This window comes from Solwaraspora sp. WMMB335 (assembly GCF_049179075.1).
In the GTDB taxonomy this organism is placed as follows: domain Bacteria; phylum Actinomycetota; class Actinomycetes; order Mycobacteriales; family Micromonosporaceae; genus Micromonospora_E.
In genome coordinates, this window is sequence record NZ_JBMHMF010000001.1 from 4,597,159 (window position 1) to 4,654,829 (window position 57,671).

Here is a 57,671-nt window from a genome sequence, read left to right on the forward strand (position 1 = left end):
CCTGTGCCCCAGCCCTCGGCGAACTCTGCAGATCAGCCCTCGCCCTCGCCCCGATCACGGTCGATGCTCGGGCGGTCGTGGCGGTCGCTGCGGTCCACCCGCCAACGGGTCGAGGCGGTGGCGGCATTCACTGCGGCGCTCGCCTGCGCCGTCGCCGCCGGTCTGCAGGTCGGCCCGGCGCTGGCCGAGACGAAGATCGAGGGCAAGCCGGTGCCGGCGGACGTGCTGGCGGCGATCGTCATCGGGACGACCTCCTGCCCGTCGCTGACCGGTCCCCGGCTCGCCGCCCAGCTGATGGCCGTCTCCGAGTTCGAGCCCGGCGCCCGAACCGCGTACGGCGAGGGTCTCGCCGGCATGGACGCCAAAGCGTGGCAGGACTGGGCCCCGTGGGAGTCGGCCCAGCGTGCCGACGGGCGAGCCAATGTACTCGCCCTGGCGCACCGGACCTGCGCCTTCATCGGGCAGGCGCGGGCAGCGGAGGTGGACGGTGACCTGTGGGAGGCGGCGGTCGCCGCCGAGCGCGTCGGGCTGCCCCAGGTGATCGAGGCCAACGGCGTGCCGGACGACGCCCGGCAGCACGTCGACACCGTCGTCGGCTACGCCAACTGGTACGCCGACCAGCCGCAGTTCGCCGACGTGCAGACCCAGCGGGAGACGGACGGTTCGGCCGGTCCGACCAGCGCGCAGGTCGATGTGCCCGAAGAGTACGTCGAACTGGTGCTCACCGCCGGGCAGGTGTGTCCGGACGACGTGTCCGCCGCGCATATCGCCGCCCAGCTGATGGCGGTCTCCGGATTCGACCCGAACCTCAAGGGCAGCCACGGTGGCCAGGGCATCGCCCAGTTCACCGAAGCCATGTGGGTCGGGTACCGGCCGTCGCCGTCGGCGTCGGTATGGGAGCCGGCGGACGCGATTCCGGCCTTGGGCAGCGCGATGTGCGACCTGACCAACCAACTGGCCAACGTCAAGGCCAGCGATTCGAGTTCCTACGAGCTGGCACTCGCCGCCTACCAGTGGGGGACCACTGCGGTCCGGGCGGCTGGTGGCGTGCCGCGGCAGGCCGCGATCCCGCAGCTCGTCGACCTGGTGGCCGGCTTTCATGACGGATACGCGGCCGACGAACGGCTGATGACGCCCAACCCATCGCCGTCGCCGTCGCCGTCGCCGTCACCGAGCCCGTCCGGGCCGGAGCAGCCGTCGCCGAGCCCGGAGCCTGCCACCACCAGCCCGTCGCCGTCGCCGTCCCCCTCGCTTCAGCCCGAAGCGCCGAAGACCGAGGAGGCCGAGGCACCCCCGGCGAAGGTCTGGGATCCGACGGTTCGCTATCAGTTCACCAACGCGCTGAGCGGCCGGGTGATGGAGGTGCCGGGCCCGGACACGACCACCACTTCCGGGGCGACCGTGCAGCTCTGGAGCAATAGCCGGGGCGAAGACCAGCACTGGCACATCACCGACGCGCCGGACACCGGTTGGGTGATCATCACCAACGCCTTCAACCACAAAGCCCTCGGCATCCGGGACGCGTCGCTCGACGACCGGGCCAAGCTGGTCCTCGTCGAGCCGGACAGCCGCGACCGCAACCAGCAGTGGAAGCTGACGCGCACGGCCGACGGCAGTTACAGCATCCTCAACCGCAATTCCGACAAGGTGCTCGACATCCTCGGAAACGACTGCTGCGGTAGCAACGGGACCCCGGTCACCCAGTGGAGCTGGCAGGACTACGCCGTCGATCAGCGATGGATCCTGAGCAGGTGATCCGGCCAGGGGGCGCGGCAGCTCCCCGCGTGACGAGCTGGGTCGCGGCGGCGGTCGCCGCGATCCTGCTCGTGGCCGCCACGCCCGGGGGGTCGGCACACGCCGACGAGCAGGTGGCGTACTACACGGTGGCGGCGTCGTACCAGGGTAGGCCCGAGACCCTCCGGGACATCGCGGCCCGGCTGCTCGGCGACGGCTCCCGGTACACCGAGGTGTACAACCTCAACGCCGGGCGGCGCCAGCCGGACGGACATGCGCTGACCGATCCCGACTCGCTGCGGGCCGGCTGGTACCTGGTGCTGCCCTGGGACGCCGCCGGCTCCGGCATCCAGTACGGGGTGCTGCCGACGGAGCCACCGCCACCGGTGCCCAGTCCCGCGCCGGTGATCGACAACCCGACGACTTCGCCGGTGCGGCCGGCCGACCCGGCCGCACCGGACCAGCCGGCAGATCCGGGGGCGACCACCGGCGCGGGCGCGCCTGACGGTCGGGAATCGTCTGACGGTCGGGACTTGTCTGGCGATCGGGACTTGTCCAGTGGTCGGGACTCGTCCGGCGGCCTGGGTGAGCGGCCGGCGCTGGCCGGCGTACCACCCGACCCGGCGCAAGTGCCGACCGAGCCACCGCCACCGGTCGACAAGGCCGAGTGTGTGGTGGCGACCGCCGCGAGTGAACCCTCCGACTGGGGGACGGTGCGGATAGCCGCTGACCTGGCCTGGCCGCACAGCCGGGGACACGGCCAGCTCGTGGCGATCGTCGATTCCGGCGTGGACGGCAACAGCGCGCAGTTGAGTGGTCGAGTGGCGATCGGCGCGAACATCGCGACCGGTAACGGTCGGGGCGATGTCGACTGTCTGGGCACCGGAACGGCGATGGCCGGTCTGGTGGCCGCCGAGCCGGCTACAGCGGAGGACACCTTCACCGGTGTCGCACCCGAGTCGATGGTGATGCCGGTACGAATAGTCACCGACGACACAGCACCCGACCCGGTCGCGCAGGCGACGGCCATCGAGATCGCTGTCTCGACCGGTGCCGATGTGATCGCGTTGGGCTCCCACGTCGACATCACTGCCGATCTGGTTGCCGACGCCGTGGCGACCGCGCTGTCGCACGACATCGTCGTGGTCGCCGGGGCTCCGGTGCGCGGGGGGACCGTCGGCGCGGCGGCGGTGCCCGACGAGACCGTCGTCGTCGGTGGCATCGGAGTCGACGGGATGACGGCTGAGGACTACCTGCCGGGTTTCGTGGAAGTCGTCGCGCCGGGGGTGAACGTGACGAGCCTTGGCGCCAACGGGGCCGGGCCGTTCACCGGCAGCGGCACCGAGTACGCGGTCGCCGTGGTCGCCGGGGTCGCGGCCCTGGTCCGCGCGTCCCACCCGGGCCTGACCGCTGCGCAGGTCGCCCACCGGGTCACGGTCACCTCCGACCCGATGGGTGACGCCGAGCCGGACCCGCGCTACGGCTTCGGGATGGTCAATCCGGAGGCCGCGGTCGTCCGGGTGCTGTCCGAAGAGGTGACGTCGATCTCCGACGGCGGTCCGACGGGCCGGGCGGGCGACAGCGAGGCGGCACGGATCGCTTTCCTCGCCATCCTGTTGGCATCCATCGTCCTAATCGGACTGCTGGTTGTCCGGCTGAGACGGGCCATGCGCCAGCCGGACGAGTCCGGCGAAGGGCTGGACGCCCAGTGGCCGCAGGGGCGGCCGGTCGAGCCGGCGACCGCAGCGCCGCGGTGAGGCGGTGAGGCGGTGAGGCAGGTGACGGGTTGATGGAGGTGACTGCGGATGGCTGACGGCAGGTGCGGCGAGCCGCAGCTGCGCGAGGCACTCGGCCTGTTCCAGGTCGGTGCGCTGCCCGACGACGAGGTGGGTGCGGTCGAGCGTCACCTCGCCATCTGCGCCGACTGCCTGGCGGAGTCCGACCGGGTGGGCGAGGCCGTGATGATGCTGGCGCTGCTCTCGCCGGCCGATCGTGACGACCTGGTGGCCGAGTTCGGCTCGCCGGGTGCTGGTCCGGGCACCCGCGGCACTCGCGGTACCCGTCCCAATGGCTCCGCTGGTGGCTCGGTGCGGCCCGGTCGCGACCGACGCCGGTCGCGACGGCTGACGCTGGTCGGTGCCGGCCTGGCGGTCGTGTTGGCCCTGGTCGTCGGCGTCACCATCGGCCAGCCGATGCTCGCCCGGCTGTCAGGTGCCGATGCACCGACCACACTGGTCGCCGACGCCGCCGACAGGACGACCGGCGCCACGCTGTCCGTGACGGTCACCGCAAGCGGCGCAGAGGTTGAACTGCATGCCACCATGACCGGGCTCACCGTCGACGAGCCGTACCGGCTCTACGTCACCGACGTCGACGGGCGCAGCTGGGAGCTGGCCTCCGTCACCGGAGTGGGACGCCCACAGAAAATGGACACCACCTGCCCGGTCCCGATCGACCGTCTCGTCCGGTTCAGCATCACCGCCAGCGACGGATCACTGGCGGTCACTGCGTCGGTGCAACTGCACCCGCCGTCGGCGCCTCCGGACTGACCGTGTCAACGGTAGTGCCCATTCGGGCAGTCGCGGCACTTGCCGCCGTGCTGATCACCGCCGTGATGGCCGGGGTCCCAGCCGTGGCCGCACCGCCGACGTTACCCGACCGTGGCGACAACTGCCTACCGGCACCGGAAAGCGTGGAAGCCGGTGTGCCCTGGGCGCAGTCCTGGCTGGGGGTGGAGCGGGTCTGGCCGCTGACCCGTGGTGCGGGAATCACCGTCGCCGTCGTCGACACCGGCGTGGCGGCGAACAGCCCGCAGCTGCGTGGTCGGGTGCTGCCCGGCATCGACCTCACCAGCCCAGGCCAGCCCCGGGCCGACGACGACTGTTTCGGCCACGGCACCTTCGTCGCCGGGATCATCTGTGCCGCTCCGGCTGACGGCACCGGCTTCCACGGAGTCGCTCCCGACGTGCGGATCCTGCCGATTCGGGTGGCGAACAGCATGGACGACGGCACGGCCAGGCTGCTGGCGCGGGGCATCCGGACCGCCGTCGACGGCGGGGCCGACATCGTGAACATCTCCGCCAGCACCACGGTGCCGGAGCAGAGCCTCGTCTCAGCGATCGAGTACGCCGAACAGCGCGACGTCGTGGTGGTGTCGGCGGCCGCCAACAGCGCCGGACAGGGACAGCAGATCGCCTACCCGGCGGCGCTGCCGAGCGTACTCGCCGTCGGTGCGATCGACTCGACCGGTGCGCTCGCCGCCTTTTCCCAGACCGGAGCCCACCTCGGACTGACCGCACCCGGCGTCGAGGTGGTCAGCGTCGGTCCCGGCGGCCCCGGACACTGGCTCGGTAGCGGCACCAGCTACGCGGTGCCGTTCGTGGTGGGTGTCGCCGCGCTGGTCCGGGCGTACCGGCCGGACCTGTCCGCCGCCGAAGTACGACACCGGCTGCTGACGACCGCCGACCATCCTGCGGTAGGCCTACCTGATGCCGGCTACGGCTGGGGAGTCGTCAATCCGGCGGCGGCCGTGTCGGCGGCGCTCGCCGAGGAGGGCGCCGGCGGTCCGGTGCTGCCAGTGGACGGCGCCCGCCACCCCGATCTGCCGCCGCCCGACCCGGTCGGGCCGACGGTGGCCGCGCTCGCCGCCGGCATGTCGGTCGTGTTGATCGGGCTGGTGGCGCTGCTCACGGTGTTGCTGCCGGCCGGCCGGGCCCGCGGCTGGCGACCTGCCACCGTCGCCGTCCGGCCAACCGCCGACCACGCCGATTCGTAGTGGACCGAGCCGTCGATCAGGACGCCGGGGTCTCGGGAATCGGCACCTCGGGGGTCTGCACCAGCCGGACCGTGCGTCGGCGGTCGATGTACTGGCCACGGCCCGGTGGCAGGACCCGGGGTCGCACGTTGCCGAGGAAGCTGCCCTCCTCGCGTGGGCAGGAGAAGAGCACCGCAGGAGATCCCAGCTCCCAGGCGCGCCGCAGCACCGGGTTCATCATCGACCGGCCCGCCCCGGACGTGCTCCGGGCGATGATCAGATGGAGGCCGATCTCGGCACCGTGCGGCAGCAGCGGCAGCAATGGGGCGAGTGGGGAGTCCCGGCCGCCCTCGATGAGTTCGAAATCATCGACCAGGATGAACAGCCGGCCGCCGGTCCACCAGTCCCGCTTGGACAACCGGCTCGGCGGGATCTCCGGTCCCGGCAGCCGGGAGGTGAGCACCTGGCCGGCCTCGGCCAGGGTGGCGGCGAGCCGCTCGGCCGACATCGAGTAGCCGATCTGGTTCGCCTGAGGGATCGCCTCGTGCAACTCGCGCCGGGAGTCTCCGAAGACCACCCGTGCCTCCTTCGGCGTGTGGTGCGCGACGACACTCCGGGCGATGTGCCGCAACAGGTTGGTCTTGCCAGTCTCCGTGTCACCGAAGATCAGCAGGTGCGGGTGGGCGTCGAAGTCATGCCACAACGGAGCCAGCCGCACGTCGTCGAGGCCGAGCGGGATGCGGATCTCGGCCTCCCGCGACGGTGCGGTGGGTGCCGGCAGTTCGGCGACGAGCAGCCGGTCCGGCAGCAGCTTCACCGCAGGCGCGCGCGGCGCGGTGGGCACGTCCAACGCCTCGACCAACTCCGCGGTCGCCTCGGCGAGGTCCTCGGTGCCCGGGTCGCCGTCGATGCGCGGCAGTGCGGTGAGAAAGTGCTGGCGGTCGGTGGTGATACCACGGCCCGGGATGGCTGGGACGGTCGCCGCGACCCTGCTGTTGACCTCCGACTCGACCGGATCACCGAGCCGCAGCTCGAAGCGGGTGCCGAGCACGTCGCGCAGCCAGGGCCGGATCTCCGACCAGCGACCGGCGGAAACCAGCAGGTGTACGCCGAAGCCGAGCCCGCGCGCCGCCAGCTCACCGAAGCGGTCGTCCAGGTCCTGGAAGTCCTGCCGGGCGGTGTACCAGCCGTCGACGACGAGGAACACGTCACCGTACGGGTCGACGTCGCGAAACGCGCCGCTGGCCCGGGCCCGTCGGTAGCTGGTCATCGAGTCGATCCCGTGCTCGGCGAAGAGCATCTCACGACGGGCCAGCAGGGTGGTCATCTCCAGCACGGTGCGGGCGACCTTGTCGCGGTCCAGCCGGCTGGCGACGCCACCCACGTGGGGCAGGCGCGACAGTGCGGCCATCGCCCCGCCGCCGAAGTCGAGGCAGTAGAACTGCACCTCGGCCGCGGTATGGGTGAGCGCCAGCGCACAGATCAGGGTCCGCAGCAGCGTGCTCTTGCCGGACTGCGGTCCGCCGACGATGCCGACGTTGCCGGTGCTGCCGGCCAGGCTGGCCTGCAGCAACTCGCGGCGCTGCTGTGCCGGCAGGTCGATCAGGCCGACCGGGACGGTGAGTTGTCCCGTGCCGAAGCCGCCGATCGGCGCGAGCCCCAGGGTCGGATGCTCGACCAGCGGGGGAAGTAGCTTTTCCAGCGTCGTCGTATCGGTCAACGGCGGCAGCCACACCTGGTGGGCCGCCGGTCCGTGCCCCCGTAGCACCTGCAGCAGCATGTCGGCCAGGATCGGCGGCTTCTCCCCGTCGGCGTCGTCGTCCGGCTGCGGATCGACCGGTTGCTCCGGCCGCAGGTGGGCGGTGCCGAACGGGACCAGACCACCCTGCGTCGAGGTGCGGCGCCGCTGGTTCGGCGGTCGCCAGGGCCCGGAGCAGTACGCCGCCTTGAACCTGATCAACGTCTGGGTGTCGGGCCGCAGGTAGCCGTTGCCGGGCACGTTCGGCAGTTCGTAGGCATCCGGCACGCCGAGCACGCTGCGGCTCTCCATCGAGGAGAAGGTGCGCAGCCCGATCCGGTACGACAGGTGCGACTCGATGGTGTGGATGCGCCCCTCGTCGACCCGCTGGCTGGCCAGCAGCAGATGCACCCCGAGGCTGCGGCCGAGTCGGCCGATCATGCCGAACACGTCGATGAACTCCGGCTTGCTGCTGAGCATCTCGCTGAACTCGTCGACGACGATGAACAGCGCCGGCATCGGCTCCATCGCGACACCGTCGGCGCGGGCCCGTTCGTAGTCACGCCGCGACGGGTACCCGCTGGCCCGGAGGTGTTCCTGTCGCCGGTTCAGCTCACCGGTCAGCGCGTCCTGCATCCGATCGACGAGCTCAAGTTCCTCCGACAGGTTGGTGATCACCGCCGAGGTGTGCGGCAGCCGTTCGAAGCCGAGGAACGCCGCGCCACCCTTGAAGTCGACCAGAACCAGGTTCAACTCCTCCGACGTGTGCCGGGCGGCCAGGGCCAGCACCAGTGTCCGCAGCAGTTCGCTCTTGCCGGAGCCGGTCGCGCCGATCAACATGCCGTGCGGTCCCATTCCGCCTTCGGCGGCCTCCTTGATGTCGAGCTCGATCGGGCTGCCGGTCGAGGTCATCCCGATCGGCACCCGCAGTCGCTGCGCCGCCGTACGGCCCGCCCGGTACTCGGCCGGGTCGAAGGTGGTCAGGTCACCGAGCTGGATCAGCCCGGCCAGGTCGTAGTCGGTGGCCAGTGGTTCCTCGGTGTCGCCGCCCTGACCGACCCGGTACCGGGCGACGGCGCGGGCCAGCGCCGCGGCGGACGTCACGCTCATCAGGTCCGGGCGGCACAGCGGGCTGCTGCTCGACTTGCCCAGGTGGTCGAACGAGACGACGCTCAGCTGCTCCTCAACCGCCTGAATCAGCAGCGTGTGCGGCTGGGGTTCCCAACCGAAAGCGGCCTGGACGTCGAGGGTGATCAGATTCCGGTAGCCGTCCGTACCGAGCCGGTGGTTGGCCGGCAGGGTGGGACCGTCGAGGACCAGCACCACGAGCGGCTCCAGCGCGGTGACCGGAGTGTCCGGTTCGAAGCCCGGCCGGTCCGGTACGCCGAGAGCGGCGAGGATCTCGTCGATCTCGGCTGGTTCGGTCACGACCCGCCGCCGGGTGCCGGTCACGTCGGGGACGGAGTCGTCCTGGACGTGCGGCAACCACTTCGCCCAGTCCCAGGTGGCCCCGGTGCCGGCGACCACCAGGCAGAGGTCCTGTGGCGAGTGCGCGACGGCCAGTTGGGCCAGCATCGCGCGGACGGTTGCGCGGACGGTACGCAGATCGCCCCTGAACCCGATCCGGGCGAAGCCGCGCAGGTAGAGAGCGATCGGGGAATCCTGCAACGTGGCGTAGGCGCGGAGGAACCGGCGCAGCGCGTGCGCGGCGAGCGGCTCCAGGTCGCTGATCGGCTTGCCGGCCGGCGCGAGCAGCCGGGTCATCGAGCGCCGGGCACCCAGACCCACCCGGACCTCGCCGAAGTCCTCGTGGGACGTACGGCGTTCCCAGAGCCGTTGGCTCAGCGCCATCGTCCACAACGCCCCCGGGTGGGGGTGCAACCATCGGGCGGCTCGTCGCTCTTCGACGAGCGAGTTGCGCACCTTGCGCCGTACCTGGCCGAGATAGCGCAGGTAGTCGCGGCGTTCGCCGTTGAGTCGGTGCTTGTGCTGCCCGGCGTTGCGGATCAGCGGCACGATCATCATCGTCACGGCGGCCAGCACCATGAGGCACACTCCGACGTACGCCAACGCCCCGGCGTTGGGACGCAGGAACATCAACACCATGGCCAGCGAGGCGATGCCCATCGGGGCCAGCATCAGCACCGAGCTGATGCCGCGCTCGGCCGGTTCGGGAATGACCGGTGGCTCCTGGAGGGTGATCTCTTCGGCTGGCGCGACAGGGCCAGCCCGCCGGGCCTTGCGCGAGTAGGGGACCGTGCCCACGGGTGTCTCCTTCGGTGAGGGGTTTCCCTCCGATCGGACCGGTGCTCCGCCGCGCAAACCTGCGCGCGGGACCACCGTGCCTACCGTCTCGTGGGTGCTGTTTCGCTGGCCAAGGCGACCGGAGACCCGTAGGAAGACAGACCCACCATATCAGGAGGGGCGTTCATGACCGAGACGCGAGTCGAGCCGGACGAGTTGCGTAGGGTCGCCAGGTCGATCGGCGCCATCATGGATGACTACGACAGCATTTTCCGCAACCTGGGCTCGATGGATCCGAACGCCGGCAAATTCGATGTCGCCGAGTGGCTGGAGGACCTGTTCGCGGACCGACGCGATGCGATCGTCACGCACGCGAGGTACCTGCGGATGGCGTTCGAGGAAATCAACGCGGGACTCTACCGGATCGCTGACGCTTTCGAAGGTGTCGACATGTCCAACGGCGACGCGGTGGCTGCCGCCTCGACCGTCGCCTTGACGGCGATCGAGGACATGGAGGACGCCGAGTTCACTCCGACCGAGATGAAGATGAAGGAAAGCTACGACACCGGGGACGACGAGGACCTGGGCGACGAGAAGACGTACTCGATCGAGGACGGCGAGGTGACGGTCGAGTTCGATCCGGACAACATCCACGACATGGACGATTATCTTGAGATCGACGATCTCGGTCCGGACGACGACGAAGACATCGACCTGCGCGACGGCGAAACCATCGAGGACATCGAGGACGACGGCCTCACGCTCGACGAGGACGAGGACGAGGACGAAGACGAAGACGAGGACCAAGACGAGGACCAAGACGAAGACCAAGACGAAGACCAAGACGAGGACCCGCCGCCACCGCCAACCGGGGAACACTTCAGGGCGGTCGAGCCGAGCCCTGACGACTACGATTACGAGGAGGATCAGGGTCCACCGTCCCGGACCTATCGGACCTACATCATCGACGGCGAGCCGCAGACGGACTCGGACGGGCGGCAGATTTACTGGTACAACAGTGTTCCGTACATCAGGGTAGGCGGAAGAGGGAATCCCTTCCGGCAGTGGACAGAAGAATGAGCATCGATGTCTGCTGATTCAATATGGAACCACTGACTCGGCAGCGCCTGGCGGCCCCGGTCCGGCTGCGGTTCGTGCTCGGCGACCGGACGGCGGATCTCGCCCTACCAGGCGAGACTCCGCTGGTCGACCTGCTACCGGACGTGCTGCTGCAACTCGACCCGGACGCGGCGGACCGTGGCGCCGAACACGACGGTTGGGTGGTGCAGCGCCTCGGCAGGGCGCCGCTTGACGAGGAGCGCACCGCCGTCGAGCTGCACCTGCTCGACGGCGAGACGCTGCACTTCCGGCCACGGGCCGAGCAACTGCCGCCGATCGACTTCGACGACCTGGTCGACGGGGTCGGGGAACAGTCGCGCACCAGCCCGTACCGCTGGTCGGTCCCCCGCACCCGGGCGATGCTGCTCACCATCGGCGCGCTTGCCCTCGTCGGCGGCCTGCTGGTGCTCGGGCTGGACGGGCCGGTCGGAGTTCGCGCCGGCGTCGCCGCGCTGCTCGCCGTGCCGCTGCTCGCCGCCGCCGGGCTGGTCAGCCGGGCGGTTCCGGATCCGCAGACCGGCACCCTGCTGACCGGCGGTGCGGCGGCCTACGCGGCCATGGCCGGCTGGCTCGGTGCCGAGGCGATCGCTCCGTACTCCAGCACTTCGGTCCGGGTGGCACTGGCCTGCCTGGCCGTGCTGGTCACGCTGGCTGCCGGCGCCTCGCTGGTCGCCGCCGGATTCCTGTTGTTCACCGGCGCGCTCGCCTTCGTCGCCACCGGCTCGGTGACCGCGCTGCTGGCCGCGATCGGGCCGGTGACTCCGCAGGAGGCCGCCGCCTGCGGGCTGGTGCTGACCCTGCTGATCGCGTTGATGCTGCCGCCACTCGGTTTCCGGCTGGGTGGCCTGGCGCTGCCGCTGCTGCCGGGCAGACCGGAGCAACTGTCGGAGGACATCGAGCCGGCTCCGTACCGGATGGTGGTCGACCGAGGATCCGCCGGCTTGGCCTACCACGCCGCGCTGACCGTCGGCGTGGGTGCCGCACAGACGATCGGCGCGGCGGTGCTCCTCGCTCCCGGTGGGCTGTGGCCGATGATCATGGCGCTGGTGCTCGCCGCGTTGTTCGGCATGCGGTCCCGACACCTGAGCGGCCTGGTCGCCCGCTGGGCGACGCTGACACCGGCCATCGCGCTGGTGCTGTTCGACCTGCTGCGGTTCGCGGCCGACCGGTCCGACCTGGCCCGAGCGGTGGTCCTGGCACCGGCGGTCGTGGCCGTCGCCGGTGCCATCCTCACGGCCGGCGGCACCCTGCCGGGTCGGCGGCTGCGGCCCTACTGGGGACGGGCGGTGGACATCGCGGAGATCGTCATCGCGGTAGCGCTGATCCCGGTGCTCGGCGCGGTGCTCGGGATCTATCCGATGGTGCGCGCCTGGGCGAGTTGACGGAAGGGCATCCGCGATGGAGTCACGGCGGGATCAGGTCCACGCGTACTTCTACATCCTGGGCCGACTCAACGCCGCCCTCATGATGGGCCGGCCGGATCCGTACGAGCCGCCCAACCGCCGCCCGATGATCGGTTTGGTGATCGGGATCCTGCTGGCAGTGGTGATCGCCGGCGGCTTCGGCATCTACGGAATCTTCCGGCCGGGCGGGGACACCTCTTGGAACCGTCCCGGGGTGATCATCGCTGTCAAGGAGTCCGGAGCCCGCTACCTGCTGCTCGACGGGCACCTGCGGCCGGTGCTCAACTACGCCTCCGCCCGGCTGATCCTCGGCGGAGCCATGGACGCCGGCATCGTCCGGGTGTCGCGGCACTCCCTGACCGGGGTGCCGATGGGATCCCCGATCGGCATCCTGGGTGCTCCGGACGCGGTGCCGGCCGCGGACCGGCTCTACCGTGGATCGTGGACGGTCTGCGCACCGCCGCCGTCGCCGGCCGGCGTACCGGCGGTGACACTGCTGCTGGGCGATCTCGCCGATCCGGTGCCGCTTCGTGACGACCAGGGGTTCCTGGTGCGTACCGCCGATGGACACAACTACCTGATTTGGCAGGGCCGCCGGTATCGGATGACGGTGGCGAGCGCGGTGGCGCTCGGCTACATCGCCGAGGCGCCGGTCCTGGCGACACCGGCATGGCTGAATCCGATCCCGGCCGGGCGGGATCTGATTTTCCCGGCCGTCGGAGGCCGGGGGCAGCCTGGCCCGTCGGTAGGCGGACGGGCGACCAGAGTCGGGCAGGTCTACGAGGTCCGCAACCCGATGAGCGAGACCAACGAGCAGTTCCTGGTCCGGGCCGACGGCCTCGTCCGGCTGAGCCGGACAGCCGCCGCGCTCGTATTGGCCGACCCGGCGATCGGGCAGGCCTACCCCGACGGCCCGGTGGGGCCGATCCCGGCGCGTCCGGACGAACTGGCGGCGGCGCCGGTCGCGGCCGACATGGACTTCGTGGAAGGCTATCCGCCGGATCCGCCGCAGCCGCTGGCCGGCGGTGGTGGGTTGCCCTGCGTCGGATTCGACCCGACCGGTGCGACGGTGGCGGTGCGGCTCTATCGGGCGCCGGCCACCGCGCTCGCTGGGGCGTTGCCGGCTCCGCGGGCGGTGACCGCGACCGGCACCGCGGACCGCATCATGATCGCCCCGGGGACCGGGGTACTGGCCCGCAACCCGTACGCCCCGGGCACCGTCGGTGGCGCGATGTTCCTGATTTCCGAGTTCGGGGTCAAGTATCCGCTGCCGCCGGCGGGTGCCGAGGCGCTGGGGTACGGCGGGGTGCAGCCCGTCGACGTCCCTGGTGAGCTGCTGGAACTGCTGCCGACCGGCCCGGCGCTGGACCCGGCGGCGGCGTTGGCGAGCCAGGTCTGGGGCGGTTGACGGGGGATATCCCCGCCAAATGCGATACCGATCTTCCGCAGCCGGTGCCTGCCCATTTCCGGCTGGTTGCATGGTCCTGGACAGGGACGCTGCGTCCGAACGGAAGGGAGAGGAACCATGGCCGGCAATGCGAACACCGTCCTCGATCCGGCGGTGGCCAACAGGGTCGCCAACGACCATCGGTCGACGGCCGACGACGTCGACCGGGAGAAGGCCAAGTTCAACGATGCCGTCGATCTGATGGACGACGCCTGCGAAGGGGACATGATCAGAGCGCTCCTGGACGCGCGCGACGCCTGGGTCAGCGAGGTGAACACGATCGTCGCCGACCTGCGGGAGATGGCCGGCAACGTGGACGGCACCGTGCAGGACTTCGACGCCCAGGACCACGCCAACGCGGGTCAGATCGGCGCCGTCGGTCTGGACATCCTCAGGGACATTTAAGTCGTTCAACACGGCTACCGAGACGATAAGGACTGGAACATGGCAAACGGCAGGATCGGCTACCAGTACGACGTCCTGTTCGAGGGGATCAGCCAGATGCAGGGCGTCAACCGCACCGTTGAGGGGTTGATCGAGAAACTGTCACAGGAGACCGGGCATGCCCTCGACACCTGGAGCGGCCCGGCGGCAGCTAACTACAACGAACTGTCGGCGCGGATCGAGAAGAATTTCGGCGACATGAACACGATCGTGTACGAGCTGGCGAAGGAGCTGCAGATCCGGGCCGACGACATGCAACAGCAGGACATTCGTTCCGGTAACCGGTTCAACAGCTAGCGGGTCGAATGGCGCCGGGGGCCCACGGGCACCCCGGCGGCCCTTGGACGTTGGTGATCAAAATATGTTCTCGATGATTCGGGTGGAGTGAGTCGTGGCCGTTGGCGAAGTAGGGACCTTCGATGAGAAGAGCCCACCCATGGGTCAGACGTTCGCGCAAATCCAGGACATGGATGACATCGAGGAATATATCTCTGACATCAAGAGGACAGGCTTCAACGTGTCGAAGCCGTGGGGCGACGCCTCCGAAGCGGTCAAGAAGTCCACCACGGCGCTCGAGGATATCTTGGAGGATCTCACCGACCAGGTCAACAAGCTGACCTCGGGTGATTCGCCGGTGTTCGTCGGGGAGGCGGCCACCGCCTTCACCGAGCACGTCGCCGCGCTGAAAAGTAAGAGCCGCGAAGGCGTGTACAACGTTCTGGACGGCAATCGTTACCACAAACAGGTGGACGACATCCGACAGGCTCTCTACAACTTCAAGGGGTCCTACTGGAGAATCTGGGAGATGGGCCAGGACCTGCGTAGGGCGCTGCAGGCCGACGCACGGTTGATGGTCGAGGAAATTTACGACGGGGTTCCCGACTCGGGCGCGGCCAAGGCGGCGGACATAGCGCGGGCCGAGAGAGCCGCTGCGGGAGCGGCGAGCAAGTGGTTCCTGTCGAACATCCGGGTGCGACTGATGGATCTGTCCGACGAGTTTCGTGACATCGGCGGCCGGATGCCCAAGCTGCACATCGGGCTGCTTGAGCCGATCGACACCACCAGCAACGACGAGCGCCAGGATGAGGATGAGCGCCAGGGCGAGGATGAGCGCCAGGATGAGGATGAGCGCCAGGGCGAGGATGAGCGCCAGGATGAGGATGAGCGCCAGGGCGAGGATGAGCGCCAGGATGAGGATGAGCGCGACGGTGAGGATGAGCGCCAGGGCGAGGATGAGCGCGACGGTGAGGATGAGCGCCAGGGTGGGGACGAGCGCCAGGGCGAGGGTACCGGTGATGATGTCCGCGAGGATGCCCTCGACGATGCCAGGGACGCGGTCGACGACGCCATCAATGACCTAAAGACCGGCGACCCGGACTACGACGCCGCGCTGGACGAGGCAAACGAGGCGGCTCAGCAGGCCATCGACGATCTGACTGGGGAAGCGGACGAAGACTCGGGTGGCGGGGCCGGCGGCGACACACCGGGCGCTGGTGAGGACGACGTCGAGGCGGCGCGCAGGCAGGCGCTGGAGGACGCGCGTGAGGCCGCGAACGACGCAATCGACAATCTTGCGGGCGGTGGCACCCCATCGACGGAAACTCCGGAATCCCCGCAGACCCCGGGCGGCGGAGTCGGCGGTTCCGGTCAGGATCCAGCTACCCAGGCCCGCAACCAGGCGCTGGAAGATGCCCGCCAAGCCGCAGACGACGCGATCAGCGACCTGATGAATCCTGCGGCGGGCGGTGCGGGTGGTTCACCCGGCGGTTCGCCTGGCAGCCCCCGCAAGTCAAGCTCCACCAGCCCCGACCCGGTTGAACAGGCCCGCAACCAGGCGCTGGAAGATGCCCGCCAGGCAGCAGACGACGCGATCGACGACCTGATCGGTGGCAGCGTCGGCGAACCTCCGCCAACGTCGTCGTCGAATCCGGCCGCCGAACAGGCCCGGCAAGAGGCGCTGGACGACGCCCGCCAAGCGGCCGACGCCGCTATCGAAGATCTGTTCGGCAGCGAACCGACCGGTGATCCCGAGGTCGACGAGGCCCGGCAGCAGGCGTTGGAGGACGCCCAGGAGGCCGCCGGGAAGGCCATTGACGACTTGGCCGAGGAGAGCGCTGGCGACGTGTCGCCGGATGCGGCTCGGGAGCGGGCACTTGAGCAGGCCCAGGACGCTGTGGACGATGCGATTCGAGACCTTTCCAGCGGCGATGACGCGGTCGATGACGCGTTGGATCAAGCCAGGGAAGCGGCCGGCCGGGCAATCGGCGGAATCGGTGGCCCGGGTGATGGTTCGGGAGACGACTCCGGCGGGTCCGATGAACAGGAGGAACGGGCGCGTCAGGACGCACTGGAGGATGCGAAGCGCGCCGCCGACGACGCGATCGACGATCTTATTTCGAATGATCCGCTCGATCAGGATAGTCCGGACGGCGGCGAGGGCGACGAGGACGAGGACGGCGAGGACGAGGACGGCGAGGACGAGGACGGCGAGGACGAGGACGGCGACGGTATTCCGGACGTGCTGGAGGAGGCCCGCGACGACGCGCTCGCGGAGGCACAGGAAGCGGTCGACGAATCGATTGACGAGCTGATCGAGAGGGAGCTGGCCGGCGAGGGTGAGGGCGGCACCGAGGCGGAACGCCAGGCGCGAGTGGAAGCGCTGACGGAGGCCAAGGAAGCCGTCGACGAAGTGCTCGACGAGCTGATCGAAGAGGACGGCGACCACACCTCCATTTCGGAATTTCTTACCGGCGCGGAGTCCGACGGCGACGACCGGCTTGACGAGATCGGCGAGGAGAATCGCGGTTCGGGCGGGGGTGGCGGTTCCGGCGGTGCCGGCGGTGGCGGTGACGGGGGCGACGAGGGAGACGAGCCAGCACCGCTGGAGTTGGCGCCGGTGACCGAGGGCACTCTCGGTCCCGCCGTGACGTCCTCCGCCATGTCGCTGGCGCCGATGACGCCGGCCGGTGGATCGGGGATGCCGATGTCGCCCCCGATGGGCGGTGGAATGGGCCAGCAGGGGGATCGGGACCGGGAACGTAACACCTGGCTGGTCGGGGAGGACGGCATGTGGGGTGAGGACGACACCGAGGCGACCTCCAGCAAAGCGTTGGGTCGTGACTGACCATGCGGGAGACGGCAGCCGGCTGGCCTTCCACCCTTGACGAAATCGCTGCGGCGCTCGCGGCGGCCGAGTGCGCGGAGGTCGAACGCGGGGCCGGGCTGCTGGACGACGCCCGGCGCAGCCTGCGTGTCCTGTCGACCACCGTCGAACGGGCGCTGAGCGGATTGGCGGACTGCTGGTGGGGCGAGGGAGCCAGCATCGCCTGGCCAGGTGGCGACGTCACCGCCTCACGGCTGGGGGAACCACTGCGCCGGACCCGCGACCTGCTGCACACGCTGGACGAAGGCGAGTTCGGGCAACAGTTGCGGCGTACCGCGAATGCCCTCGCGGCCGGCCAGGCACGTGTGCGTGAGCTTCAGGCGCAGCGCGCGGCCGATCCTGATCCGGCTGGCGCGTACGACGAGCGTGCCCAACTCGTCCTGCATGACGTCGCGGCGGCGTACCAGGACATCGGTCGCGCCATCGGCGGCACATCCCCACCGGCGCTGGCATCGGTCGACGAGCCGTCCATCCGCGCTGATCTGCGTCGGAAGGCGCCCGACGACCCGGGGACGCTGACGCTGGCATCCGGACCGGATGCCGACGTCGAGCTCTTCCGCCCGGTCAGCCCGGTGCCCGGCGCCGTCCTGACCAGCGAGTCGGCACCGCCGCCCGCGGGCGGTGCTGGCGGAATGCCGATGATGCCGATGATGCCGATGGGTGGCATGGGTGGCATGGGTGGCATGGCAGGTATCGGCGGTATGAGCGGCGGGCAGCACGACACCGTTACCCAGCAGCGGCGGGTCGGCAAGGTGGTCCAGGGCGACCAGAGCGCCTGGGGCACCCAGGACGAGGGCTGGAACGTCCTTGGCAGACAGGCCCGGATCGAGAAGGCCCAGGAGGAAGTGCGCAACGGGCTTGACCGAGAGTTCGGCAAATTCATGAAGGGAGACCGCGATGGCTGACGAAGGCGGCCCGACGCGAGCGTCGGGTCAACTGGAAGCGATGTTCGCCCTGCTCGCCGAGGAGCAGCGCAAGCTGGCGGAGTTCCAGCGCAAGATGAACGAGGCGAGCACCACGGTCGAGTCCGCGAACAAGACACTCAGCGCGACCTTCGACGGCCGCGGTGAACTGATCCGGTTCACGGTCAACAACACCAAGTACCGCACGATGGCGCCGAACGAGCTCGCCGAGATGCTGCTGGACGTCATCCGGCGTGGCCGGTCCCAGGCATTCGGCAAGATCGACACGATGGCCGGCGGGGACGTACTGCCCGGAGTCAGGTTCGGCGACCTGGCGGCCGGCAAGGTAGATCTCAACGATGTCGTCAGCGGTCTGATGACGTCGGCCATCGATCTGCCCGGGATCGCCCGGGCGGCCGAACAGAAGGCTCGCGGCGATGGCTGACGACACCCGGATCGATCCGGACGGCGCGCTGCGGATGTTCGGCGTACTGGTGGGCATCGGTGAGGAAATCGACGCCGCACTAGCCCGCGTGATCAACATCCGGTCCACCGTGGTCGAGCCATGGGGCGACGACGAATACGGCAGGCCCTTCGCCGGACAACGCGAGTTGAACGCCAAGGACACGTTGGAAGGCGTCGGTACCGTGGCCGACGGACTGATCGACCTCGGCGACGAGGGCCGCGACGCGATCAACGAGTTCATCCGGTTGGACGCCGAGAACGGCGAGAGACTGGCGCCGGACAACTGAGCCGGCGGGTTGAGGGTGCCAGATGGAGGTAGGGCGAGCATGAGCCAGCGCAGGATCACCGTCAGCCAGTCGGCGGGATCTGGGTACCGGACGCTCGGTGAGGCGATGCGTGTTGCCGTGGACGGATCAGTGATCACCGTACAATCGGGCAGCTACAGCGAGAACCTGGTTCTGACGAAGATCGTCACTATCGCAGCTCAGGACGGACCGGGCACGGTACGGATCACCCCACAGTCGGGGATCCCGGTGGTGCTCGCCGCCGAATCGGCTGCCCTGTCCGGGCTGACGATCATCGCGGCGGACAGTGACAGTCCTGCACTGGCCGTCACCGCTGGCCAGTTGAGCGTCACCGAGTGCGAGCTGGCGGCGTCCGCCTGGGCGGCGGTCTTCGTCCGCGACCAGGGATCGCTGACCATGCGGGGCAGCCGGGTCACCAACCAGGCCGGCGCCGGGGTGGTGGTGACGTCGGCGGCCGGCAGCATGCTCGACGACTGCCGGGTCGAGCAGCTCGGCACCTCGGGTGTGGTCGTCGCGGAGCACGGCGATCTGCGGGTACGCGCGTGCGTCGTGCGGGAGGCCAAGGGCAACGGCATCTGCCTCAACGGCCACGGCCGCATCTCGATCGAGGACACCGAGATCAGCGGTACGACCAAGCCGGCGCTCGCCGCCGAGCAACAGTCCGAAGCCACCGTACGCCGATTGACGGTGCGCAAGACCAGAGGTGTCGGTGTCTACCTCGCCACCACCGGCGCGTCGGTGCTGGAGGACTGCGTGGTGGACAGCGCCGCCGACGGGGTCTTCCTGGGCGAACGATGCGCGCCGACGCTGCGTCGCTGCCGGGTCAGCGGAGTCCGGCGCAGCGGCTTTCGCTTCAGCGGGCGATCCGCCGGGCGACTGGAGGCCTGCTCCGTCGTCGACGTCGCCGGTGTCGGGGTGAGTATCGGTGACCGGAGCACACCGGAGTTGACCGGCATGGTGATCAGCGACTGCACCGGCGTCGGCGTGCGTCTGGACGGCGGCGCCGACCCCTTGTTGCACCGGCTGGAGGTGCGCGGCTGCGACGGGTCGGCCATCGAGGTCGTCGATGGCGCACGGGGGCGCTTCGAGAATGTCACGATCGAGCGGTGCGGCAGTGCCGGGATGACGATCGGCGGTGGCGCCCAGACGTCGGTGACCGGCCTCAGCCTGCGCGGCGGATCCGCCGCCGGAATCCTGGTCGCGGACGCCGTGGTGTCGTTCACCGACTCCGAGATCGCCGGAGCGGGCGCGGCGGGGATTACGGTCGGCTCGGGAGCGACCATCTCCCTGACGGCCTGTCGGGTGCACGATGCGGAAGGCGCCGGACTGGACCTCGGAGCGGGGGCCTGCGCGACCGTCGTCGACTCGGAGTTCACCGCGAACGCCGGTGACGGAATCGTCGTACGCACGCAGGGAGTGGTGCGGGTGACGGGTTGCCAGGTGCGGGACAACGAGGGCTCCGGCCTGCGGCAGCACGATCCGGACGCGCAGTTGACCGTCGACGGGTTGACCAGCAGCCGGAACCGGCTGCCGGACGCCTACGGCGCGGCCACCGGGGCTGCGGCCGGTCCATCCCCGGCACCGAGGGAAGAACGCCAGCCGGTGGCACGTGGATCCGACCCGTTGCGTGAGCTGCAGTCGCTGGTCGGACTGCACGGCGTCAAACAGGAAGTGACCTCGTTGGTCAACCTGAACAAGATGTCCAAGCGTCGCCAGGAGGCCGGGCTGTCCGCCCCACCGATGGCGCGTCACCTGGTCTTTGCCGGTTCGCCCGGCACCGGCAAGACCACCATCGCCCGACTCTACGGCCGGATCCTGGCCGAGCTCGGAGTGCTGCGCAAAGGTCATCTGGTGGAGGTGGCCCGCGCCGACCTGGTCGCGCAGATCATCGGCGGCACGGCGATCAAGACCACCGAGGCATTCAACTCGGCACTCGGTGGGGTGCTGTTCATCGACGAGGCCTACACCTTGAGCAACGGCCGCGGTGGCACCGGACCGGACTTCGGCCGGGAGGCCATCGACACGCTGGTGAAGCTGATGGAGGACCACCGGGAGGAGGTGGTCGTGATCGCGGCCGGCTACTCCGCCGACATGCAGCGGTTTCTGCACGCGAACCCGGGGCTGGAGTCCCGGTTCAGCCGGACCATCGAATTCGCCAACTACAGCCCGGCGGAACTGGTGACGATCGTGGAGAACCAGTGCGCCGGACACGACTACCAACTCGCTCCCGCTGCCGCCTCGGCGTTGCTGGCGTACTTCGACCGCATTCCGAAGGACGGGACGTTCGGCAACGGCCGGGAGGCCAGGAAGGTGTTCGAGCGGATGGCCGACATGCAGGCGTCCCGGCTGTCGGTCGCCGCTGAGGTCAGCAACGAGGAACTGGCCCTGCTCACCGTCGAGGACCTGCCCGTCGCCGTGCACGAGGTGAGTGGGTCAGGGGCGGTGGCGTGAACGCGACCGGCGCCTCGATCACGACCCAGGTCGCGAGGAAGACCACGACTGGCCAGCCCAGAGAGCAGCTCGACGGATGATCGGCGGACCGTGCGATGACCCGGCGACGCGGAGTCTGCTCGGCACCTACGTCCTCGGGCGGCTCGACCATGCCGAGGCCGAGTCGACCCGCAGGCATCTGACCAGCTGCCCGTCATGTCGGGAGTCGGAGGCCAGCCTGCGTACGGTGGCCATCGCTCTGAAGTTGCTGCGCCCGACGGACGTGGCTGACCTCGTTGACCAGTTCGGGCCGGCGCGGGGGATCCCCGACGGCCCGCCCAGCGCTTCCCGGGTCACGCTGACCCGCTGCCGATTCGATTTGGTTCTGGGGCCCCGCAATCAGCGTCGGCGTCGCCCGCTGCCGTCAGCCCGGCGAAGCTAACTGGCGGTGCCGCAGCTGGTGGCGCTGGCGGAGGAATCCGGGCGCTCGCGAGGGAACCCCCGCGACTTGTTCAACCGGTTCGTCAGTCCCGGGCCGCTGCCCGGCCGACGGGTTCCAATGCGGAGCGGACGCGTCCCTGCGTCGACCCCGACTGCATCTGGAGGCGGAATGTCCCCCGAGTCCCGACGGCCACCGAGCGTCGCGGCAGACGCTGGCGGTACTCCCTGGTGGCCGCGATCCTGGCCGGCACAACCGCTGCGGTGTCCTGGTCCGCCGTCGGCGGCTGGCGGCTGGCGGCCGCCGACGAAACGCCGATCTCGCAGGGCAAGCCGGTGACCGCGTCGTCCACCGAGGGCAGCCACTGGTCGCCGTCGGCCGCGGTCGACGGCGATCTCGACACCCGGTGGTCCAGCGCGTTCAGCGACGCCCAATGGCTGCAGGTCGACCTCGGCCGTCCAGTGAACGTCGAACAGGTGGTGCTGCGCTGGCAGCGCGCCCATGCCACGGCGTACGAGATCCAGGTCTCGGCGGACGGCTCGGCATGGGTGCCGATCTACCGCACGACCGACGGTGCCGGCGGTGTTCAACGGCTCGACGTCGCCGGGCAAGGACGGTACGTGCGGATGCACGGCCTCGCCCGGGCGACCAGGTACGGGTATTCGCTGTGGGAGTTCCAGGTGTTCGGCCAGATCGTCCCCGGTGCCACCCCGGGCGTGTCGGCCAGCGCCACCCATGGTCACTCGCCGTCGGCGGGCCCGGGTACGCCCGGCCCGGGCACATCGGAGCCGGGTACGGCGGACCCGGGTACGGCGGACCCGGGCACCTCACACGGCGACCACAGTCCTGAGCCAGGTGACTACGTCCTGGTCGATCCCCCGGTGATCGGGGTGGTCCCCTCCCGGGCGAACCCGCCACGCAAGGCGCACCGTGAGTTCCAGGCCAACTGCGCGGTCAGCCACAGCAGGCCGGACGACCCGATCGTCTTTCCGGACCGGCCCGGGGCCTCGCACGACCACACCTTCATGGGTAACACCACGACAGACGCCGCGAGCACCACCCAGTCGCTGCTGGCCGGTGGCACCCTGTGCCGTGTGCCCGGTGATCGGTCCGGCTACTGGATGCCGACCGTGTTCAACGGTGACACGGCGGTACTGCCGGTCGGACCGCAGGTCATCTACTACAAGAGCGGAGTGCGCGACTACACCAGCGTCCGTCCGTTCCCGGTCGGGCTGCGGTTCCTGGTCGGCAGCCCGACGACCACCGCTGCCCAGTTCGTCGCCTCGCCCGCCTACCAGAAGGGCTGGGAATGCGGCGACAGCTACGACAATGTCGACTTCCCGGCGACCTGCCCGGCAGGCACCCAGCTGAACATCAGGATGCAGGCACCCAGCTGCTGGGACGGGCGGCACCTCGACACCCCGGACCACATCAGCCACATCGTCTATCCGGTGGACGGTGTCTGCCCGGACAGCCACCCGGTGGCAGTCCCGATGATCGAGTTCAAGATGGCCTTCCCGGTCAGCGGTGACATGTCGCAGGTGAAGCTCGCCAGCGGCCGCGGGTTCTCCTTCCACTACGACTTCTACAACGCTTGGGAGATGCCGGTCCTGGAAGCCCTGGTCAGTCACTGCATCAACGCCGGACGTCAGTGTGATGCCCGTGGCTATTCCCAGTTCGACCCGGCCGCTGGCGCTGCCCTCGACGAGACGTACCAACTGCCCGGCAGTCGTACGGCGCTGAGCCGGGCCGGTTGGACTGTTGGATCGTCCCGTTCCGGTGACACGGACGGCCCGGCGAATATGCTCGACGGCGACCCGGGTACGAGGTGGACCAGCGGCGCCCCGATGACCCGCGGGATGGCTGTCACGGTCGACATGTCGACGGTCCGATCGGTCAGCCAGATCGCCATGCGCTCCACCGGTGCCGACCATCCACGGGAGTACGAGGTGTATTTGTCCACTGACGGCGTCACCTGGACCGGGCCGGTGACCAGTGCTCCGGGCACCAGTGAGCTGACCATGGCCTCGTTCGACCGGCACGCCGCCCGGTACATCAGGGTCGTGCAGACCGGATCCAGCAGCAGTTGGTGGTCGATCGCCGAGTTCGTCGCCTACGACTAGCCCTCGACCAGCCCTCGACCAGCCCTCGACCGGTCTGCGGAACCGGTCTGCGGAACCGGCCTGCCCCGACAAGATCGCAGTCGCGGTCGTGAACCTTGGAGCAGGCCGGTTCGTCTTGTTGATGAAGCCTGCGGGCGGGCACGGGAAGATGTAGACCGCTCCACGTTCGGCGACGGAACCAGGGATGACGATATGCAGACAAATCGATCCGCGACATCGGGTTCGGCTACGCTCCGTTGGCTCTGCGACACCGTCGCCATTGTCGGGGATTCCGACGACGGGACGATCGCGGAGATGGCCCGCTCGATTCCCGCGGTACCCGGCGTCGTAACGGTGGTGGGGCAGCTCGCCGGACCGGCAGACTGGCGAGCGGTGGCCGAGGCGCTTCCGATCGCCGTTCCACCCCGTACCTCGGCGTTGCTGGCGGTGGCCGGTGCCGGGTCCGGAGCGGTCGGCGTCGCCGGCCCGGCCCCGGCGGCCGGGCTCGCCGAGCAGCTCGGGTCCGAGGTGCTGGCCCCGACCGGTCGGCTGCTACTGGTCCCCGGCGCCGCGCTGTTCGCCGTCGATGGATTCCGTCTGTTCGGCCCGGCGGCGGCACCGGTCACCGCCGGGCGGCGACATCCGACGCCGGCCTGGGAGGCCGACATCGACGCGCTGCCGGCCGGTGGCAATCACGGGCTGGTCCAGATGGCGATCCCGGCCGGCGTGTGGGTCTATCCGCAAGGGCCGGATCCGGCCGTACCAGGACCGGACGATCTGGCCTACGCCATACCGGTCGACGTTGACCGACCGGTCCTGTTGGTAGGGCGACCAGGCCACCCGACACCGGATGTGGACGAGGTGGTGGCAGTGCTCGACGCGCTGCCAGTCCGGCTCCGTACCCGCCTGATCGTCGTGCCGTACGGCTCCGGGGCGGCGGTCTGCCGAGAGCTTGTCCGGACGCTGTGCGGCCGATGGCACGGCACTGTCACGATGGCCACCGGCTTACCGACGTTGGCCGTCGATGACCGGTTGGTGTCGATCGCAGTCGATGCTGATCCATCGCACTGCTGGCCGCAGCCGGTCCGCCAGCTCGTCTTCCCGCCGTCCGGGCCACCCCGTCCGGTGGGGCCGGTTGAGGCGCTCGCCAACCTGGCACTGGCCAGTCCGGTGCCGGCCGAGGCCACCACCTACCGGTTGAACGAGCGATGGGTGGTCGAGGCCGTTCAATGTGGGCTGTGGGTCCGCCCGCCGTTCGTCGGACGACACGGTCCGGCGGTGCGGGGACGCCCATGGACGCCCGGCCAGCTGGAAATCGTGGTCGGAGTGCCCGGATTGTCGCCGGGTGACGACGTCCGGTCGGTGCTGCACGAACTGTTGGCCCGGCTGCCCGCCGCGGCCCGGCAGCGGGTCGTCATCTCCCCGGCGGAGGTGGCGAAGGATCTGGGGCTGGGTCCAGAACCGAGCCACGATGCGCCCGACATCGTGCTCGTCGACGACGAAACCGGGACGCCCGACTGGTGGCGTGCCGACCCGAGGCTGTTCACGGTGCTGGTCGGATCCGCTGATGGCGATCGGATAGTGACCCAGGCCGGTGAGGTGGGGCCGGGTGAGCTTGGTGAGATCGTCGCCACGCACGGTGGATGGGCCGGGCGGCCGATACTGTTGGTCTCGGCGGAGTCGGTGCCGCGCGAGTTCTGCCAGCGGCTGGCCGACCAGGTCCAGGCGGTGGTCATCAGCACAGCGTCCGACGATGGCTGGTCGGCGGTGCTGCCCCGGCGGACCGGCCGTGACGAGTCGGGTCCGGTCCACGTCCCCGGTCCGTATCCATTTCCGGACGACGAGCTGAAGGCACTGGTCGACGGATCGGTGCCGGTTCCCGCTCAGCTGGGCCGGCCGGCAGGTGACGGCACGCGGGCAACGCTGGACCTGCGAGCCAAACGGGGCACCGACGACGACGCGGAGCACCGGAACGAAACGCCGCCGGCCGCCGCGTCGATGCCTGGCCCGCTGCTCGTGGTCGGTCGTGGGCCCGACGCCACCCGCCCGTTTCGACTGTTCGGCATACCGGCCGGGGTGTGGTTCGTCGCCACGGCGGTCGCGACCCAGCGGCCGGAATGGACCCACGGCGGCTGCCTGATCAGGTTGGACGTCGAGCAGATCGACCAGGTGAACCTCCAACTGCTCGCCAACTATCTCGGTATCGAAGTGACGGTGCCCGCTGATCGGCTCAACGACCATCCAATGGGTGGGGAGGCTGCGGACCGGTGGCACACTCGACCCCGCCGGCCCACACCGCTCGCGGGTGATCCGGGGCAGGCGGGCGCCGACCTCAGGCACACCGGGCGGCCGGACGTCGTGGCCGGCATCAGGCGGGCCATCGCCCTGCGGGGTCTGCCAGGCCGCCTCGTGCCGATGGATCCGCCGGCCGCCATGGAACCGCCTGTCCGGCCAGTGCCGGTCGATATGGAACCGGCCGTCCGGCCAGTGCCGGTCGATCAGGCCGACACACTCGACGGGCCGGCGTACGGACCGGTGCAGGCCCCCGCCGAGGTGCCGGATGGACCGGCCGCCCCTGACGCCGACGACGTTCCTGAGGTCCCGGACCTCTCGGCGGAGGCTGCGGACTCGGCCGCTGCCGAGGAGCCGACTGAGGCCGCGGAACCAGACGATGCCGAGTCCGCGACTGCGACGGTCGAGCCCGATGACGATGCGGACGGCCGGCCTGACGACGAACTGCCGGTGGCCGGACAGGTGATGCCGGCCGTACTCTGGCGGTTGCCTGATCCACCGACGCCCGATCTCGGGCCGGCGCCGGCCGCCGAGTCGCTCGCCGCGGCCATTGAGGTGCAGACGACCTGGGGTCCGACGCTGCGACTGCCGGTTGCCGACCGACCACCGATGCTGATGCCTGCCCTGCCGCCTGACCCTACGGTGCCCTCGCTGTCCGACCCTACGGTGTCGTCGCTGTCCGATGCTACGGTGCCGATCCGGGTCCCGACGCCGGCGCGGACGCCGGACGTGCCACCCTCCCGGCGGAACCTGCGGGCGGGCCTCGTGGCGGCGGCGTTCGTCGCGATCGTGGCCGTGGCCAGTGGCGCTGCGGCGCAGATTCTCAACCCCGGCGATGCGGTGGCCGAGCAGCCGCAGTCGGATCCACCGGCGACGACCGCCCGGGTGCCGACGCTGGCGACGCCCGGGACCGACGCCGTCGTCTCGGCGACCCAGCCGGGTACCGGATCAGCACCGGGTGCCGCCCTGTCGACGGCTGGCGTCGGCCGGACCGAGTCGGCCCCTACGCCGACGGCCGCGGGCCCGCCGGCAGCTGTCCGGACGACCGCCCCGGCCCTGGCGCCTGTTCGGACGACCGTGCCAGCTCCGGCACCTGTCCGGACGACCGCGCAGGCTCCGAAGCCGGCCAGCGGACGGACGAATTCCGGCGGCCGTAACCTCGCCCTCGGTGCCGCCGTCACCGCTTCCAGCGCGGAGGGTTCGCACTGGGCGGCGAAGTTCGCTGTCGACGGCGACGGAAGCACCCGGTGGGGCAGCGCATGGCAGGACCCGCAGTGGATCCGAGTCGACCTCGGCGACGACTGGGTTGTCACCGAGGTGCGCCTGGCCTGGCAGTCCGCGTACGCGACCGGGTACCGGGTGGAGGTCTCGCGCGACGGCGTGAACTGGACGACGGTGTTCAGCACCAGCAACGGCACCGGCGGCAGTCTTGTCGTCAAGGTGCCGTCGGTCGTCGCCCGCCATGTGCGCATGTACGGCACGTCCCGGTCGAGCATCTACGGCTATTCGTTGTACGAGTTCGAGGTGCGCTGACAGCCGTCCCCACGGTGCACGGGACCGCCCGTGAAGACACCCAGGGTCGGCTGTGGATAGCGGAGCGGAAACTGGCATGACACGCCAGTGTTACCGAACGGGTCAGAAACGGTCAATCGCTCAGTCTCGTCTCGACGACGTCGATATCCGTCGGCTACGTTGTCTCCGAGGACGGACGGGTGCCGACCCGTGGCGAGGCAGGACGGATCTCCGGAGTGACCGACGTGGCGGATGCCGGTGCTGCGGAATCAGGGCAGCCGTTGACCGACGACGACGCGTTGCGGGAGCTCTACGAGACCCAGGCTCCAGCGCTGTTGGGCTACGTCGTGCGGCTGACCAACGGCGACCGGCACCGCGCGGAGGACATCCTGCAGGAGACGTTGCTGCGCGCGTGGCGTCACCCGCAAGCCCGGTCCGATGACGGCCGGTGGCGCCGGCAGTGGTTGTTCACTGTGGCCAGGAACCTCACCATCGACTACCTGCGGACTGCTCGTCAGACGCAGCCGGTGGACGACAAGGCGGACCCGGACAACCCGGTCGACCGAATGCTCGACGCGGCCGAGGTCCGAGCCGCGATCGCGTCGCTGCCCGACCGGCTGCGTGGCGTCTTGATCGAAGTCTACCTTCGGGATCGATCGGGCGCGGAGGCGGCGGAATCGCTTGGCATCCCGGTCGGCACCGTCAAATCCCGGCTCTTCCACGCCTTGCGGGCCCTTCGCGAGGAGCTGAACGCCCGGGGATTTCACCTCGGGTGATGTTTTCGTCGGGCCCGGAGCCGAAGTTGGTTCGGTCATCAGATGAACCGCCGGGCCCGTACCACCGTCGTGTGGGTGTAGGACCTTGGCCGTGCAAATCGTGACCGCGCCGTCTGCCAGGTTGACGCGCTGGTGCGCTGCTGCGCTCGTTCGTCCGTGTCGACTAGTCTTGGTGCGGGCGGACAGGCCGACGAAGTGTCAATGCCATGCCCTCGAGCCGGGACAGGTTCAGGTCGGACGGGACGGATGCGAGATGGACGACGCTGCCTGCCGCGACCCGGACCTGCGTGCGCTGCTGGGCTTCTACGTGATCGGCAAACTCGACGACGGAGAACTGACCGCCGTGGAGCGGCATCTGGCCGGCTGCCCGGCCTGTCGCGCCGCCCGCGACGAGGTCGGACTGGTCGTGCCGGCGCTGCGGCTACTCGGCGAGACCGATGTGCGCGACCTTGTTGCGGAGTTCGGGGTGCCGACGGCCGCCGGTACGGTGCGTGCCCCTCGACAAGGTGTCGACCAACTTGCCGTTGACGAGTTGGACACGGACCATCCGGACGGCGGTCAGTCGGCTGCGGACCGCCCGGCGGTAGCAGATGGGCCGGGTGGGGGCCGGCCGGCGGCGCGGTCGGACCGCCGTAGCGCCCCACCAGGCCGGCCAGGGGCGACGAAACGGCGCCAGCGGCGTTGGCAGTTGTCCATCGGTGGTCTGCTGGTGCTGGTGCTGGCCGGGGCCCTGGCCATGGTCGTGGTGCAGTGGCCGGAGTCGGTCGCGCCGCAGCCGGCCGGCATCATTGCCAGCGGGGACAGTAGCGCCGGTGCCACCATCACGGTCGAGATCGACGGCCGGACGGTGCGCGCGACCCTCTACGGTCTGCGTGACGGCGTGCGCTACGAGTTGTACGCGGTGACCGGGGACGGTAAGACCTACCGGGTGGCCGAGTTGACCGGGACGCCGGATGCACAGGATGTCGACGGGCTACTCCCGGTGCCAGCCGATGCGGTCATGTTCTTCAGCGTACGGCAGGCGGACGGTGCCGTCGTGGTGACTGCGGAGGTCGGCGGGACCGACCCCACCGATCCGCCCCGCTGATCCGGACCGGTTCCTCGTGTTCGGGTGACCATGACGTGGTCGAGTCCATCCGTCTCGTACTCGGCGTGCCAGCTCTGCGGGGCGAACAGCACCGCCTCAGACCGTGCTCGACGACGCGCCGACACAGCAGATCCTTGCCGTCCACGTGGTGATAGATGTGCTGAAACCTCAAGGCTGGCCAGGGGCGGGGCCAGATCGCCGCCATCCGGGCCGAGGATCGTCGGCCGCCACGGCGCGTGCCTCTCAGGATCACGTCCGAGCGGTACTTAGGCTACCCTAACCTAAGTGATGGTTGGCACGTGGTCCCGTCAACGGCGGCGGGGCAGCAGATTTGTCCCAGGGAAGGACTTCACCGGATGGCGCCGTCGGACGCAGAGACGACCCGCACGTTGCTGCAAGGTCGGCTGCCGGCCGTGCTGCGGCTGGCCGGGTACGCGGTGTGGTGGCCGGTCGTGCACGCGGCAGACTGCTGTGGACAGGTGCTGCTACTCGTCCGCGACGACAGTGAACTAGCGGTGGCACTGACGGAGTGGGGGCCGGGACGCGTACCCGCCGCAGTCTGGGCCCGCGACGTGCCGCCGCTAGCTGGCGCACCGGGACGCGGCCGGGCCGGTATCGCCGGCCGGATCGGACGGCTGTACGGCGAGGCCGAGCGCTCGGCACTGGCCGAGTTCGCGCAGGCCCGTCCGGAGCCGGGGTTGCTGGACGTCGGCCGGGGCGCGAGCTTGTACCGGATCGAGCCGGAACTGGTGCGGCGGGATGCCGACGGCAAGACCCATTACATCGACGTGGAAGACTACATGGAGGCGTGGCCGGATCCGCTGCACCCCGACGAGCGTGATTTGCTGGTCGACCTGCGGGAGCGTCACGCGGTACGCATCGGCGTCTTCCTCGGCCGGCGGCTCGCCGTGCCCGTCGACGCACGCCTGCCGCTGCCGGTCCGGGTGGACCGGCACGGGTTCACCGTCGATGTCGCCGATACGGCCGCGTCGCGGTGGCGACGGCTGGACTTTCCCCGCCCCGTCACCAACCGGGTGGACCTGGCAGGTCTGCTGCAGCCCGTACTGGCGCACGACAACGCCGACCGGTGGTGACCCAATCGCGCTGGCGGACTTCCCGCTCAGACAGCCGTGGCAAGAGGAGGTGCGGACGTGCTCCTGGAGCGGCGACACGGGGAGTCATACGAGCGCTTCGATGAGGACCGTGGCGGCACCGACGATTACGCCGTAGGCAGGGATCAGCAGGAGGGGCCAGGGTACGGGTCGGGGTACCAGGACCCGCAGGTGGAAGAGCCAATCGCGGTATTCGGGCATGCCTTCGGTGCCGGGCAGCACCATGAAGCGTGGTTGGATCCAGCAGAACACGATCCAGTCCAATACCACCAAGTCGAACAGGTTGAGCAGGACAACGAGTGTGCAGCCGACCAGGAAGCCTGACCAGAATCCGGTGTCGGCATCTGGCTCGAATGCCAACGACAACGCCACGCCGATCGCCACGCTCAGGACGAGCAGGCCCATCAGGGCGGACATGATGTGACCGACACGTTCGCCGCGGGTGCTTTTCGGCCCGTACCGGTCCCGGATCGCGGGCGGGTAGTCGTGCACCATCGAATCCGGCGCGATGAGCATCCCGCCGACGAGGATCGCGACGAAGGCAACGGCGAAGATGGCGGACCACACAAGCGTGGTGTTGAGCAAGACAGTCCAGTCCATGGCCTCATCTCATCGTCTGTGACACGGATGCGGAAGCGTCCGTCGACGGTGAACGGGCGACGACGGGTGACGCCGCGCCCTGGCTCGACCAGTTCAACGTCGGTCGGTGATCGGCCAGCCGCCTTGCGCCGGACCTCCGCTTCGCCCGTTCAGCCCGTACGGGTCCCGGTGCGCGAGTTTCGGCCGGTGACTGAGCTGTACCGCCCTAGGCGGGCGGTGACGGCTGTCAGTTTCGACGGCCACCTTCTCGCCGCCGGCAGGCGGCAATCCACGTCGATTGCCCCTGCCCGCCGGGGAGAAGGTCCAGATCAGACCGTACCGAAGAAGGACTTGAGCGCGGGCAGCCTGCGGATGAGGAGCTGGTCCAGCGCCAGGATGACCAGCAGGGAAAGGCCGAACAGGGGCAGGAAGACGCCGAGTACGACCATCGTCGCGAGCAAGATCCAGTTGCCCCAGACCGGGAGTTTCGCACGCGGTGCGGCCAGGCCGGAGGCCGTGCCCCGGCGTGTCCACCACATCATGGGACCGGTGACGCACATGAAGATCACGGCGAGGCAGAAAAGCGTGGACATGATCGTGTTGAAGGTGCCGAGGCGGCGTCCTTCGTGCAGAGCGATCCCCTGCGAGACGACCTTCGCCGTGGCACTGTAGTCGTCGTAGCCGTACTCACCGACCACTTCGCCGCTGTACTGGTCGACGTGGATGGTCGTTTCCTTGCTCACGTCGGATTCGGCGGGGTTGCCGACGTTGTACCACTGGCTGCTCATCACGCTGAACACACCTTCTTCGCCCTCGGGGTACATGATGAGGTACGGTTCGGGTGCGCCCTGTGCCTGAGCTGCGGTGACCGCTTTGTCGATCGAGATCGGTGTGCCGCTACCGGCGCTGGTGCCTTGAGGGGCATTGCCGGAGGCCCATCCGGCCGGAGCGGACTGGCCGTCGGCGTCCTCGATCTGCTGCCGGATGGTGGACTCGGCGCCGGGGTCCTCGCCCCAGAGCCCGGAGCCCCCCTGGGCGGCGATCTGCTGGGCTTGGGTGCCCCACACGCCGGTCCAGGGCAGGCCGGAGAGCACGAGCAGCAGGATGCCGAGGCCGACGGGGAGCCCGACGAGGGCATGGTAGCTGCGGAGCCGGGCGCCGCGTTTGCCCTTCGCCTGTGCGCCGCTGCGGGCGCGGCGGCCGAGGAAGAAGATGATGAATCCGGTGATCGCGAGCACGATGGCCCAGGAGGCGCCGAGCTCGACGATGCGGTCGCCGATGCCGTTCTCGCCGATGAGCAGGTCGCCGTGGATGCGCTCGGCCCAGGTCGAGACGAGCTGATCCTGACTGAGCTCGCCGGTGACCGTGGCGGTGTAGGGATCGACGTAGATGTTGGTGCTGCTGCCGTCCTCGAGCCCTGCGACGAAGAGGGTCGCACGGTCGCCGATGCCGTCTTGAACGGACAGGACGGGGCGATCCGGGAACTCCGTACGAACGGCTGCCTCCTGGGCGGACAGCGGCGCTCGCTCGGCGCCGTCGGCCACCGGCACCTGCAGCACCCCGGGATGGGTCAAGGAATCCACCTCGGCCCGGAACATGTAGACCATGCCGGTGACGGCGAGGCAGAACAGCACGGGTATGACGAGCACGGACCCGTAGAAGTGCCAGCGCCAGAACGCGGCGAACCAGTTGGTCTTCCGTGGCCTGGCCGGGGACGACGGCGCCTCCGCGGCGGCCGGCGTTTCGGTTTCTGAGGCGGTCATCGAGGCTGGCCCTTCTCTGAGATCGTCATGTTGTTCGCCGGAGGATCCTGTGGTACTAGGTAGGGTCGTGCTGGAGACGCCGTGGGTTCCCGTCCTGACGATCGTCTTCGGGCTGACCGGGCTGATCTGCGTCGGCGATCTCGTCATCCGTCGCCGTGGCGTGCCGCGTGACCAGGCGATTTCTGACGCGGAGCTGGTCGACATCAATCACGCCGTGATGAGCGCTGCGATGATCCTGATGGCCTGGCTGATGGTGGTCGGCGTGGTCGCCTGGGCACAGGTCGCCATCTTCGCCATCCTCGCTCTCGCGCTGCTGCCCGCGTACCGGTTAGCGCGTAGCATATCGGAACGTGTCGATGTATTGGGTCACATCACGCAGAACCTGGCGATGATCTGGATGCTGGCGGCGATGCCGACTCTCATGTCGGAGATGGCGATCGGCGGTGGCTCCGGGCACTCGCACGGCGGAGCCGCCTCCGGTGCGGTACCCACGGCGACGCCCGTGTGGGCGGACATGGTGAACGTCGCCTTCGTGGGCCTCACCGCAATAGGTGCGCTGTGGTGGCTCTACCGTGCCGCGATGACGACGTCCGGCCATCGGCTGCATCTGCTGAGCTACGCCGGCATGGGTGCCGGCATGGGAACGATGCTGCTGCTCATGAACGGTTGAGCTCGTCGGTCCGCGATGTGAGCGACACCACCGTCGGATACGCTGCGGTCGACAGGAAGGTCAAATCGGAGGCAGGGAACCGCGCCTTCGCGCTGGACAGCTTCACCGCCGCCGCGTGGCGCGCCTACCTCACCCGCCTCATCGGCCGCACCTGCGGCAGTTGGCCTTCGGCAGCGCCCCCACAGGCCGTTTGACCGGCACGACCCGTCGCGCAACCTTTGGACGGCACCGGACGTGGCCGGCCCCACCGCGCCGGCGCCGTCACTCGGATCGAGGTCGTCACCGAAGGCCTGATGAACCCGCAACTGGCACGTCACCAGAAGACCGGCGAATAGGCGACCAACAGATCCTCGATCTCGACGCCACCGCCGCCCGCCGGCAGCGCCACGCCACCGTTACCCTGGCCTGCCTCGGCCTGTCCGTAGCCGCACCGGTCAACCACCTGCGGCGAACAGCGTGGCCATCATCGACGTTGCCGGGTTGGTGGACCGCCAACCGCGACACCGCCACCGCCGCGTTCACCGAAAGGCCAAGGCCGTCCACCGGCGCGAGGGGCCACCTGCACGACCTCCACGTTGCGGTAGTGTTGGACTTTGCGGGCTGTTAGCTCAATCGGCAGAGCAGCGGACTTTTAATCCGCGGGTTCTGGGTTCGAGTCCCAGGCGGCCCACCAACGACATGTGAGCCGGGAAACGTGAATCCGTTTGGGCGGTACCCGAACCACCTTCGCGAGATGTGAGCTGACCTGGGAAAACGTGCGTATCCACGGTGGAGCAGCCGGGTTCATGCGGCGGCCGAGTGTTCCGACGGCGCATCGATCGGCCGACCAGTTTTGTCGGAGGGTTGGGTCCGGTTCGCGCAAGCGGTCCCCGCGCGGCGCTTCGGATCCTGTTCGGCACTGCACCCGACGGCGGCCGGCTACGTCGATGAGCTGCCGAGACTCTAACTGGGCTGGCAACGCGGAGCGTGCGCTGGCCGACCCGTAAGGCGTGACAGTTGGTGGCAAGCGGATTGCGGTAGGTGGGGGCGCGGACTCATCGATGGGACGATTGGACGTGCAGGGTGGCCGTATGCCAGTCCAGATCCGTGGCCTTGACGTTCCGGCCCTGTTGCTGTCCCTGCTCAGGGAAGGTAGATGGCAGCATCCCGGTGAAACCGTCCTTGCCCGGACGATGCCGTGGTTCGAGGATCCGCTGCACTTTCTCGCCAGCGTCGGGGCCATGGCGCGCGAGTCGAGCTCATTGTTCTCGCTCACCGAGGACAACGCATCGGTCCAGCTCTTTAGGCAGGCGCGAGGCAGCGAGCAGTCCGAGCCGGTCGACCTACCATGGCTAGATATCGATAAGGCGTTCCTCGTCGCGGTGAACGCACGGCCGGGCGACGACGTGGCCATCGCGCTCGCTCTTGTGGTCGCGTTCGCCCTGTAAGGAGGGCTTGCGGAAACGGGGCCCCAAACTTCCATCGCCTGACCAGAATCCTGTTGGCGGCGTGAGCGGATGCTAACGGAGCGCGATGATCCGGTAGCGAGATGGATTGGTTGTCCGCCGGCACTACCGCGAGGTGCCGTCCCGGGTGGAGCACGAGGCGACCGACCTGGCGCTCACGCTGGTGCCGCTTTTTGCCGCGTCGCACGCCTGGTCCGACGACCACCACCAGGAGATCGAGGCCGCCCGCGACCGCTACACCGGTCTGTCGATCGCCCGAGCTTGCTTTTCGCGACAACCCGTCGCATACTTTTGCGACAGGTTGTCGTGTCGCGTCCACTGTCACGGCGCCGCCCGGGTAGCCGTGGCACGGTGACGCGGAGAGGAGAGGGCTGGGAGATGAGTGCGCTCGCGGACCGCGCGGATCTGATGGAGTTGTTCGGACGCTATGCCGACATCCCAGACCGCAGAGAGTTCAACGGACTGCCGGGGCGGGTCTTCACCGATCCGCTGACGCTCGACTTCTCGTCGGTAACCGGCATTGCGCCGATGACGACGCCGTTGCGGGACTACGTCGAGATTCTGCGCGGCGCCTTCGCGCCCTTCGCGGCAACGCATCACGTCATCACCGGCCATGTCGTCGACCTCGACGGCGACCGCGCGACGGTCCACGCACACGTCAGGGCTGAACACTGGCTGTCAGACGAACTCGCCGCAGGCGGCCCCAACCGTTGGCTGGTGGTGGGCTTCTACGACAACGAAGCGGTCCGCACCCCGGACGGTTGGCGCTTGACCCGCGTGCGGCTGACCGCGACCCACCAGGAGAACTCCCATCTGGCGGGTGTTGCCGCCGGCACTGGACACGCCACCTGACGGCCAGGACAGAATCACATCGTGCCGCGGATACGGGCAGACAGCGTCCAGGAGCACCACGAGATGGTGTGGGCCGAGATCATTGAGGCCATTCGGCAACTACTGACGGAACGCGACTACGACTCGATCAACATGGGTCACATCGCGGCCCGGGTCGGGATCGCACGTAACACCCTCTACAACTATGCCCCGGACAAAAGCGCGCTGGTACGGGCCGTGACCCACCGAGCGGCCACGCCCATGCTCGATCGGGTGGCCGCCATCGGTGCACGGTCCGCTGACTCCGCGACCGATCGGATGTTGGAGATCATCGGTACAGTTCTGGACGCCTGCACAGACCAAGCCCTGCAGTTGATGTTCCGTCCGGGTTCCGGTCCGCTGCTCCAGGAGATACCCAAGGGGCCTGACGCCCCGTTCGAAGCCGTCATCGCCGAGGTCGAAAACGTCGTACGAGATGGCATCACACGCGGCGAGTTCCGCGACGTCGGCGACGTGCGCCTCGCCGTGGAACTACTCTCCGGAATGATGCACGCCGGCGCCGTACGCATCACCCGGGACCCGGCAACATTCACGGCCACCGTAGCCGCGGCACAGAGGGCCATCCTCGCATCCCTCCGGAAACACCCGGACCGTTCAGACACCGGGCATCGATAGCTGACCACATCTGAACCTACCGAACAAACCAGGGCCCGCCGCGGTCCCCGTTCTCCCATCCGCTCATCGGTAAATTGATCATGAGAGCCAAGTCGGGAGCGAAGCGCCGCCCCGGCCGCGCGCCGCCGCGCGAGCGCTTTGTCCGTCGCGCAAGGTATCGCCGATGCACGAGATATCGTCACGTCCACAACGTGGGCGCGGGCTGGTCAGCCGTTGGCGGCGACGCTCAGCACCAAGCTGGCGAGGCAGGCGATGACCAGCGCGACCGTGCCGGCGACCGCGCTCATGATACGCCGGTGCTTGGCCAGGGCGATCGCAGCGAGCAGTTCGTTGAGAGCCCATGCTTCGACACATAGATCGGCGGTCGTTGATCCGATCGTTGGCCGGCGGACTCTATTGGCCAGCGAGGGAAAGGCGAAGCGGTTGACCGGGTTGGGCGGCGTGAGGCGTGGCCGCAGGACTGCGGCCAGCTGCAGACCTGTCACTGCCAATGCGACGGCCGACACGCTCAGCGCCACGATGAGAGCGACTGCGGTAGGCGATGATCCGCTCACTCCGGATCGGAGCTGCTCGGCTTGTGTGATCATGAGTGTCACGACGCCGGACACCAGCACGGCGAGCATGCCTCCCTTGCCGTCCGCGTGCTGGATGTTTGCCTGGAACGAGGCCGCCATCGCGCAGGCTACTTCCAACTCCTCCTTGGGCGTCAGGAGACTGTCCGTTACGGGTGTCACCGACGTCGAACTTGATTCTTCGGTCGACATCTTGCAATAGCACCAGGAATTGTTCCGGGGAACTCCGTCATCCGAGGCAATCTCCGAATTTCTCGCGCCGACCGGCTGACCCTTGGCCTCGGACCGCCCGTGATCAGGCAATCTTAGCATTTCACGTTCGGTAGCGGCTCAGGACGCTATTCGACGAGCTCCACGAGGGCGCGGCGGATCAGGAACTTGCCCGGCTCCCGCACCTGCTCGAAGGCCGCGTTGTTGAGCAGCACGCAACTCCCGGACGTGCTGGTGACCTCGACCGTGATGCTCTTGCCGTTGTCCAGATTCGTGACCTTGAGGGTGGTCCCGATCTGGAAGGTCCCGCTGGACGCGGCGGGCGCGGCGGCTTCGTTGAACAGGGTGACCGTCGAACCCTGGCAGGCGACCCCGCTGGTGGCGGGTGCACCGTCGTCGGCGGGTGCGGTCTCGTCCGCAGTCGCTGCCGGATCTTCCGTCTGGACGTCGTCGCCCGCTTGGCCATCGCCCGCTTGGACGTCGGCCGTGCAGCCGGCGGTGGCCCGGCGCTGTTGGATCAGGTCCACCACCGCCTGTCGGTTGGCGACCCGGGCGTCGGTGAGCGCGTCCGGGTTGGCCCGTTGATCGGCGATGAAGGTGAGGTTGTTACGCAGAGCGGTGTCCAGGCCGTCACAGTTCTCGCCGGCGTTGCCCAGTCCTGTGCCGACCGCCAACCCGCCGGCGAGCAGCGCTGTCGCCGTCACCCCGAGGAGGATCTTCCGGCCCCGGCCCCGGCCCCGGCCCCCTGGCCTGTCCCGCCTGTACATCCGACACTCCCTGATCGTCGCGCTGCCCGGTCGCAGCTATCGATCAGTACGTGTGTGGCCGCTGGACGGATCTGCCCGGCAGTTCAAATGTTAGTTAAGTCGCCAGTTTCGGCCCGATCGGCGTCCCTGCGTCCGGGGACGTCGAACCGGTAGCCGACTCGTCACCGACCCGGCTACCAGGAACAATCGACCCAAGTGGATGTTGACAGAGCGACGACAATTAGTAAACTTTGTTGCCTGAGAGCGCTCTCAGCCTTTCCCTGCCGCCGACGTACCTCCTGGAGGTCATGCAGATGAATCGCAAGCTGAGTGCGCTGCTGGGCTTGGCCCTGGGTGCCAGCCTGCTCGCGACACCCACGCCGGCCGGTGCCGCACCGATCATGGACGCACCGACAGTGGACCGGGCCGGGCCGCCGGCCGGCCAACTCGCCGCGCTCCGGCGGGACCTCGACCTTACTGCCGACCAGTTGACCGTACGGCTCGCCGTCGAAGCCACCGCGCCATCCATCGAGCGACGACTGCGGTCAGAGTTGACCGACGCGTACGCGGGCACCTGGGTCGCCGCCGACGGGCGTACCGTGGTCGTCGGAGTGACCGACCCGGCGCGGGCCGGCGCGGTCCGCGCGGCCGGGGCCGAACCTCGGACCGTCACCCGTAGTCTCGCCGAACTGGAGCGACTCACCGTCGGACTGGACCGCCGGGCGGCCACAGCCGGTGCGGCCGTGCACGCCTGGTACGTCGACCCGGTCAGCAACACGGTGTCGATCCAGGCCGCCAGCGCCGCGGCAGCCACCGACTTCGCCCACGCCGCGGGTCTGCCCGCCGAGGCGGTGTCGGTGCTCGTCAGTGCTGACGCCTACCGGCCGGTCTACGACATCCGGGGCGGTGACCAGTACGTCATCAACAACAGCGTGCTCTGCTCGATCGGATTCGCCGTCGCCGGTGGGTTCGTCACCGCCGGCCACTGTGGTGGTGTCGGCGCGACCACCGCCGGCAGCGGGGTGGCGCAGGGAACCTTCCGTGGCTCGTCGTTCCCCGGCGACGACTACGCCTGGGTGCAGACCAACGCCAACTGGGTACCCCGGCCGTTGGTGAACAACTACGGCGGCGGCACGGTCAACGTCACCGGCTCCCAGGAGGCGGCCGTCGGGGCCGCGGTCTGCCGCTCCGGGCGGACCACCGGGTGGCGGTGCGGCACCATCACCGCGAAGAACGTCACCGTCAACTACTCCGGCCAACTCGTCTACGGCCTGGTTTCCAGCACCGCCTGCGCCCAGCCCGGCGACTCCGGCGGAGCCTTCATCGCCGGCACCCAGGCGCAGGGTGTCACCTCGGGTGCCGGCGGCACCTGCGGCTCCGGCGGCACCACCGTCTACCAACCGGTCAACGAGATCCTTTCCCGCTACGGGTTGTCTCTGACGACCACCGGCGGCGGGTCGACCAGCCGGCTCATCGGGTACGCGGACAAGTGCATCGATGTGCCCAACTCGAACGGGGTCGACGGCCAGTACCTGCAGTTGTACCACTGCAACGGCACCAACGCGCAGAACTGGACCTTTCCTGGTGACGGCACGATCCGGGCGTTCGGCCTCTGCATGGACGTGGCCTGGGGTTCGACCGCCAACGGTGCGGTGGTCCAGCTCGCCCACTGCAGCGGTAACCCGGCCCAGCAGTGGGTGCTCAGCGGTGCCGGTGACCTGGTCAACCCGCAGGCGAACAAGTGCGTCGACGTGCAGAACTGGAACAGCGCCGACGGTGCCCGGCTGATCATCTACGAGTGCCACGGCGGCGCCAACCAGAAGTGGCGTCGCGGCTGAGGCCGGGCCGGCCGAAGGAGACCGCGACAGGTGCCCGGGCGGGACGACGACGTCCCGCCCGGGCACCACCTGCCACCGACCAGACAACTCGGTGAGCGCCAGCGCGCCGACATCTTCACCCGGCACCTCGCCGTCGCTCGGGCTGCAGAGTCACCTTTTCTCCAGTCAGGCACCTACGAGCCGGATTAGCGCGTATAAAGTCCCTATGTCGCATTAGCTGGTTATGTCCATGCGGCGCGGATCAGGGGGCGATGGATGCTGGACTCTGCAGACATGTCGGTACCGACCGTCACCGTGCCCGCGCCCGGCTCCGCCGGTACGTCGAGCTATCGGGCCGACCAGTCGTCCGGCGGCGAGGCGTCGGGAGCGCGCGGCGGGCGGGTCCTGGTCCTCGAAGGAACTGGACCCGGCACCCCGGCCGACCACCTCGACAGGGAGTTCGACGTCGCGGTCCGACTCCGTGGACCGGTCGACCCGGAGCTCCTGCCGGACCTGCTCGCCCACTATCGGCCGCGACTGCTGTTGCTGAAAGATTCTCTCGACATTATCGACCTACGCTTGATCGCCGCCTGCCGTGCGTACCAGATCCCGATCCTCGTGCTCGCCCGGCCGGTGTACGGTCTCTTCCGGCCCGCCCGACTGCGCCGCTACGGCGGCCTGCCGTGGTTCCAGCTGCGGCCGGGGCCGGGCATTCCCGGTGACGTACGGGCCAAGCGGGTGCTCGATCTCCTCCTGATCGTCCTCGCCGCACCGGTGCTGATTCCGCTGCTGCTGCTGGTCGGTACGGCGGTGGCCATGACCGGACCACCGCTCTACCTGCAGACCAGAGTGGGCGCGGGCGGCAGACCGTTCAAGTTGGTCAAGTTCAGGACGATGCACGTCGACGCGGAGTCGAGCACCGGGCCGACGCTGGCCACCGCTGACGACAGTCGGATCACCAGACTCGGCCGGATCCTGCGGCGCACGCGTCTCGACGAACTCCCGCAGCTGTGGAACGTGCTCCGGGGGGAGATGAGCCTGGTCGGTCCACGACCTGAACGCCCCGAGTTCATCGGGGACTTCCACCAGCTCCCTGACTACCACCTGCGCCATCTCAGCCGACCAGGCCTGACCGGCATCGCGCAGCTGACCGGGGGCTACGCGGCCACCGTCGAGGAAAAGCTGCGCTGCGACCTGCTCTATCTGCACTGCCGGTCGCTGCGGCTGGATCTGACGCTGCTCATGCTCACCGTGGTGGAACTGTGCCGGGGGTTCCCTCGTGGCTAGCGCGACGACGACGGGGGGCCGGGCCGCCCGCAACACCGCCGGCATGTTGAGCGCCCGGCTGGTCGTCACGGCCACCGGCCTGGTGACCCTACCGCTGGTCTACGACCATCTCGGCGGTCGGAAGTTCGGCGTCTGGGTGCTGCTGACCGCGATACTCGCCGTGCTGGCAATCGCCGACCTGGGGCTCGGATCGGCCATGGTGCGGGAAGTCGCACGGGCCGACGACAGCGGGCCGTCGCTGCGGCGGGTCCGCGCCGTGCTCGGTCTGGGCGTCGGCTGGGCCATGCTGATCACCGCGCTGGCGGCCGTCGTACTCGTGGTGACCTGGCCGTGGATCAGCCGACTCTTCCACCTCGGTGAGATCGCCGGGGAGGCGCGACGCGCGACGCTGTGGCTGCTGCTGGGGCTGCTGTTCGGCGGCGTCGAACTGCCCTGGCGGGCCGTGCTGGAGGGTACGCAACGTCACGGCACCGCGGCCTGGCTCGGCGCGGGCGCCGCACTCGCCGGTGGCCTGCTGACGGTGCTGGTTCTGCGGGCGGGCGGCGGTCTGGCCGGGCTGGCGGCCGTCACCGCGGTGACCGGCGTGCTGCGCACCGGCCTCACCGCCGCCGTCGCCCGACGGCTCAGCCCGGCATACCGGCCGCGGCTTCGTGACGTTCGCCGCCGGGACCTGCGGGTCGTGACCGGGTACGGCCTACGGGTTCAGGCGACGAGCGCGTCCGGGGCGGTCAACACCGAACTTGACCGGTTCGTCCTGAGTGGTGTCTTCGGACCGGCCACCGCCGGGCACTTCGATCTGGGCGCCCGGCTGCTGAACCTGCTCCGTCTGCCGCCCGGGTTCGCGTTGGTCGCGCTGTTCCCGGTGGCTGTCGCGGGGGCGGCCAGATCGGGGACGGCGTGGCTCGACAGGTTCTATCTGCGGACCACCCGGCGCCTCGCCACCTTTCTCGGACCGTGCACCGCCGCCGTCGTGGTGTCGGCGGACCCGCTGGTCCGCCTCTGGATCGGACAGCCGGTGCCCTGGGCAGCGACGAACCTGGCGGTGTTGGCCCCGGCGTACGCGGTCAACCTCGCCCTCGGCGCCGCCACGATCGTCACCCGCGCCGAGGGACGTCCGGGTCGCGAGACCCGGTACATCCTGTTGTCGGTGCTGCTCAACGTCGCGCTGACCGGTCCGCTGCTCTGGCTGTTCGGGCCGCTCGGTGTGCCGGTGGCCACCGCGGTCGCGATCGTGACCGCCTCGGGCTACTTCCTGTGGTACTTCCACCGCTGTACGCGGCGGCCGGTGGCGCCGGTGCTGCGGACCATCGTCCGGGCCGGTGCCAGCAGCCTGGTCGCGGCCGTGGTGGGCGGGGTCACCGCGCCGCATCTGCCGGACGGCGACGGCCGGGCCGGAGCGGCGCTCGCGACGTGTTGCCAAGCCGGCGTCACCCTGCTGGTGGCGGTCGCGCTGCTGATCGCCGTGCGGCTCGTCGGCGCCCGGCTGGGTGCCGTCCGACCGGGCAGCGCTGCCAGCCGGCCGGACCCGGGCGACCCGGGCGCCTGGGGCGACCCGGTCTATTCGGGCGTCCGGGGCGCCCGGGTAGACGTCGGGTCGACCGAGCCGGCTCCGCTCCGGCAGATCGACCAGGTGGGCAGCAGATGAGCGTCAGCGCCGACACCTGCCTGGTCTGCGGGCCGCATTCGGGCAGTACGCCGATCCTCGGCGGCCAGCTGCGCAACTGCCGAGACTGCGGCTTCGCCTGGACCGTGGGCGCGGCCGAACCGACGCCCGAACGATACGACGACGCCTACTTCGAAGGCGGCGGGTACGAGGACTACTTCGTACCCGCACCGCGCCGGTTCGAAGCCGCCCGCCGGTTGCGGTGGCTGCGCTCCATCGTCCGGCCCGCCACCCTGCTCGAAGTCGGTCCGGCCGGCGGGTTCTTCCTGGAAGCGGCCCGCCGGTGTGGCATCGCCGCGTACGGCATCGACGTGTCCGGGGCGGCGACCCGGTACGCCTGCGAACGCCTGGGCGTGCCGGTCCGGCACGGCAGCTTCGAGTCCATGGTGCCGCAAGGCCGGGTGGACGCGGTGTGCGCGTTCCACGTACTCGAACACGTGGCGGATCCGTGGCGGTTCCTGCTCGCCGCCCGCGCGGCGTTGCGGCCCGGCGGCTCGCTGGTGATCGAGGTCCCGAACATCGCTTCGACGGCGGCCCAGCGGCTCGGCACCGCCTGGCCCGGTCTGCAGCCCGAATTCCATCGCTGGCACTTCACCCCGGGAGCGTTGGCACACCTGGTGACGGCGGCCGGGTTCCAGGTGGTCCGGCAGGACACCACGGTGTTCCGCTACTACATGCCGGTCCGCTACCAGCTACGGCACGCCCACCGGCTGTTGCCGGACGACTGGTCTACGAGGCGCTTGGTGCGGCTCGTCCATCCGCGACGCGGCGACCTGATTCGCCTCGTCGCCCAGCTGGCGCACAGCGAAACGACAGGAGAACCGAACCGATGACCATCGACGAGACGGTAGCCACCGGCTGCCTGCTGTGCGGTTCCACCGGGACCGGACAACCCATCACCGAGGGCCTGCTGCGGCGCTGCGCCACCTGCCAGTTCGTCTGGACGGCGGGCGACCTGCCGCCACCGGAAGAGTTGTACGACCGTGCCTACTACGAGACGGACGGGTACCAGGACTACTTCGCGTCCGCCGGACAGCGGCGCTTCGAGTCCGCCCGGCGGCTGCGGTGGCTGTGCTCACGGGTGCGTCCGGCCGACCTGCTGGAGGCCGGCTCGGCCGGTGGCTACTTCCTCCGGGCGGCACGCGATGCCGGGATCGACGCCAGCGGGGTCGAGGTGTCCGCCGCCGCCGCCAGCTTCGCCCGCGAGCACCTCGGCGTGCCGGTACGGACACAGCGTTTCGAGGATCACGAGCCCGGCACCGCGGTGGAGGCGGTCTGCGCGTTCCACGTACTCGAACACGTAACCGATCCGCGGCAGTTCCTGGCGGCGGCCCGGGCGGCGCTGCGGCCAGGCGGCTGGTTGGCACTGGAAGTGCCCAACATCGCCTCGGCGGCGGCCCGGCGGCTCGGCAGTGCCTGGCCGGCGATCGCTCCTGAGTACCACCGCTGGCACTTCACACCGGAGTCGCTCAGCCGGCTGCTGGCCGAGACCGGCTTCCGGGTGGTCGGCCAGGACACCATCTTCTCCCGCTTCTACTGGCGGGCACCGGCCCGGCTCCGGCAGGCCCGCAACCTGCTGGTCGCCGACTTCGCGGCCAGCCGGTCACTGCGGGTCAGCCACCCGTACCTGGGCGACCTGTTGCGGATCTTCGCACGCCGGGAGGCACGATGACCGACTGGACCGTGTCCATCCTGCTGGTCAGCTGGAACACCCGGGAGGAGACACGGGCGTGCCTGGACTCCCTGCCCACCGGAATCAGTGACGACCTGCGCTACGAGGTGGTGGCCGTCGACAACGGCTCACGCGACGGGTCGGCCGAACTGCTGGCCGGCTATCCGCAGGTGAGGCTGCTACGCAACGAACACAACCTGGGGTTCGCCGCTGCGGTCAACCAGGCGTACCGGCATGCCAGTGGGGAGCTGATCCTGCTGCTCAACAGCGATGTCCGATGCCATCCAGGTGCCCTCACCACGATGGTCGATCACCTGCGGCGGCACCCCGAGGTGGCTGGCGTCAGCCCGCTCTATCTCAACCCGGACGGCACCTTTCAACAGCACTACGTGAACCTGCCCAGCTTCGCCGCCACTATCGCGCTGGTCACCGCGTTGCGGCGGCTCCCGGGCTTCCGCCACGCGCTGCACCGGTTCCAGATGCGCGGGGGTGACTTCAGCCGGCCGCGGTTGCTGGCCTCCGGCAGCTGCATGCTACTGCGCCGGCAGATCCTGCCTGCGGACCGGATATTCGACGAGCGGTTTCCGATCTACTGGAACGACGCGATGCTCGCCCGCAGCCTGCGGGACGCTGGCCACCAGTTGTGGATGATCCCGCACGCGGTGGTCACCCACAGCAGAGGTGCCTCCTGCCGTCGGCTCGGGGCGACGATCCGGTACCGGCACCTGCTCGGCAGCCTGGTCGAATACCTCGCCCTGACCGAGCCCCGGTACAAGCTGACCGTGTTCCGGGCGGCGGCACTCGTCGACCACGCGGTCAAACGACTGTGTGGCCGCCCGGTTCCGCTCGGGCTGGGTGATCTCCGCGCAGCCCTGCGCGGCGACGTCGGCGCGCTTCCCGACGGCGACATCCGTGACTGGCTGGTGATCGTCGAGGAGTCCGGCGGCCCGGCGGCCACCGAGCCGGCATGGGAGCCGTACGCGGGGGCACCCGGGGCCGCGCACGAACAGCCGGACAAGCGGGTCCTGCTGGTACGCACGACGTCTCGGGTACGCCCGCCCTGGCGGCTGTCGGTACGTACGGAGGACCGCACCACCTGGCACGCGACCCTGCCCGCCGTGCTGCCCTTCGGGCGTTACGTCCGCTGGATCGACCGGATCAACCTGCGACTCGGCGCGGGGCGACTGCGGCGGTGGCTCGACCGCCATGCCGGTGCGCGGGTGCTGTACCTCGCCAACGAGCGCGCGGTCGCGATGATCGGGTATGTCGGCGAGGACGAGGTACGGCAGCCGGCACCGCGGCTGCCGGAGCCGGAGCCGGTCCATGCCTAGGCGAGGTCGGACCCGGGCGGCCGGGCCGTCGTCCGAGGCCGTCGGTGACTGGGTGGTGATGTTCAGCTCCACCCGATGGCAGCTCGGCGCGCACCGTCAGCACGCGCTCGCCCGTGAGATCGCGGTCGATCGGCGAGTGCTGTTCGTGGATCCACCTGGACAGCGTCCGAGCTGGCGCATGTCCGTCGTACAGGTGGAACGCAATCTGTGGCATGCCGTGGTGCCTGCGGCGATGCCCCTCGGCCGACAGGTGCCACCGGCGAACCTGGCCAACCGCCGCTGCGCGGCGCTGCTGGTGCGCCGGTGGCTCGATGACCGGCCGGGGCGCAGGTTACTGTGGATCGACGAGGACCTGGCCGCACCGGTAGCCGGCCAGCTCGGCGAGGACGCCGTCGTCTACGACGCGACGGACCTCGACTGGACGTTCACCCGGCGCTGGAACCGGTGGCATCTGCGGCGGGCGTTGCATGCCGCGCTGGCCGCCGCCGATCTGGTCCTCACCTCGTCATCGGCGCTGCCCGCCCGGATGCCGCTCGGCGACCGACCGGCGGTCGTGCTGCCGAACGGCTGTGACCCGGTCCAATTCGGGCCGGACGGGCCGGTGGTCCCGTGGCTGACCCGACCACCCGGGCCGGTGCTCGGCTACGTCGGCGCGGTCGACACCCGGGCCTTCGACAGCGAGTTGGTCGCGCAAATGGCGGCGGCCCGGCCGGAGTGGACCTTCGTGCTCGCGGGGCCGGTGACCCGCACCGGGCGTACCCCGCTGGCCGGGTTCCCCAACATCGTGCTGACCGGCCCGGTCGCGTTCGCCGACGTACCGTCGGTCCTGCGCGGTTGCGACGTCGCGATCATCCCGTACCGGGTCGGTGCCCTGATCGACTACGTGCACCCCAAGAAGTGCTACGAGTATCTGGCGCTGGGCAAGCCGGTGGTGGCCACCCCGCTGCCGGCGCTACGGGAGCTCGATGCTCCGATCCGGCTCGCCGCCGGACCGCAGCGGTTCGTCGCGGCGGTCGAGGCGGCGCTACCGACTGCGAACTGCCCGACCGAGGCAGCCCGGCGTCGCGCCGCGGCCGTCGCCAACAGCTGGTCGGTGCGCGGCATCCAACTGCGCGCGCTGCTGACGGAGCTGACGAGACCGACGGAGCCGGCGAGACCGACGGAGCCGGCGAGACCGACGGAGCCGGCGCGGGTGCCACGGTGACTCCGGTACGCGCGGCACGCGGCATGGGCACAGCACTGCTGCCGATGGTCTTCGCGACCGCGGTCGTGGCGGCGATGACCCTCTCCCCGGGACTGCTCGGCCTCGTCGTGGCCGGTGTCGCGGTCTGCTGTGCGGCGTTCGCGCTCTGGCCCTGGGCGGTCCTGCCGGTCACCGTCATCGGGGGGACGACCGCCGGAGTCGGCATCGGCGGTGGCGACGTCACCACCATCGTCGCCACACACGCGGCCATCCTTGGCGCCGGCGGGCTCGCCGTGTCGCTCAGGTTGACGTTCCGGGTGGATTCGGTCCGCCGTACCGCGGCAGACGTGCCGATGCTCGGACTCACCGTCTCGGTCGTGCTGGCCGCGGTGTACGGTCTCGCGCTCGGAAATCCGGCGCGGGACGTGCTGGTCGGGGCATACCAGATCGCGGTGATCCCGATCTACTTCTGGGTCGCGGCCCAGACCCTCGCCAGCGACCGGCGGCTGCGCGCCGCCGCCGTCCTCTACCTGGTGCCGACCGTCGTGCTGACGGTGCTGGCGCTGGTCACCTCCAGCCAGACCGGTGGGTTGATCGCGCTGCTCGCGGTCCCACCGCTGATCGTTCTCGCCGGGCGTTCGACCGGCTGGAGCCGGGCCGGTTTCGCGGTACTCGCCGGACTCTTGCTGGCGGACGTGGTCGTGTCGATGTACCGGGCGCTGTGGCTGGCCGCGGCCGTCGCCGTCGTGGCGATGCTGATCTGGGGCGGGCGGACCCTACGCGGCGGGCTCGGGGCGACGGTCGCGGTGGCGGCCGTCGGGGTGGTCTTCCTGGCACTGGCCTCGGACATCGGGGACCATGTCGGCGCGTTGACCCTGGAACTGCAGGATTCGCCCGGCTACCGCAGCGCCGAGTCCCTGGTGGGAATGAACGTATTCGTGGAACGACCGCTGACCGGTGCCGGACTGGGGCAGTCGGTGCAGGACATCTACCTGCCCGCCTTCGCCAAAGCGGATGTCGGACCGGTCTACCACGCCTTCTACGTGACCGTTTTGGCGAACATCGGAATCTTCGGTCTCATCGCCGTGCTCTGGCCGCTTTACCGGGCGCTGCGTAACGGATTCCTGTACCGTAACGGGATAGCATTTGGGTTTGCCGCGCTCACCTGTGGATTTCTGGCAGGAGCCGTATTCGCCGGACCGACCGCCGGTCACTGGGAGCTCGGTCTGTTGCCGGCGCTGACGCTGATAGCGGGAGATTTGGAAGGCTTTCGACCGGCGGCGCCGGTGGGGATGGAAACATGACTGGACCAGAGGCGACTGCAATTATCGTGACCCACAACTCACAGCGCCACATCCGTGCCTCCCTGGCCGCGCTCAGGCAGAGCCGGATGCCGACAGTGGTGGTGGACAACGCGTCCGCCGACAATACCGTGCCGATCGTGCGGTCGGAGTTTCCTGAGGCGGTGCTGCGGACGAACAACGTCAACGTCGGATTCGCGGCCGCGGTCAACCAGGCGCTCGGCGACGTACGGACCGGGATCGTACTGCTGGTGAACCCCGACTGTGTCTGTCCGGCGACGACGGTGGATGCCCTTCTCACGGCGCTGCGGGAAAACCCGGGCACGGGGATCGTCGGACCCCGGCTACGCCGTCCCGACGGGCAGATCGCCATCAGCGCCCATCCGTTCGAGTCGTTGACCACCGTGGTCGCGTCCCGCTTCGGCGGCAGCCTGCTGCCGGTACGGCTGCGCCGGCTGGTGTCGGGCGCAGCCCGCCGCGCGGCGTACGACGCGTGCCGGAACAACGCTGAGGCGGCCCATGTCGACTGGATTTCCGGAGCGTGCATGGCCGTGCGTGTCGACCTGCTGCACCGCATCGGTGGGCTCGACGAGGGCTATTTCCTCTACTACGAGGATGAGGAACTTTGCCTGCAGGCATGGCGTAACGGAGCTGCGGTGATGTATCTACCGGCGGTCGAGGCGATACACGTGGGCGGTGGCAGCAGCAGCGACCCTTCCGGCACCTGGCCGCATCTCTACCGGAGCATGCTGCGTTTCTTCGCACGCCATCGGCGTTCGACGCTTGCCGCGGTACGTGTGGCTGTCCTGCTGCGCTCACTGATCGGTATCGGGACTGCCGGGATGCGGATCGTCGTGCAGCCACGCGCCGGTGCGGCGCGCGCCCGGGCCTGGTCGAGTATCTCGCGGATCGCGCTGTCCGGTAGGCCCGAGAGATCCTGGAGACAGAGATGCACGTAATGATCACCGTGGTCGGAGCGCGGACCGAGCACTGGACAGAATTGTTCGCTGCCTTGTCGGATCGGCCTGGGGTGGCGGTGACGCTGGTCGCGGCCGACGTTTCCGAGGTCAGCCGGGTGGAACTGGGCCGGTTGGCCGAGCGATTTTCCAATTTCCGTCACCACATCGTCCCGCACCTCCTTGGGGAGAAACGCACCGGCCACATGGCTTCGGTGCTGTTCCGGACGGACGTGAGTCGTTATCCGCTGTGTCCGCCGGACGTCGTACACATCATCGGCGAGGCTTCCTACCTGTCCACCTGGCAGGCCATCCGTTCCTGCCGGCGTCGCTGGCCAGGCGTCCCGATCACGCTGTACGCCGCACAGAACATCGTGATCAGATTCCCGATGCCGTTTCCCACCATTGAACGTCGAACGTACCGCCAGGTGGATCACGCGTTTCCGATCACACCGGCCGCGCTCTACGTGCTGCGGGCCAAAACCTATCCTGGTGCCGCGTCGGTGGTGCCGCTGGGCGTGGACACGGAGGTGTTCCGGCCGCGACGCGTCCCGGTTGACGGTCGGCGCTTCACGGTCGGCTTCGTCGGCCGGCTCGAAGCGCACAAAGGCGTGTCCGATCTGCTCCGGGCAGCCGAGTCGATCGACTGCGACGTCACGTTCATCGGCGCGGGCAGCCTCCGACCGCTCGTCGAACAGGCTGCCCGGCAACGACCGGGCAAAGTGACGATCCACCCCTGGGTCGACCACCATCACCTGCCGGACCACCTCAGCCGGATGGACGTGCTGGCGCTGCCATCGGTGGAGGTGGTGCAGCGCAACGTCCTACCGTGGGTGGGCATCCCGCTGCGGGAACAGTTCGGTCGCGTGCTGGTCGAGGCGATGGCCTGCGGTACGCCGGTCGTCGGTAGCGACGTCGGGGAGATACCGCACGTGATCGGCAGCGCCGGTCTCACCTACCCCGCCGGCGACTGGAGCATGCTTGCCGATTGCCTGACCAGGATCCGAAACGATCCCGGCTGGGCCGCCGCGCTGTCCGCCAGCGGGCTGGCCCGGGTCGCGGACCTGTTCAGCTGGGCACGCATCGCGGAGGCGATGTGTGCGGTGTGGTCTGGTCTCGGCGACCGGGCGAGTGGCGACCGGGCGAGTGGCGAACTGTCCGAGAGCGCACCGCGACCGGGACAGCCGTCGCTGGCAGCGAGCGTGGCACACCGGCTGGAGGCAGGATCATGACATCGTGGTTTCGATCCATGGCAGTCCTGCGAGTCGCCGTCCGGATCGCGGGGGTGCCGGTGCTCGGTCTCGGGCTCGGCCTGTTGGCGGCCCAGTTGGTGACCCAGCTGACCCCGCCGACCTACGAGGCGTCGGCCGCACTGGTGGTCAGTGCACGGGCGGGCGGAGGTCCGGACGGCCAGGAGACCGCGTCGATCACCCTTACCCAGAGTCTCGTGCCAACCATCGCGCGGGTGGTGGAGTCACATGAGGTGGCGGCCAGCGCAGCCGAGCGTCTGGACATGCCGGCCGACGCCGTCGTCGGACAGGTGACCGGACGGTTCGAGCCCGGTCTCCAGATCATCAACGTGGCGGCGACTGCTGGCTCGGCGCGTGCGGCCGCCGCAGTCGCCAACGCGGCAGCGGACGCGGTGATCCGCCGGCTGAGCGATTTCCCCGTCGCCGAGGGTGTGCGGATCGACGCGCGGGTGCTGGACCGGGCGGTGCCGCCGGGTCAGCCCGTGCTGCCGAAACCGGCGTTGAATCTCGCCTTCGGCGCGCTCGCCGGACTGCTCGCCGGACTCGGACTGGCGACCACCCGTGGCCGGTTCGACGACCGACTTCGCGATCCGCAGGCGGTCGAGGCGGAGCTCGGTCTGCCGGTGTTGGCGGTCTTCCCGCAGCTGCCACGCGACGTCAGACGACGCCGCCTGCGGGTCCTGCGGCGCACCACGGTGGACGTCGCGGCGGACACGCTGGTCGCGGGTCTCGGTGTGTTCGTCGAGGCGCTGTCCGGGCGGCGTGTCATGGTCACGAGCGCCCGGGGCGACGACGGAAAGGCGCTGGTGGCCGCCCTGCTGGCGGTCAGGATGGCGGACTGCCACGACCGGGTGACCCTCGTCGAGAATGGGCTGCGCCAGCCAACACGCACCGGCCCGCCACCGACGGCCGACCGCATCGTGCTCAGTCTGCTGGACGGCGTCGCCGGCTCATCGCACGACGCGTTCGCGACGCCGACCGTCGTCGGCGCGGACCTGGTGGCCCGCCGGACGGCCGACGGGGCCGACGGGACGGTCGACGATCTGCTCGACGAGATCACAGGTCGAGGGGACGACGTGGTGGTGCACGCTCCAGCGGTCCTGGCCGGGGCTGCGGCGGTGACACTCGCCCGGCGGGTCGACGCTGTCCTGCTGGTAGTGCGGCGAGGCGTCACCACCACCGCCGACGCGAAGCAGGCTGCACTACTGATGCGACATCTCGGCGTCCCGTTCGTCGGCGTGGTCGTGGTCGACGGCGTGCGCGCGTTGCCGCGTCGACCAGCCGATCGTCAGACCGAGGTGGGCCGGCGCCGCGCAGACCCGCGTGGCGCGGGCGGCGACCACCGGCGGCGCCCGGATTCACTCGGCACGTCACCGGGCGCTCGTACCGCGGTGACTACGACCGCTCCCCGGGTGCCCGGTCGCAGAAGCTGACCGGTGTTCTTCCGCCGTTGAGTTGAACGAACGGCACCATCTCAATGTGGGGCGGGTAGTAGTCTCCTATTCAACCAGCTCATTGCGGTGGTCGAAATAGAAATCACATTCGGGTTGGCGTTGGACAAAAGATCCTAGTAGGAGGAATTCGTATGACTGCCATGCTGGTGACCGATCGCGGATCCACCACCGCTGAAAGCGATGCACGGAAGCTGTATCTGGATCTCATGAAAAGGACCCTGACCAGGTACGCCTTCGGTGAGGCGTGGATCCCGTACAGTCCGCAGCGCAAGTCGCTGCGCAGTTCGTTGGCCAGGCAGGCGCAGCGGTTGCTCAACCGACGTGACATGGAGCTCGTCGTCCGTTTTCCGTTCGACGCGGCCGAGCGCGCGAACGGCCGTGACTGGCCCCCGGAAGCCGAGACGATGATTGGGCTTCGCCGGCTTGACAACCTGGAGCGGTGCGTCACCGAGGTTATCGACAACCAGGTTCCGGGTGACCTGATCGAAACGGGAGTGTGGCGCGGTGGCGCCTGCATCTTCATGCGTGCGTTGCTCAAGTCGTATGGTGACAAGGATCGCGTGGTATGGGTCGCGGATTCGTTCCGCGGGCTGCCCCGGCCCGATCCCGCGCGACGTGCCGACGTCGAGGACGCGCTCTGGAAGGAGCCGTTCCTGGCCGTGCCGCTGGACCGGGTCAAGGCGAACTTCAGCCGGTACGACCTGCTCGACAGCCAGGTGCGCTTTCTGCCTGGCTGGTTCGAGGACACCCTGCCGGACGCACCGATCGAGCGGGTCGCGGTGATGCGGCTCGACGGAGATCTCTACGACTCGACCATGGTCGCACTCGACTCGCTCTATCCGAAGCTCTCGGTCGGTGGCTATGTCATCATCGATGATTACCACGCGGTCCGTGGCTGCCGTCAGGCGGTCGACGATTTCCGAACGGCGCACGGGATCACCGGTGAACTGCAGCAGGTCGACTGGACCTGTCGCTACTGGAAAAAGACGTCGTAGGTGAATTGTTCACCTTGACCGGGTGGCGGTGGACGGTCGGCGTGTGCTCGGTGCTGTCGTAGTCGGCTCGACTGGGCGGGTTGTCTCGATCCATCTTGAATGCGTACGCCCTGGGATATCGACTCCATAGCGGATAATCTGACCAAAACTGCCGGCTGGACAGCGACATTAACTTGCGTTAATGTCGCTGCTGGTAATGACGTGCGTCGAATCCATCAAATCGTGGGTGCTCGTCGTTCAGCCGTTCAACGCTGAGGCGATCGAACCACCCTGGCTCGTCCCTGCCTTCGGGCTGACCACCGCAGCACGGTACGCCGGCGTGCGCCGGCGCCGCGAGAAGGGAACGAAGAATGAGTGGATCCGGTTCGTCCTGGCACCGCCAGGTAGCCGGCTGGGGCGCGACGGCCGCGACCGCAGCCGCGCTGCTGGTGTCGGCCACCGCGTCCCCCGCGTTCGCCGCCACCGGCGCGATCATCGGGGCTGACAGCCCGGACGCGATTCCCGGCAGCTACATCGTCGTTTTCGCGGACGAGGCCGCAGCGGCGAGCCAGACGCGCACCATCGAGTTGGCCGGCCGGTTCGGCGCTGCGGTCCGGCACGTGTACTCGCACGCGCTGCACGGCTTCGCCGCGACGATGAGCGAGGCGACCGCCCGGCGACTCGCCGCCCGGCCCGAGGTGGCCTACGTCGAGCAGGACGGGGTGGTGCACACCCTGGCCACCCAGCCCAATCCGCCGTCGTGGGGCCTGGACCGGATCGACCAGCGTGACCTGCCGCTGGACAGCAGCTACACCTACCCGACGACCGCGTCCACCGTCCGGGCCTACGTCATCGACACCGGCATCCGGACCAGCCACACCACGTTCGGCGGCCGGGCCACCTGGGGCACCAACACCACCGGAGACGGCAACAACACCGACTGCAACGGCCACGGGACGCACGTCGCGGGCACGATCGGCGGATCACAGTACGGCGTGGCGAAAGGCGTGTCGCTGGTCGCGGTCAAGGTGCTCAACTGCGCCGGTTCGGGCAGCTTCGCCGGTGTCGCCGCCGGGGTCGACTGGGTGACCGGCCATCACGCCGCCGGCGTGCCGGCGGTGGCCAACATGAGCCTTGGCGGGCCCGGCTCGAACGCCACCGTCGAGAACGCGGTCCGCAACTCGATCGCCGATGGTGTGGTCTACGCGATCGCCTCCGGCAACAGCAACGCCGACGCCTGCAACTACACACCGGCCCGGGTCGCCGAGGCCATCACCGTCAATGCGAGCACCCGCACCGACGCCCGGGCGTCCTTCTCCAACTACGGCACCTGCACCGACATCTTCGCGCCCGGCGAAGGCATCACCTCTGCGTGGAACAGCAGCGACACCGCCACCAACACGATCAGCGGCACCTCGATGGCGGCCCCGCACGTCGCCGGTGCGGCGGCGCTGATCCTGGCGGCCAGCCCGAACTCCACGCCGGCCCAGGTAGCCGCCACCATGTTCGGCAACGCCACCCTCAACAAGATCACCAACCCGGGCACCGGCTCACCCAACCGCCTGTTGTTCGTCGCCCAGGGTGCGCCATCGCCGACCGCGATCCTCTACCGCTTCTGGAACGGGCGCGACCACATCAGCACCACCGCCACCTCGGTCTCCGGCTACCAGCGCGAAGGATCGCTGGGGACGGTGCGCACCAGCCAGCTGACTGGCACCCACGCGCTGTACCAGTGCCTGGTCGGCAGCTGGGACTACATGACGTCGCTCGACTCTAACTGCGAGGGCCAGCGGGTGGTCGGGGTCATCGGCTACGCGTACACCTCGCCACCGGCCGGCTCCTACCGGACGTTGTACCGGTGCCGGGTGAGCAGCGGCGACCACTTCGACTCCAGCGCGAGCAACTGCGAGGGGCAGATCACCGAGGGCCGACTCGGTTACCTGACCAGCTGACCCGTGCTGATCATCGACTGAACCGGGGCGGGTCGGTCGGGGGCGGACGCCTCCCGACCGACCCGCCCCGGCTTCGCCGACGGCCGGCCGCGACGTACGGCGACGGTCAACCGACCGTGCCGTCCGTACCCGGCTGGTCCTCGCCGGCCAGCGCGGACCGCAGCCGTTCCTTGTCGGCGCGGCGACGCTCGGCGGACTCGGCGATCTGTTGCGCCATCTCGTCGCGCCAGCCGCGCAGCAGGAAGAACGACACCGCGGCCGAGAAGACGAGCGCGATCATCAGCTTCAGGAAGATGTTCAGCTCGACCGGCCAGAGCGCGGCGACCGCGACCGCGAACAGGCCCACCCGGCCGAGCGTGTACTTCACCGCAGGGCTCATGTCACTCCTCACCACTCACCCGGACCGGCGGTCCAGCCACCGGACCCCGTGGAACCAGACAGCCGCGTACACCAGCGAGAAGACGCCCGCGCCGATCCCGCCACCGGCCAGCGGCGGCAGGTCGGCGGCGAGCCCGGCGGCGAGCAGCCCGGAGGTGACCGCCACACCGGCCGCGACGGCGGCGGCGACGAACCTGGCCGAACCGCCTCGCCAGGCCCGGAAGTCGTCGGTGAACAGCCAGGCCGGCAGGATGACGGCCAGCCAGCCGTTGGACTGCCCGAGTCGACCACCGGAACCGATCAGCGTGAACACGCCGTCGAAGAGCAGCAGCACGAGCAGGCCGATCACCAGGCCGGCCAGCACCACGCCGAGTAGATCCGCCAGCACGACGATCCGACCTGCGGCGTCGCGCCGCGGAAGACTGTCGCTCCTCGATTGCGTCATGACCTGATGAGGGTACGCCGAGACCGACCGGCACAGTGGCGCGGCTAGGTGGTCCGCCTGCTGGGTACTGGCCCCGGCATGCACCCGCTGCATCTGGGTTACGCGTTGGTCGGTGTCCTCGCGGTGCTGCTGGCCTTCTGGTCCAGCACCATCCGCCGGGCACCGGTCAGCGAACCGTTGCTGGCGCTGCTGCTCGGTATCGTGGCCGGCCCGGTTCTCGGGCTGATCGACCTGGCGCACCACCACGCGGCGGCCCTCATGCTGGAGACCAGCCGCGTCCTGCTGGCGATCTCGCTGATGGCGGTCGCGTTGCGGTTCTCGGCGACCGAGTACCGCTCGGTGGTCTGTCCGGTCGGGCTGCTGCTGCTCGTGGTGATGGTGGTGATGGCAGCGGTCAGCGCCGGATTGGCGTGGCTGGTTCTGGGCCTGCCGCTGGCCATGGCCGTGCTGCTCGGGACGTGCCTGGCGCCGACCGACCCGGTGCTGGCGTCGAGCATCGTGTCCGGTGGCCCGGCCGAGCGGGAACTGCCGGCCCGGCTGCGGCGGATCATCAGCGGCGAGTCCGGCGCCAATGACGGGCTCGCCTTCGTCCTGGTCGTACTGGCGCTGTCCGCCGCGGCGCCCCGGCCCGGCGGGGGGCAGGTCGTCGAGGCGGTGTGGGGCGTGCTCGGGGCGGTGCTCGTCGGCCTGGCGGTCGGCCACGCGGCCGGCCGGGCGGTCCGGGCGGCCGAAGCGCGCGAGCAGGTCGACGAGGGTTCGCTGCTGATTTTCGCGGTGGTGCTCGGGGTGGCCGCGCTGGGCGTGGCGAGAATGGCGCGTACCGATGCGGTGCTTGCCGTGTTCGTGACCGGGCTGGCGTACAACCGGATGATCGGTCGGCGGCCCCGGGCCGCTGAGCAGGGACTCGACGACGCGTTGACCCGTTACCTGGTGCTCCCGCTGTTCTTCCTGCTCGGCTTGGAGATCCCCTGGCGGCAGTGGTGGGAATTCGGTTGGCCGGCGGCCGTTTTCGCGGTGCTGGTGCTGCTGCTGCGCCGGTTGCCGGCGGTACTGGCGTCGCGGCCGGTACTGCGGATGCCGTGGCGGGATCTGATCTTCCTCGGTTGGTTCGGCCCGATCGGTGTGTCGGCGTTGTTCTACCTGACGTACAGCTACGGACAGGGTGCCCGGGACAGCCGGCTGTGGGCGGCCGGCAGCCTGGTGGTCGCGGTCAGCACCCTCGCCCATGGGGTGAGCGCCCCGTTCGGCCGCCGCTGGTACGCCCGGCGCCGGGCGACTGTCGAGCCGGGCTGAAGGCGCCCGGCGACGTGCCGCCACCGTGATGGAGAAGACCAGGGCGGTGAACGATTGCCGTAGCGTTCCCCTCACCGCAGGGTTGACACCTACGCCCAGATCTGCTGCGGCTCGGCTCGGCGCTGGGCCAGCGACGGCGGCCGGTCGTACTCGCGTACCACCTGGTAACGGGTGTCCCGTTCGACCGGCTGGAAGCCGGCGTCCCAGATCAGGTGCAGCAGGTCCTCGCGGTGCATGGTGTTCGGCGTGCCGTACGAGTCCGCATCGTGGGTGATCTTGTACTCGACCACCGAGCCGTCGAGGTCGTCGACGCCGAAGTTCAACGACAGCTGGGCGACGGAGAGCCCGTGCATCACCCAGAAGCACTTGATGTGCGGGACGTTGTCGAGCAGCAGCCGGGAGACGGCGAAGGTCTTCAGCGACTCGGCCGGGGCGGCCATCGTGGTCCGCTCCTGGATCCGGTTGCGGACCTTGCCGTCGGCGGAGTCGACGAAGTCGTGCTGATAGCGCAGCGGGATGAACACGGTGAACCCGCCGGTCTCGTCCTGCAGTTCACGTAGCCGCAGGACGTGGTCCACCCGGTGGCGGTGCTCCTCGATGTGGCCGTAGAGCATGGTGGACGGCGTGCGCAGGCCCTTGCGGTGGGCGAGCCGGTGAATTCGTGACCAGTCCTCCCAGTGGCAGGCATGGTCGACGATGTGCTGGCGGACCTCCCAGTCGAAGATTTCCGCGCCACCTCCGGTGAGCGACTCCAAC

The 57,671-nt window shown here is 69.5% G+C and carries 50 protein-coding genes and 1 tRNA gene (1 of these 51 running past the window's edge); 42 read left to right on the plus strand and 9 right to left on the minus strand.

All coding sequences use genetic code 11. From position 1 onward, the window contains the following. Positions 1-63 precede the first annotated feature (63 nt). Genes ACN27F_RS19845 through mycP form a run of 4 tightly spaced genes read left to right on the plus strand, consistent with a single transcriptional unit; the run spans position 64 to position 5,509 of the window. The gene (locus tag ACN27F_RS19845) at positions 64-1,755 is read left to right on the plus strand and encodes an RICIN domain-containing protein (protein ID WP_421435530.1); all 1,692 of its coding nucleotides are present in this window, start codon (positions 64-66) and stop codon (positions 1,753-1,755) included. A gap of 29 nt (positions 1,756-1,784) precedes the next feature. Next, positions 1,785-3,491: a S8 family serine peptidase gene (locus tag ACN27F_RS19850; RefSeq protein ID WP_421435532.1), complete on the plus strand. Its 1,707-nt coding sequence runs from the start codon at positions 1,785-1,787 to the stop codon at positions 3,489-3,491. A gap of 48 nt (positions 3,492-3,539) precedes the next feature. Then, a complete protein-coding gene (locus tag ACN27F_RS19855; RefSeq protein WP_421435534.1) occupies positions 3,540-4,283 on the plus strand; it encodes a zf-HC2 domain-containing protein in 744 nt (247 codons plus the stop codon). Positions 4,284-4,297: 14 nt separating this feature from the next. Continuing rightward, positions 4,298-5,509, plus strand: coding sequence for a type VII secretion-associated serine protease mycosin (gene mycP / locus ACN27F_RS19860; protein WP_421435537.1), 1,212 nt, complete (start codon positions 4,298-4,300; stop codon positions 5,507-5,509). Between the two features lie 16 nt (positions 5,510-5,525). On the opposite strand, the gene eccCa is transcribed toward mycP, so the two are convergent. Beyond that, positions 5,526-9,491, minus strand: a complete 3,966-nt coding sequence (eccCa, locus tag ACN27F_RS19865) for a type VII secretion protein EccCa (protein ID WP_421435539.1) — start codon at positions 9,489-9,491, stop codon at positions 5,526-5,528. A 165-nt stretch (positions 9,492-9,656) separates the two neighbouring features. On the opposite strand from eccCa, the gene ACN27F_RS19870 reads away from it, so the two are divergent. The 16 genes from ACN27F_RS19870 (at position 9,657) to ACN27F_RS19945 (ending at position 30,450) form a co-directional block, all read left to right on the plus strand. Then, the gene (locus ACN27F_RS19870) at positions 9,657-10,550 is read left to right on the plus strand and encodes a hypothetical protein (RefSeq protein WP_421435541.1); all 894 of its coding nucleotides are present in this window, start codon (positions 9,657-9,659) and stop codon (positions 10,548-10,550) included. 23 nt (positions 10,551-10,573) lie between these two features. After that, entirely contained in the window at positions 10,574-11,971 is a 1,398-nt protein-coding gene (gene eccD / locus ACN27F_RS19875; RefSeq protein WP_421435543.1) for a type VII secretion integral membrane protein EccD, read from the plus strand. Between the two features lie 16 nt (positions 11,972-11,987). Then, positions 11,988-13,400, plus strand: a complete 1,413-nt coding sequence (gene eccB / locus ACN27F_RS19880) for a type VII secretion protein EccB (protein WP_421435545.1) — start codon at positions 11,988-11,990, stop codon at positions 13,398-13,400. A 117-nt stretch (positions 13,401-13,517) separates the two neighbouring features. Next, positions 13,518-13,844, plus strand: a complete 327-nt coding sequence (locus ACN27F_RS19885) for a WXG100 family type VII secretion target (RefSeq protein WP_421435548.1) — start codon at positions 13,518-13,520, stop codon at positions 13,842-13,844. A gap of 39 nt (positions 13,845-13,883) precedes the next feature. Then, positions 13,884-14,180, plus strand: coding sequence for a WXG100 family type VII secretion target (locus ACN27F_RS19890; RefSeq protein ID WP_421435549.1), 297 nt, complete (start codon positions 13,884-13,886; stop codon positions 14,178-14,180). Positions 14,181-14,319: 139 nt separating this feature from the next. Further along, a complete protein-coding gene (locus ACN27F_RS19895; protein ID WP_421435551.1) occupies positions 14,320-17,007 on the plus strand; it encodes a hypothetical protein in 2,688 nt (895 codons plus the stop codon). A 2-nt stretch (positions 17,008-17,009) separates the two neighbouring features. After that, complete coding sequence (locus ACN27F_RS19900; RefSeq protein ID WP_421435553.1) at positions 17,010-17,951, plus strand: hypothetical protein; 942 nt, start codon at positions 17,010-17,012, stop codon at positions 17,949-17,951. Then, on the plus strand, positions 17,944-18,393 hold the full coding sequence (locus ACN27F_RS19905) for a YbaB/EbfC family nucleoid-associated protein (protein WP_421435555.1): 450 nt from the start codon (positions 17,944-17,946) through the stop codon (positions 18,391-18,393). The genes ACN27F_RS19900 and ACN27F_RS19905 overlap by 8 nt, the downstream gene beginning before the upstream one ends. Continuing rightward, positions 18,386-18,700, plus strand: coding sequence for a hypothetical protein (locus tag ACN27F_RS19910; protein WP_421435556.1), 315 nt, complete (start codon positions 18,386-18,388; stop codon positions 18,698-18,700). Before ACN27F_RS19905 ends, ACN27F_RS19910 begins: the two co-directional genes overlap by 8 nt. Positions 18,701-18,739: 39 nt before the next feature. Further along, the gene (locus ACN27F_RS19915) at positions 18,740-21,169 is read left to right on the plus strand and encodes a right-handed parallel beta-helix repeat-containing protein (RefSeq protein ID WP_421435558.1); all 2,430 of its coding nucleotides are present in this window, start codon (positions 18,740-18,742) and stop codon (positions 21,167-21,169) included. Positions 21,170-21,245: 76 nt separating this feature from the next. After that, complete coding sequence (locus ACN27F_RS19920; protein ID WP_421435560.1) at positions 21,246-21,590, plus strand: zf-HC2 domain-containing protein; 345 nt, start codon at positions 21,246-21,248, stop codon at positions 21,588-21,590. Between the two features lie 227 nt (positions 21,591-21,817). Continuing rightward, positions 21,818-23,710, plus strand: a complete 1,893-nt coding sequence (locus tag ACN27F_RS19925) for a discoidin domain-containing protein (RefSeq protein WP_421435562.1) — start codon at positions 21,818-21,820, stop codon at positions 23,708-23,710. Positions 23,711-24,004: 294 nt separating this feature from the next. Further along, entirely contained in the window at positions 24,005-27,514 is a 3,510-nt protein-coding gene (locus tag ACN27F_RS19930) for a discoidin domain-containing protein (RefSeq protein WP_421435565.1), read from the plus strand. A 179-nt stretch (positions 27,515-27,693) separates the two neighbouring features. Next, on the plus strand, positions 27,694-28,269 hold the full coding sequence (locus tag ACN27F_RS19935; RefSeq protein WP_421435567.1) for a sigma-70 family RNA polymerase sigma factor: 576 nt from the start codon (positions 27,694-27,696) through the stop codon (positions 28,267-28,269). 253 nt (positions 28,270-28,522) lie between these two features. After that, entirely contained in the window at positions 28,523-29,356 is an 834-nt protein-coding gene (locus ACN27F_RS19940) for a zf-HC2 domain-containing protein (RefSeq protein WP_421435569.1), read from the plus strand. Between the two features lie 356 nt (positions 29,357-29,712). Next, a complete protein-coding gene (locus tag ACN27F_RS19945) occupies positions 29,713-30,450 on the plus strand; it encodes a DUF2470 domain-containing protein (RefSeq protein WP_421435570.1) in 738 nt (245 codons plus the stop codon). 84 nt (positions 30,451-30,534) lie between these two features. Here the strand turns inward: ACN27F_RS19945 and ACN27F_RS19950 are convergent, their stop codons facing one another. Both ACN27F_RS19950 and ACN27F_RS19955 read right to left on the minus strand, forming a co-directional pair. After that, positions 30,535-31,068, minus strand: a complete 534-nt coding sequence (locus ACN27F_RS19950; protein ID WP_421435572.1) for a hypothetical protein — start codon at positions 31,066-31,068, stop codon at positions 30,535-30,537. Positions 31,069-31,376: 308 nt separating this feature from the next. Next, positions 31,377-32,957: a PepSY-associated TM helix domain-containing protein gene (locus tag ACN27F_RS19955; protein WP_421435573.1), complete on the minus strand. Its 1,581-nt coding sequence runs from the start codon at positions 32,955-32,957 to the stop codon at positions 31,377-31,379. Here ACN27F_RS19955 and ACN27F_RS19960 point away from each other — a divergent pair. After that, positions 32,878-33,480 (plus strand): DUF5134 domain-containing protein, encoded by a 603-nt coding sequence (locus ACN27F_RS19960; protein ID WP_421435574.1) that lies wholly within the window; start codon positions 32,878-32,880, stop codon positions 33,478-33,480. The two genes, ACN27F_RS19955 and ACN27F_RS19960, sit on opposite strands and share 80 nt — an antisense overlap. A 17-nt stretch (positions 33,481-33,497) precedes the next feature. Beyond that, a complete protein-coding gene (locus tag ACN27F_RS19965; protein ID WP_421435575.1) occupies positions 33,498-33,674 on the plus strand; it encodes a hypothetical protein in 177 nt (58 codons plus the stop codon). Positions 33,675-33,793: 119 nt separating this feature from the next. On the opposite strand, the gene ACN27F_RS19970 is transcribed toward ACN27F_RS19965, so the two are convergent. Continuing rightward, positions 33,794-33,922 (minus strand): hypothetical protein, encoded by a 129-nt coding sequence (locus ACN27F_RS19970; RefSeq protein WP_421435577.1) that lies wholly within the window; start codon positions 33,920-33,922, stop codon positions 33,794-33,796. Positions 33,923-34,077: 155 nt separating this feature from the next. Between ACN27F_RS19970 and ACN27F_RS19975 the strand changes: the two genes are divergently transcribed. From ACN27F_RS19975 to ACN27F_RS19995, 5 genes are all read left to right on the plus strand, one after another. Further along, positions 34,078-34,153: transfer RNA gene (locus ACN27F_RS19975), tRNA-Lys, on the plus strand. 397 nt (positions 34,154-34,550) lie between these two features. Next, positions 34,551-34,907 carry a hypothetical protein gene (locus ACN27F_RS19980; RefSeq protein WP_421435578.1) on the plus strand — a complete coding sequence of 119 codons (357 nt, stop codon included), beginning with the start codon at positions 34,551-34,553 and terminating at the stop codon, positions 34,905-34,907. A gap of 145 nt (positions 34,908-35,052) precedes the next feature. Continuing rightward, a complete protein-coding gene (locus tag ACN27F_RS19985) occupies positions 35,053-35,280 on the plus strand; it encodes a hypothetical protein (RefSeq protein WP_421435581.1) in 228 nt (75 codons plus the stop codon). A 23-nt stretch (positions 35,281-35,303) separates the two neighbouring features. After that, positions 35,304-35,777 (plus strand): nuclear transport factor 2 family protein, encoded by a 474-nt coding sequence (locus ACN27F_RS19990; RefSeq protein ID WP_421435584.1) that lies wholly within the window; start codon positions 35,304-35,306, stop codon positions 35,775-35,777. Between the two features lie 63 nt (positions 35,778-35,840). Further along, positions 35,841-36,431 (plus strand): TetR/AcrR family transcriptional regulator, encoded by a 591-nt coding sequence (locus tag ACN27F_RS19995; protein ID WP_421435585.1) that lies wholly within the window; start codon positions 35,841-35,843, stop codon positions 36,429-36,431. A gap of 206 nt (positions 36,432-36,637) precedes the next feature. On the opposite strand, the gene ACN27F_RS20000 is transcribed toward ACN27F_RS19995, so the two are convergent. Next, positions 36,638-37,195: a hypothetical protein gene (locus ACN27F_RS20000; protein ID WP_421435588.1), complete on the minus strand. Its 558-nt coding sequence runs from the start codon at positions 37,193-37,195 to the stop codon at positions 36,638-36,640. Between the two features lie 146 nt (positions 37,196-37,341). After that, positions 37,342-37,917: a hypothetical protein gene (locus ACN27F_RS20005; protein ID WP_421435589.1), complete on the minus strand. Its 576-nt coding sequence runs from the start codon at positions 37,915-37,917 to the stop codon at positions 37,342-37,344. 356 nt (positions 37,918-38,273) lie between these two features. On the opposite strand from ACN27F_RS20005, the gene ACN27F_RS20010 reads away from it, so the two are divergent. The 14 genes from ACN27F_RS20010 (at position 38,274) to ACN27F_RS20075 (ending at position 54,799) form a co-directional block, all read left to right on the plus strand. Next, positions 38,274-39,797: a ricin-type beta-trefoil lectin domain protein gene (locus ACN27F_RS20010; RefSeq protein WP_421435592.1), complete on the plus strand. Its 1,524-nt coding sequence runs from the start codon at positions 38,274-38,276 to the stop codon at positions 39,795-39,797. 30 nt (positions 39,798-39,827) lie between these two features. Continuing rightward, positions 39,828-39,986, plus strand: coding sequence for a hypothetical protein (locus ACN27F_RS20015; protein WP_421435594.1), 159 nt, complete (start codon positions 39,828-39,830; stop codon positions 39,984-39,986). A gap of 84 nt (positions 39,987-40,070) precedes the next feature. Further along, positions 40,071-41,063 (plus strand): sugar transferase, encoded by a 993-nt coding sequence (locus ACN27F_RS20020; RefSeq protein WP_421435597.1) that lies wholly within the window; start codon positions 40,071-40,073, stop codon positions 41,061-41,063. Continuing rightward, positions 41,056-42,708, plus strand: coding sequence for a lipopolysaccharide biosynthesis protein (locus tag ACN27F_RS20025; protein WP_421435599.1), 1,653 nt, complete (start codon positions 41,056-41,058; stop codon positions 42,706-42,708). The genes ACN27F_RS20020 and ACN27F_RS20025 overlap by 8 nt, the downstream gene beginning before the upstream one ends. Continuing rightward, entirely contained in the window at positions 42,705-43,559 is an 855-nt protein-coding gene (locus ACN27F_RS20030) for a class I SAM-dependent methyltransferase (protein WP_421435601.1), read from the plus strand. The genes ACN27F_RS20025 and ACN27F_RS20030 overlap by 4 nt, the downstream gene beginning before the upstream one ends. Beyond that, positions 43,556-44,398 carry a class I SAM-dependent methyltransferase gene (locus tag ACN27F_RS20035; RefSeq protein WP_421435603.1) on the plus strand — a complete coding sequence of 281 codons (843 nt, stop codon included), beginning with the start codon at positions 43,556-43,558 and terminating at the stop codon, positions 44,396-44,398. The genes ACN27F_RS20030 and ACN27F_RS20035 overlap by 4 nt, the downstream gene beginning before the upstream one ends. Continuing rightward, positions 44,395-45,729 carry a glycosyltransferase family 2 protein gene (locus ACN27F_RS20040; RefSeq protein WP_421435605.1) on the plus strand — a complete coding sequence of 445 codons (1,335 nt, stop codon included), beginning with the start codon at positions 44,395-44,397 and terminating at the stop codon, positions 45,727-45,729. The genes ACN27F_RS20035 and ACN27F_RS20040 overlap by 4 nt, the downstream gene beginning before the upstream one ends. Then, on the plus strand, positions 45,722-46,933 hold the full coding sequence (locus ACN27F_RS20045; RefSeq protein ID WP_421435607.1) for a glycosyltransferase: 1,212 nt from the start codon (positions 45,722-45,724) through the stop codon (positions 46,931-46,933). Before ACN27F_RS20040 ends, ACN27F_RS20045 begins: the two co-directional genes overlap by 8 nt. Further along, positions 46,930-48,216, plus strand: coding sequence for an O-antigen ligase family protein (locus ACN27F_RS20050; protein WP_421435609.1), 1,287 nt, complete (start codon positions 46,930-46,932; stop codon positions 48,214-48,216). The genes ACN27F_RS20045 and ACN27F_RS20050 overlap by 4 nt, the downstream gene beginning before the upstream one ends. Then, a complete protein-coding gene (locus ACN27F_RS20055; protein WP_421435611.1) occupies positions 48,213-49,172 on the plus strand; it encodes a glycosyltransferase family 2 protein in 960 nt (319 codons plus the stop codon). The genes ACN27F_RS20050 and ACN27F_RS20055 overlap by 4 nt, the downstream gene beginning before the upstream one ends. Then, positions 49,163-50,401, plus strand: a complete 1,239-nt coding sequence (locus ACN27F_RS20060; RefSeq protein WP_421435613.1) for a glycosyltransferase family 4 protein — start codon at positions 49,163-49,165, stop codon at positions 50,399-50,401. Before ACN27F_RS20055 ends, ACN27F_RS20060 begins: the two co-directional genes overlap by 10 nt. Positions 50,402-50,418: 17 nt before the next feature. Next, the gene (locus ACN27F_RS20065) at positions 50,419-51,852 is read left to right on the plus strand and encodes a hypothetical protein (protein WP_421435615.1); all 1,434 of its coding nucleotides are present in this window, start codon (positions 50,419-50,421) and stop codon (positions 51,850-51,852) included. A 161-nt stretch (positions 51,853-52,013) separates the two neighbouring features. Beyond that, a complete protein-coding gene (locus tag ACN27F_RS20070; protein ID WP_421440332.1) occupies positions 52,014-52,868 on the plus strand; it encodes a TylF/MycF family methyltransferase in 855 nt (284 codons plus the stop codon). A gap of 350 nt (positions 52,869-53,218) precedes the next feature. After that, positions 53,219-54,799, plus strand: a complete 1,581-nt coding sequence (locus tag ACN27F_RS20075; RefSeq protein ID WP_421435617.1) for a S8 family peptidase — start codon at positions 53,219-53,221, stop codon at positions 54,797-54,799. Between the two features lie 106 nt (positions 54,800-54,905). Here ACN27F_RS20075 and ACN27F_RS20080 read toward each other — a convergent pair whose 3' ends face one another. Then, positions 54,906-55,178, minus strand: a complete 273-nt coding sequence (locus ACN27F_RS20080; protein ID WP_421435620.1) for a DUF4229 domain-containing protein — start codon at positions 55,176-55,178, stop codon at positions 54,906-54,908. 15 nt (positions 55,179-55,193) lie between these two features. Then, a complete protein-coding gene (locus tag ACN27F_RS20085; protein ID WP_421435622.1) occupies positions 55,194-55,622 on the minus strand; it encodes a hypothetical protein in 429 nt (142 codons plus the stop codon). Positions 55,623-55,700: 78 nt separating this feature from the next. Here ACN27F_RS20085 and ACN27F_RS20090 point away from each other — a divergent pair, with 78 nt between their 5' ends. Further along, on the plus strand, positions 55,701-56,915 hold the full coding sequence (locus tag ACN27F_RS20090; RefSeq protein WP_421435625.1) for a cation:proton antiporter: 1,215 nt from the start codon (positions 55,701-55,703) through the stop codon (positions 56,913-56,915). Positions 56,916-57,004: 89 nt separating this feature from the next. Here ACN27F_RS20090 and mqnE read toward each other — a convergent pair whose 3' ends face one another. Further along, on the minus strand, positions 57,005-57,671 hold the 3' portion of the coding sequence (gene mqnE / locus ACN27F_RS20095) for an aminofutalosine synthase MqnE (RefSeq protein ID WP_421435627.1). It continues 503 nt past the right edge of the window; 667 of the gene's 1,170 nt are visible here — the last part of the coding sequence; its start codon lies beyond the right edge, outside the window; it ends in the stop codon at positions 57,005-57,007.

Excerpts from the sequence above, each read along its gene's own strand:
- ACN27F_RS19845 (WP_421435530.1), top strand. The coding sequence starts at position 64 with ATGCTCGGGCGGTCGTGGCGGTCGCTGCGGTCCACCCGCCAACGGGTC.
- ACN27F_RS19855 (WP_421435534.1), top strand. The coding sequence starts at position 3,540 with ATGGCTGACGGCAGGTGCGGCGAGCCGCAGCTGCGCGAGGCACTCGGC.
- ACN27F_RS19870 (WP_421435541.1), top strand. The coding sequence starts at position 9,657 with ATGACCGAGACGCGAGTCGAGCCGGACGAGTTGCGTAGGGTCGCCAGG.
- eccD (WP_421435543.1), top strand. The coding sequence starts at position 10,574 with ATGGAACCACTGACTCGGCAGCGCCTGGCGGCCCCGGTCCGGCTGCGG.
- eccB (WP_421435545.1), top strand. The coding sequence starts at position 11,988 with ATGGAGTCACGGCGGGATCAGGTCCACGCGTACTTCTACATCCTGGGC.
- ACN27F_RS19885 (WP_421435548.1), top strand. The coding sequence starts at position 13,518 with ATGGCCGGCAATGCGAACACCGTCCTCGATCCGGCGGTGGCCAACAGG.
- ACN27F_RS19890 (WP_421435549.1), top strand. The coding sequence starts at position 13,884 with ATGGCAAACGGCAGGATCGGCTACCAGTACGACGTCCTGTTCGAGGGG.
- ACN27F_RS19895 (WP_421435551.1), top strand. The coding sequence starts at position 14,320 with ATGGGTCAGACGTTCGCGCAAATCCAGGACATGGATGACATCGAGGAA.
- ACN27F_RS19900 (WP_421435553.1), top strand. The coding sequence starts at position 17,010 with ATGCGGGAGACGGCAGCCGGCTGGCCTTCCACCCTTGACGAAATCGCT.
- ACN27F_RS19905 (WP_421435555.1), top strand. The coding sequence starts at position 17,944 with ATGGCTGACGAAGGCGGCCCGACGCGAGCGTCGGGTCAACTGGAAGCG.
- ACN27F_RS19910 (WP_421435556.1), top strand. The coding sequence starts at position 18,386 with ATGGCTGACGACACCCGGATCGATCCGGACGGCGCGCTGCGGATGTTC.
- ACN27F_RS19915 (WP_421435558.1), top strand. The coding sequence starts at position 18,740 with ATGAGCCAGCGCAGGATCACCGTCAGCCAGTCGGCGGGATCTGGGTAC.
- ACN27F_RS19920 (WP_421435560.1), top strand. The coding sequence starts at position 21,246 with ATGATCGGCGGACCGTGCGATGACCCGGCGACGCGGAGTCTGCTCGGC.
- ACN27F_RS19930 (WP_421435565.1), top strand. The coding sequence starts at position 24,005 with ATGGCCCGCTCGATTCCCGCGGTACCCGGCGTCGTAACGGTGGTGGGG.
- ACN27F_RS19940 (WP_421435569.1), top strand. The coding sequence starts at position 28,523 with ATGGACGACGCTGCCTGCCGCGACCCGGACCTGCGTGCGCTGCTGGGC.
- ACN27F_RS19945 (WP_421435570.1), top strand. The coding sequence starts at position 29,713 with ATGGCGCCGTCGGACGCAGAGACGACCCGCACGTTGCTGCAAGGTCGG.
- ACN27F_RS19950 (WP_421435572.1), bottom strand. The coding sequence starts at position 31,068 with ATGGACTGGACTGTCTTGCTCAACACCACGCTTGTGTGGTCCGCCATC.
- ACN27F_RS19955 (WP_421435573.1), bottom strand. The coding sequence starts at position 32,957 with ATGACGAGATCGCCGACGCAGATCAGCCCGGTCAGCCCGAAGACGATC.
- ACN27F_RS19980 (WP_421435578.1), top strand. The coding sequence starts at position 34,551 with ATGCCAGTCCAGATCCGTGGCCTTGACGTTCCGGCCCTGTTGCTGTCC.
- ACN27F_RS19990 (WP_421435584.1), top strand. The coding sequence starts at position 35,304 with ATGAGTGCGCTCGCGGACCGCGCGGATCTGATGGAGTTGTTCGGACGC.
- ACN27F_RS19995 (WP_421435585.1), top strand. The coding sequence starts at position 35,841 with ATGGTGTGGGCCGAGATCATTGAGGCCATTCGGCAACTACTGACGGAA.
- ACN27F_RS20000 (WP_421435588.1), bottom strand. The coding sequence starts at position 37,195 with ATGTCGACCGAAGAATCAAGTTCGACGTCGGTGACACCCGTAACGGAC.
- ACN27F_RS20010 (WP_421435592.1), top strand. The coding sequence starts at position 38,274 with ATGAATCGCAAGCTGAGTGCGCTGCTGGGCTTGGCCCTGGGTGCCAGC.
- ACN27F_RS20020 (WP_421435597.1), top strand. The coding sequence starts at position 40,071 with ATGTCGGTACCGACCGTCACCGTGCCCGCGCCCGGCTCCGCCGGTACG.
- ACN27F_RS20030 (WP_421435601.1), top strand. The coding sequence starts at position 42,705 with ATGAGCGTCAGCGCCGACACCTGCCTGGTCTGCGGGCCGCATTCGGGC.
- ACN27F_RS20035 (WP_421435603.1), top strand. The coding sequence starts at position 43,556 with ATGACCATCGACGAGACGGTAGCCACCGGCTGCCTGCTGTGCGGTTCC.
- ACN27F_RS20040 (WP_421435605.1), top strand. The coding sequence starts at position 44,395 with ATGACCGACTGGACCGTGTCCATCCTGCTGGTCAGCTGGAACACCCGG.
- ACN27F_RS20045 (WP_421435607.1), top strand. The coding sequence starts at position 45,722 with ATGCCTAGGCGAGGTCGGACCCGGGCGGCCGGGCCGTCGTCCGAGGCC.
- ACN27F_RS20055 (WP_421435611.1), top strand. The coding sequence starts at position 48,213 with ATGACTGGACCAGAGGCGACTGCAATTATCGTGACCCACAACTCACAG.
- ACN27F_RS20060 (WP_421435613.1), top strand. The coding sequence starts at position 49,163 with ATGCACGTAATGATCACCGTGGTCGGAGCGCGGACCGAGCACTGGACA.
- ACN27F_RS20065 (WP_421435615.1), top strand. The coding sequence starts at position 50,419 with ATGGCAGTCCTGCGAGTCGCCGTCCGGATCGCGGGGGTGCCGGTGCTC.
- ACN27F_RS20070 (WP_421440332.1), top strand. The coding sequence starts at position 52,014 with ATGCTGGTGACCGATCGCGGATCCACCACCGCTGAAAGCGATGCACGG.
- ACN27F_RS20075 (WP_421435617.1), top strand. The coding sequence starts at position 53,219 with ATGAGTGGATCCGGTTCGTCCTGGCACCGCCAGGTAGCCGGCTGGGGC.
- ACN27F_RS20080 (WP_421435620.1), bottom strand. The coding sequence starts at position 55,178 with ATGAGCCCTGCGGTGAAGTACACGCTCGGCCGGGTGGGCCTGTTCGCG.
- ACN27F_RS20085 (WP_421435622.1), bottom strand. The coding sequence starts at position 55,622 with ATGACGCAATCGAGGAGCGACAGTCTTCCGCGGCGCGACGCCGCAGGT.
- ACN27F_RS20090 (WP_421435625.1), top strand. The coding sequence starts at position 55,701 with ATGCACCCGCTGCATCTGGGTTACGCGTTGGTCGGTGTCCTCGCGGTG.